The sequence below is a fragment of the Caecibacteroides pullorum genome, assembly GCF_019239235.1.
Classification (GTDB): Bacteria; Bacteroidota; Bacteroidia; order Bacteroidales; family Bacteroidaceae; genus Bacteroides; species Bacteroides pullorum.
This window is the reverse complement of sequence record NZ_JAAZTS010000006.1, coordinates 1-57,671: the sequence shown is the minus strand read 5'-3', so window position 1 is coordinate 57,671 and position 57,671 is coordinate 1. Positions and strand designations below refer to the sequence as shown.

General features: G+C 52.3%; 44 protein-coding genes and 3 tRNA genes (1 of these 47 running past the window's edge). 32 read left to right on the top strand and 15 right to left on the bottom strand.

The features are described 5' to 3' along the window. From HF894_RS06315 to pta, 3 genes are all read right to left on the bottom strand, one after another. Positions 1–119 carry the 5' portion of an alkaline phosphatase gene (locus tag HF894_RS06315; protein ID WP_204971471.1) on the bottom strand. It extends 1,285 nt beyond the left edge of the window, so only the first 119 of its 1,404 coding nucleotides appear in the window; the start codon lies at positions 117–119; the stop codon falls past the left edge of the window. Positions 120–267: 148 nt separating this feature from the next. Next, positions 268–1,470 (bottom strand): acetate kinase, encoded by a 1,203-nt coding sequence (locus tag HF894_RS06310; protein ID WP_204971470.1) that lies wholly within the window; start codon positions 1,468–1,470, stop codon positions 268–270. Between the two features lie 25 nt (positions 1,471–1,495). After that, positions 1,496–2,512 (bottom strand): phosphate acetyltransferase, encoded by a 1,017-nt coding sequence (gene pta / locus HF894_RS06305; protein WP_021846862.1) that lies wholly within the window; start codon positions 2,510–2,512, stop codon positions 1,496–1,498. A gap of 269 nt (positions 2,513–2,781) precedes the next feature. Here pta and HF894_RS06300 point away from each other — a divergent pair, with 269 nt between their 5' ends. From HF894_RS06300 to HF894_RS06285, 4 genes are read left to right on the top strand one after another with little or no spacing between them, the layout of a single operon-like run. Beyond that, the gene (locus HF894_RS06300; RefSeq protein ID WP_021846863.1) at positions 2,782–3,120 is read left to right on the top strand and encodes a CidA/LrgA family protein; all 339 of its coding nucleotides are present in this window, start codon (positions 2,782–2,784) and stop codon (positions 3,118–3,120) included. Further along, entirely contained in the window at positions 3,117–3,812 is a 696-nt protein-coding gene (locus HF894_RS06295) for an LrgB family protein (protein WP_204971469.1), read from the top strand. Before HF894_RS06300 ends, HF894_RS06295 begins: the two co-directional genes overlap by 4 nt. 54 nt (positions 3,813–3,866) lie before the next feature. After that, complete coding sequence (locus HF894_RS06290; protein WP_021846865.1) at positions 3,867–4,784, top strand: DUF2156 domain-containing protein; 918 nt, start codon at positions 3,867–3,869, stop codon at positions 4,782–4,784. A 7-nt stretch (positions 4,785–4,791) separates the two neighbouring features. Beyond that, positions 4,792–5,820: a GNAT family N-acetyltransferase gene (locus HF894_RS06285; protein ID WP_204971504.1), complete on the top strand. Its 1,029-nt coding sequence runs from the start codon at positions 4,792–4,794 to the stop codon at positions 5,818–5,820. Positions 5,821–5,842: 22 nt separating this feature from the next. Here HF894_RS06285 and cdaA read toward each other — a convergent pair whose 3' ends face one another. The 3 genes from cdaA to HF894_RS06270 all read right to left on the bottom strand — a co-directional run bounded on the left by cdaA (position 5,843) and on the right by HF894_RS06270 (position 8,631). Further along, positions 5,843–6,607 (bottom strand): diadenylate cyclase CdaA, encoded by a 765-nt coding sequence (cdaA, locus tag HF894_RS06280; RefSeq protein ID WP_204969885.1) that lies wholly within the window; start codon positions 6,605–6,607, stop codon positions 5,843–5,845. A gap of 35 nt (positions 6,608–6,642) precedes the next feature. After that, entirely contained in the window at positions 6,643–7,503 is an 861-nt protein-coding gene (gene folP / locus HF894_RS06275) for a dihydropteroate synthase (protein ID WP_204971468.1), read from the bottom strand. A gap of 282 nt (positions 7,504–7,785) precedes the next feature. Beyond that, positions 7,786–8,631 (bottom strand): mechanosensitive ion channel family protein, encoded by an 846-nt coding sequence (locus HF894_RS06270; RefSeq protein WP_204969887.1) that lies wholly within the window; start codon positions 8,629–8,631, stop codon positions 7,786–7,788. A 192-nt stretch (positions 8,632–8,823) separates the two neighbouring features. On the opposite strand from HF894_RS06270, the gene HF894_RS06265 reads away from it, so the two are divergent. Further along, the gene (locus tag HF894_RS06265) at positions 8,824–10,122 is read left to right on the top strand and encodes a UDP-N-acetylmuramoyl-tripeptide--D-alanyl-D-alanine ligase (RefSeq protein ID WP_204971467.1); all 1,299 of its coding nucleotides are present in this window, start codon (positions 8,824–8,826) and stop codon (positions 10,120–10,122) included. Here HF894_RS06265 and HF894_RS06260 read toward each other — a convergent pair. Then, positions 10,117–10,503, bottom strand: coding sequence for a VanZ family protein (locus HF894_RS06260; RefSeq protein WP_204969889.1), 387 nt, complete (start codon positions 10,501–10,503; stop codon positions 10,117–10,119). The two genes, HF894_RS06265 and HF894_RS06260, sit on opposite strands and share 6 nt — an antisense overlap. A gap of 103 nt (positions 10,504–10,606) precedes the next feature. Between HF894_RS06260 and HF894_RS06255 the strand changes: the two genes are divergently transcribed. Further along, on the top strand, positions 10,607–11,974 hold the full coding sequence (locus HF894_RS06255; RefSeq protein WP_204971466.1) for a sodium-dependent transporter: 1,368 nt from the start codon (positions 10,607–10,609) through the stop codon (positions 11,972–11,974). Positions 11,975–11,986: 12 nt separating this feature from the next. Beyond that, positions 11,987–12,943: a ComEA family DNA-binding protein gene (locus HF894_RS06250; protein WP_204971465.1), complete on the top strand. Its 957-nt coding sequence runs from the start codon at positions 11,987–11,989 to the stop codon at positions 12,941–12,943. Here HF894_RS06250 and HF894_RS06245 read toward each other — a convergent pair. The 3 genes from HF894_RS06245 to HF894_RS06235 are packed head-to-tail and all read right to left on the bottom strand — an operon-like array spanning position 12,894 to position 16,457. Further along, on the bottom strand, positions 12,894–13,601 hold the full coding sequence (locus HF894_RS06245; protein WP_204971464.1) for an ABC transporter ATP-binding protein: 708 nt from the start codon (positions 13,599–13,601) through the stop codon (positions 12,894–12,896). The genes HF894_RS06250 and HF894_RS06245 overlap by 50 nt on opposite strands. A 13-nt stretch (positions 13,602–13,614) precedes the next feature. Beyond that, the gene (locus HF894_RS06240; RefSeq protein WP_072546681.1) at positions 13,615–14,325 is read right to left on the bottom strand and encodes a tRNA threonylcarbamoyladenosine dehydratase; all 711 of its coding nucleotides are present in this window, start codon (positions 14,323–14,325) and stop codon (positions 13,615–13,617) included. Next, on the bottom strand, positions 14,325–16,457 hold the full coding sequence (locus HF894_RS06235) for a cation:proton antiporter (RefSeq protein ID WP_204971463.1): 2,133 nt from the start codon (positions 16,455–16,457) through the stop codon (positions 14,325–14,327). Before HF894_RS06235 ends, HF894_RS06240 begins: the two co-directional genes overlap by 1 nt. Positions 16,458–16,765: 308 nt before the next feature. Here HF894_RS06235 and HF894_RS06230 point away from each other — a divergent pair, with 308 nt between their 5' ends. The 18 genes from HF894_RS06230 to HF894_RS06145 all read left to right on the top strand — a co-directional run bounded on the left by HF894_RS06230 (position 16,766) and on the right by HF894_RS06145 (position 46,482). After that, positions 16,766–17,773, top strand: a complete 1,008-nt coding sequence (locus HF894_RS06230) for an aspartate-semialdehyde dehydrogenase (protein WP_204971462.1) — start codon at positions 16,766–16,768, stop codon at positions 17,771–17,773. A gap of 159 nt (positions 17,774–17,932) precedes the next feature. Then, a complete protein-coding gene (locus HF894_RS06225; RefSeq protein ID WP_075318349.1) occupies positions 17,933–18,781 on the top strand; it encodes a hypothetical protein in 849 nt (282 codons plus the stop codon). 447 nt (positions 18,782–19,228) lie between these two features. Then, positions 19,229–22,570 carry a SusC/RagA family TonB-linked outer membrane protein gene (locus HF894_RS06220; protein WP_204971461.1) on the top strand — a complete coding sequence of 1,114 codons (3,342 nt, stop codon included), beginning with the start codon at positions 19,229–19,231 and terminating at the stop codon, positions 22,568–22,570. An 18-nt stretch (positions 22,571–22,588) separates the two neighbouring features. Continuing rightward, entirely contained in the window at positions 22,589–24,310 is a 1,722-nt protein-coding gene (locus HF894_RS06215) for a RagB/SusD family nutrient uptake outer membrane protein (RefSeq protein WP_204971460.1), read from the top strand. Between the two features lie 186 nt (positions 24,311–24,496). Next, positions 24,497–25,666 carry an exo-beta-N-acetylmuramidase NamZ family protein gene (locus HF894_RS06210; protein ID WP_204971459.1) on the top strand — a complete coding sequence of 390 codons (1,170 nt, stop codon included), beginning with the start codon at positions 24,497–24,499 and terminating at the stop codon, positions 25,664–25,666. Between the two features lie 93 nt (positions 25,667–25,759). Then, positions 25,760–27,229, top strand: coding sequence for a sodium:solute symporter (locus tag HF894_RS06205; RefSeq protein WP_204971458.1), 1,470 nt, complete (start codon positions 25,760–25,762; stop codon positions 27,227–27,229). Between the two features lie 17 nt (positions 27,230–27,246). Next, the gene (locus HF894_RS06200; RefSeq protein WP_204971457.1) at positions 27,247–30,330 is read left to right on the top strand and encodes a golvesin C-terminal-like domain-containing protein; all 3,084 of its coding nucleotides are present in this window, start codon (positions 27,247–27,249) and stop codon (positions 30,328–30,330) included. Between the two features lie 28 nt (positions 30,331–30,358). Next, positions 30,359–32,221, top strand: coding sequence for an outer membrane protein assembly factor BamB family protein (locus HF894_RS06195; RefSeq protein WP_204971456.1), 1,863 nt, complete (start codon positions 30,359–30,361; stop codon positions 32,219–32,221). A gap of 30 nt (positions 32,222–32,251) precedes the next feature. Next, positions 32,252–33,706: a glycosyltransferase family 2 protein gene (locus HF894_RS06190; protein ID WP_075318342.1), complete on the top strand. Its 1,455-nt coding sequence runs from the start codon at positions 32,252–32,254 to the stop codon at positions 33,704–33,706. Positions 33,707–33,846: 140 nt separating this feature from the next. Beyond that, positions 33,847–34,782: a DUF4922 domain-containing protein gene (locus HF894_RS06185; RefSeq protein ID WP_204971503.1), complete on the top strand. Its 936-nt coding sequence runs from the start codon at positions 33,847–33,849 to the stop codon at positions 34,780–34,782. Between the two features lie 17 nt (positions 34,783–34,799). Further along, entirely contained in the window at positions 34,800–36,143 is a 1,344-nt protein-coding gene (locus HF894_RS06180) for a SpoIID/LytB domain-containing protein (RefSeq protein ID WP_204971502.1), read from the top strand. Between the two features lie 19 nt (positions 36,144–36,162). Next, a complete protein-coding gene (locus HF894_RS06175; protein ID WP_204971455.1) occupies positions 36,163–37,488 on the top strand; it encodes an MFS transporter in 1,326 nt (441 codons plus the stop codon). 34 nt (positions 37,489–37,522) lie between these two features. Next, positions 37,523–38,800, top strand: a complete 1,278-nt coding sequence (locus HF894_RS06170) for an exo-beta-N-acetylmuramidase NamZ family protein (RefSeq protein ID WP_204971454.1) — start codon at positions 37,523–37,525, stop codon at positions 38,798–38,800. Positions 38,801–38,819: 19 nt separating this feature from the next. Then, positions 38,820–41,717 carry an FAD-binding and (Fe-S)-binding domain-containing protein gene (locus tag HF894_RS06165; RefSeq protein WP_204971453.1) on the top strand — a complete coding sequence of 966 codons (2,898 nt, stop codon included), beginning with the start codon at positions 38,820–38,822 and terminating at the stop codon, positions 41,715–41,717. Further along, complete coding sequence (locus tag HF894_RS06160; protein WP_021846334.1) at positions 41,714–42,907, top strand: acyltransferase family protein; 1,194 nt, start codon at positions 41,714–41,716, stop codon at positions 42,905–42,907. The genes HF894_RS06165 and HF894_RS06160 overlap by 4 nt, the downstream gene beginning before the upstream one ends. 11 nt (positions 42,908–42,918) lie before the next feature. Beyond that, complete coding sequence (locus tag HF894_RS06155; RefSeq protein WP_204971452.1) at positions 42,919–43,755, top strand: BadF/BadG/BcrA/BcrD ATPase family protein; 837 nt, start codon at positions 42,919–42,921, stop codon at positions 43,753–43,755. 30 nt (positions 43,756–43,785) lie between these two features. Continuing rightward, positions 43,786–44,607 (top strand): N-acetylmuramic acid 6-phosphate etherase, encoded by an 822-nt coding sequence (murQ, locus tag HF894_RS06150; RefSeq protein ID WP_075318337.1) that lies wholly within the window; start codon positions 43,786–43,788, stop codon positions 44,605–44,607. A gap of 18 nt (positions 44,608–44,625) precedes the next feature. Then, complete coding sequence (locus tag HF894_RS06145) at positions 44,626–46,482, top strand: serine hydrolase (RefSeq protein WP_204971451.1); 1,857 nt, start codon at positions 44,626–44,628, stop codon at positions 46,480–46,482. A 90-nt stretch (positions 46,483–46,572) separates the two neighbouring features. On the opposite strand, the gene HF894_RS06140 is transcribed toward HF894_RS06145, so the two are convergent. Together HF894_RS06140 and HF894_RS06135 are read right to left on the bottom strand one after the other, a co-directional pair. Beyond that, positions 46,573–47,193, bottom strand: coding sequence for an FKBP-type peptidyl-prolyl cis-trans isomerase (locus HF894_RS06140; RefSeq protein ID WP_204971450.1), 621 nt, complete (start codon positions 47,191–47,193; stop codon positions 46,573–46,575). A 35-nt stretch (positions 47,194–47,228) separates the two neighbouring features. After that, entirely contained in the window at positions 47,229–48,770 is a 1,542-nt protein-coding gene (locus tag HF894_RS06135; protein WP_075318336.1) for a glycine--tRNA ligase, read from the bottom strand. 173 nt (positions 48,771–48,943) lie between these two features. On the opposite strand from HF894_RS06135, the gene HF894_RS06130 reads away from it, so the two are divergent. From HF894_RS06130 to HF894_RS06110, 5 genes are all read left to right on the top strand, one after another. Next, complete coding sequence (locus tag HF894_RS06130) at positions 48,944–49,306, top strand: hypothetical protein (RefSeq protein WP_204971449.1); 363 nt, start codon at positions 48,944–48,946, stop codon at positions 49,304–49,306. A 123-nt stretch (positions 49,307–49,429) separates the two neighbouring features. Continuing rightward, on the top strand, positions 49,430–52,102 hold the full coding sequence (locus HF894_RS06125) for a DNA gyrase/topoisomerase IV subunit A (protein WP_204971448.1): 2,673 nt from the start codon (positions 49,430–49,432) through the stop codon (positions 52,100–52,102). Positions 52,103–52,131: 29 nt separating this feature from the next. Further along, a complete protein-coding gene (locus HF894_RS06120) occupies positions 52,132–52,980 on the top strand; it encodes a DUF3316 domain-containing protein (protein WP_204971447.1) in 849 nt (282 codons plus the stop codon). Next, positions 52,977–53,999 carry a S41 family peptidase gene (locus tag HF894_RS06115; protein ID WP_204971446.1) on the top strand — a complete coding sequence of 341 codons (1,023 nt, stop codon included), beginning with the start codon at positions 52,977–52,979 and terminating at the stop codon, positions 53,997–53,999. The genes HF894_RS06120 and HF894_RS06115 overlap by 4 nt, the downstream gene beginning before the upstream one ends. Before the next feature lie 76 nt (positions 54,000–54,075). Further along, positions 54,076–54,160, top strand: a tRNA-Leu gene (locus HF894_RS06110). A gap of 120 nt (positions 54,161–54,280) precedes the next feature. Here the strand turns inward: HF894_RS06110 and HF894_RS06105 are convergent. Continuing rightward, positions 54,281–54,354: transfer RNA gene (locus HF894_RS06105), tRNA-Asn, on the bottom strand. Positions 54,355–54,372: 18 nt separating this feature from the next. Beyond that, positions 54,373–54,446 (bottom strand) — tRNA-Asn (locus HF894_RS06100). A gap of 81 nt (positions 54,447–54,527) precedes the next feature. On the opposite strand from HF894_RS06100, the gene HF894_RS06095 reads away from it, so the two are divergent. Both HF894_RS06095 and HF894_RS06090 read left to right on the top strand, forming a co-directional pair. Then, positions 54,528–55,511: an adenosine kinase gene (locus HF894_RS06095; RefSeq protein WP_204971445.1), complete on the top strand. Its 984-nt coding sequence runs from the start codon at positions 54,528–54,530 to the stop codon at positions 55,509–55,511. A gap of 28 nt (positions 55,512–55,539) precedes the next feature. Then, complete coding sequence (locus HF894_RS06090) at positions 55,540–57,237, top strand: S41 family peptidase (protein ID WP_075319211.1); 1,698 nt, start codon at positions 55,540–55,542, stop codon at positions 57,235–57,237. A gap of 17 nt (positions 57,238–57,254) precedes the next feature. Here HF894_RS06090 and HF894_RS06085 read toward each other — a convergent pair. Next, positions 57,255–57,671 (bottom strand): DUF3874 domain-containing protein (locus tag HF894_RS06085; protein ID WP_218417847.1); only part of this gene is annotated, 417 nt, incomplete at its 5' end.

Genomic DNA, 57,671 nt, shown 5'->3' with positions numbered 1-57,671 from the left:
GTATTCACCTGATTCACTCCCATACCGTCACCGATAAAGAAGAATACATACTTGGCCTGCTGGGCATACGTCATACTTGCCATCAGGACAAACAGTAACAAATAAGTCAATCTCTTCATAATGATACTATATTATTTTAATGGATATTACTTCTTTTGACTGGACAAAGATAAGAAATCTCCTCCGTCAGAAAATGAAGATTATGTTAAAAAAAAGAGGATGCATCCATCAGGATACATCCTCTCTAACACGATTAGTAAAATCGATTTATGCTTCTTTGTTCAAAATAGCCATGGTGTCAGAAGCAATCATCAGTTCTTCGTCAGTAGGAATTACAACTACCTTAACTTTCGAATCGTCGGTCGAAATAACCGCTTCCTCACCACGTACCTTATTCTTTTCAGCATCCAGTTTCACACCCATATATTCCAAACCAGAGCAAGCACCCCAACGAGCTGAAGCCTGATTTTCGCCTACGCCACCTGTAAAGACAATGACATCAACACCACCCAAAGCAGCAGCATAAGCACCAATGTATTTCTTAATGCGATAGAAGTACATATTTTCTGCCAGAATAGCTTTCGGATCACCTGCAGCTACGGCATTCTCCAAGTCACGCATATCGCTCGACTTGCCAAAGATACCCATCACACCACTCTTCTTGTTGAGCAGGTTAGATACACCGGCAGCGTCCAGATGTTCTTTTTCCATAATGAATGTTACAGCACCACCATCGATGTCACCACTACGTGTACCCATCATCAAGCCTTCCAACGGAGTAAGTCCCATACTGGTATCTACACATTTACCATCCTTGATTGCCGAGATAGATCCACCATTACCGATATGGCAAGTGATGATTTTTGTGCCTTCGGGCTGAATACCCAGGAACTCGCATACACGTTTTGACACATAACGGTGAGAAGTTCCGTGAAAACCATAACGACGTACACCATACTTCTCATAAAGTTCGTAAGGAATGGCATACATGTAAGCATAATCAGGCATCGTCTGATGGAAAGCCGTATCGAATACACCGATCTGAGGTACGTTCGGCAGAATAGCATCGATCGCATGAACACCTTTCAGATTTGCCGGATTGTGCAGCGGAGCCAAATCATTGCAAGCAGTAAAGGCATCGAGCACTTCTTGGGTCAGCAGAACAGACTTGCTGAACTTCTCACCGCCATGTACCATACGATGGCCAACAGCATTGATTTCATCCAACGACTTGATAGCACCATACTCAGGTGAGATGAGAGTATTCAGAATGAACTCTACACCTACCGTATGTTCTGGAATATCTTTTTCCAGAATTTTCTTTTCACCATTCGGTAAAGTCAACTTCAGAAATGAACCAGGCAGACCGATTTTCTCAATACCACCCTGTGCAATGACAGCTTTATGGTCCATATCGAACAATTTATATTTGATAGACGAACTACCGCAGTTGAGAACTAAAACTTTCATAATCTTACTTTCTATTTAAGGTTAATCATTTATTGGCTTTTGCTGCAATAGCCTGATTGGCTGTAATGGCAATCATACGGTATACATCTTCGATAGAACATCCGCGTGACAGGTCGTTCACCGGACGTGCAATACCCTGAAGGATCGGACCTACAGCATCGGCATGTCCCAAGCGTTGTACCAGCTTATAAGAAATGTTACCTACTTCAAGACTCGGCACAACCAATACGTTGGCATGTCCGGCAATGGACGATCCGGGAGCCTTGCTGGCACCTACTTCAGGAACCAGAGCTGCATCTGCCTGCAATTCGCCGTCAATGGCAATATCAGGAGCCATTTCCTTAGCGATCTTCAAAGCCTCAACAACCTTGTCTACGACTTCATGCTTAGCCGAGCCCTTCGTTGAGAAGCTCAACAAAGCAACTTTCGGATCAAGACCGGCAACAGCGCGTGCAGTACGTGCAGTACATACAGCAATCTGAGCCAATTGTGAAGCATCGGGTACCGGAGTTACAGCAACATCACCCATCACCAGAATACCGTTCTTACCATACTCAGGAGCATGAGTCAACAGCAACATAGCACCAGACACGCATGTAATGCCCGGAGCTGTCTTAATAATCTGCAAAGCAGGACGCAACACGTCGCCTGTTGTATTACGAGCACCCGCCAACTGGCCATCGGCATCACCATTCTTAATGATAAGGCAACCTAAATAGAGCGGATCGAGCACCAGTTTGCGAGCTTCTTCAATGGTCATGCCTTTCTTCTTACGCAGCTCACACAACAGCTGTGCATACTCTTCCTGTTTCGGATGATTGGCAGGATCAATGATAGTAGCTTTACTAATATTGCCTAATCCCCATTCTTTGGCACAAGCATGGATCTCATCAGGATTGCCCAAAAGAATCAGGTCAGCAATTCCGTCTGTCAAAATTTGATTAGCGGCTTTTAAAGTACGTTCTTCAGTACCTTCGGGAAGAACAATGCGTTGGCGATCAGCCTTCGCGCGTTCAAGAATTTCATTAATTAATCTTTGCATGATATATTAAGATTGTGGATTAATAGTCGGTAAAACGTGTTTATCACGCTGCAAAAATACACAATTTTGCAATATCCACATTGCAATTCCGAGAATATTTGCCAGTGGGAATCTAATTATTATAATATTTAACACTACAATCCTTTCCAATGCCTTGTATCCCTAAACCAACCAGAAGAAAATACAGCAGATGAGTACACTCTATAAGCAGAATGACTACCTTTGCACCCGTTTTCAATAGAATAACATAAGGTATTAGTTTTTTAGTTATGATTCGTCAATGTGCCATTCTTTTCGGATGTTTGGCTTTGGGTGAACTGATTGTCTGGTTAACAGGCATCAAACTTCCGTCAAGCATCATCGGCATGCTGTTACTTACCCTATTCCTCAAGTTAGGTTGGATCAAATTACATTGGGTACAAGGTATGTCCGACTTTCTGGTTGCTAACCTTGGTTTCTTCTTCGTGCCGCCAGGCGTGGCACTGATGCTGTACTTCAACGTTATTGCGGCTGAATTCTGGCCCATCGTCACCGCCTCGCTCGTCAGCACCCTATTGGTAATAGTAGTCACTGGATGGGTTCACCAATTAACACGTAAAATCAAATGAACTTCCTGGAAAACGAATTTTTCTTGCTAGCCATCACGTTCGGCATCTTTTTCTTCGCCAAGCTGTTGCAGAAAAAGACAGGCATCATGTTGCTCAACCCCATATTGCTAACCATTGCCCTGCTTATCTTGTTTCTGAAAATGACAGGTATCAGTTATGAGACCTATAATCAAGGCGGACATCTCATTGAATTTTGGTTGAAACCTGCCGTTGTAGCTTTAGGAGTCCCCCTCTATCTGCAATTGGAAACAATCAAAAAACAACTGTTGCCTATCCTATTATCCCAGCTGGCCGGCTGTATCGTGGGTGTGGTATCTGTCGTATTAATTGCCAAATGGATGGGAGCCTCTGATGAAATCATCTATTCTCTAGCCCCCAAATCTGTCACTACCCCCATTGCGATGGAAGTAACCAAATCGGTGGGCGGTATTCCCTCGCTTACGGCTGCCGTAGTAGTCTGCGTCGGCTTGCTGGGAGGAATATTAGGCTTCAAGACCATGCGACTGACTCATATTGGAAGTCCAATGGCGCAAGGATTGTCTTTGGGAACAGCTGCCCATGCCGTCGGCACCTCAACAGCGATGGAAGTCAGCCGAAAATACGGCGCTTTTGCTAGCTTAGGCCTGACCCTAAACGGCATCTTTACCGCATTATTTACTCCTACAATTTTAAGGCTTCTGGGACTACTTTAGCAAAATCTTCCTATCTTTGTCATTCTAATAACAGGCCCCTTACAACAAACGGTTATGATTGACTTTAAAGATATCACCCCCAAGGACAAAGAATTAATAACCTCCTTTACACAACACAGTTTAAGAAGAAACTGTGATCTGTCATTCTCGAATCTATGCAGCTGGCGTTTTCTATACAACACCCAGTTTGCTGTCCTGAACGGTTATCTGCTACTGAAGTTCTGGGCTGAAGGCGAATTGGTATACATGATGCCTATCGGACAAGGCAACCTGGGTCAAGTGCTGGAGGCTATGATACAAGATGCTCATGAAGAAAAGGCACCTTTCTGCCTGCTAGGTATCTGTACAGACATGTGTGAAGAGCTGGAGGCTTTAATGCCCGGTCGCTTCCTGTTTACAGCCGACCGCGATTATGCAGACTATCTGTATCTGCGTACAGACTTGGCGACATTGGCAGGAAAAAAATTCCAACCCAAGCGCAACCATGTGAATAAGTTCAAGCGGATGTATCCCAACTACGAATATACTCCCATCACCCCCGACCGCATTCAGGAATGCCTCGAACTGGAAGCCGAATGGTGCAAGGCCAACAACTGCGACCAACATGAAGGAACGGGTAACGAACGGCGGGCACTGGTCTACGCTCTCCACCACTTCGAGGAATTGGGTCTGACAGGAGGTATTCTACACGTAGACGGACGTATCGCAGCTTTTACGTTTGGCATGCCCATCAACCAAGACACCTTCGGCGTACATGTGGAAAAGGCAGATACTCGTATTGAAGGTTCGTACGCCATGATCAATTATGAATTTGCCAATCACATCCCCGAACAATACGTCTACATCAATCGCGAAGAAGACCTAGGCATCGAAGGACTACGTAAGGCCAAGTTGTCTTATCAGCCTGCCATTATTCTGGAGAAATACACCGCCTGCCTTCGCGACGAGCCTGTAGAACCTATCAAATGGTAAGCATAGCATCATGAAAGAGAAAGTCAGACAACTATGGGAACGATGCTTCCATGACAGTCCCGCCTTCACTGACTTGTATTTTCGGATGAGATACAGCAATGAGGTTAATATAGCCATCCCAAGCGGCGAATCTGTCATTGCAGCCTTGCAGATGCTTCCCTATCCCATGACTTTCTGTGGAAAAACGATAGACACTTCCTATATATCGGGAGCATGCACTCATCCTGATTTCCGAGGTAAAGGCGTCATGCGTGAATTGCTGGCCGAGTCCTTTGGACGAATGCACACTCAGGGTGTACTATTGTCCACGCTCATTCCTGCCGAGCCCTGGCTCTTCGATTACTATACACGTAGTGGATATGCTCCTGTCTTTCATGTGCAGACTGATATCTTCACCAAAGATGCCGATTCCATCCTGACATCCGACTATTCAATTACAATTACAGATAGTTTCGATCCACAACTCTACGCCTGCTTCGAACAAAAGATGCAGCACCGCCCCTGCTGTATCCAGCATACAGCGGAAGATTTCAAAGTAATCCTAGCCGACCTGCGATTGAGCGGCGGCCATATTTATCTTCTGCATCCGATGCAACAATACGATGCCACAGCTGCTATGGCTTTCGTTTATCCAGACGAACCAAACGGTCTGCTGGTAGGCGAACTGCTGGCCGACTCGGAAGAAGAAGCCCGCCTTCTGCTTCAGCATATTTGCCAGATGAATGGGCAAACCAACCTGCGTCTGCTTTGTCCTGTTTCCAAAGAAAGGGAAGGGGAAAAGCTGGGCATGGCCCGTATCATCGACGTCCATGCTGTCCTTCAACTCTTCGCCGCCACCCATCCGAACATCGAATGGAATCTTACCATTACAGATGAACAGCTCGACGTGAACAACGGCTATTACTACCTAAACAATGGGCACTGTATGAAAAGTGCCAAACGACTGACGGGCAGCCATCTGGCACTTACGATCTCTGAGCTCACCACAAAGATACTGGCTCCCCAGCATCCTTACATGAGCCTGATGCTTAACTAATGGAAAATTAAGCTCACCATTATCAATTATCTTTCGTCAGCAGACGCTCCAGCTCTTCGGCATTCAGACGGAGGTAGAACTGCCCCTTGTGGGCCACGGAGATAGCGCCTGTCTCTTCGGACACAATGATGGCGTGTGCGTCGGACACCTGCGAAATACCCATCGCCGCCCGATGGCGCAAGCCCAGCTCCTTAGGGATGTCCAAGTTGTGAGACACAGGTAAAATACAACCAGCCGCCTTGATACGTTGTTTACTGATAACCATCGCTCCATCGTGCAGGGGGCTGTTCTTGAAGAAGATGTTCTCAATGAGCCGCTGGTTGATGTTGGCATCTATCACATCGCCCGTACGCACCACGTCGTCCAGCGGCATATCGCGCTCGATGACAATCAATGCACCCACTTTTTGCTTGCCCATACTGATGCAAGCCATCACGATAGGCATGATGTCTTCGTGCTCCATACCATCTTTCTTATTACCTGTGAAGAAGCGTACCAGCGCACTGGCATGATGGTGCGAGCCAAGCGTCACGAGGAAACGACGGATCTCCTCCTGAAAGAGCACAATCAAGGCCAGCACTCCCACACTGACCAACTTATCAAAGATGGAGCCGAGCAGCTTCATCTCGAGCACCTGCGACACTACCAGCCAAATCAGGATGAACACCAGGATACCTGTAAAGATATTAATGGACCCCGACGCCTTCATCAGCTTGTAGCTGTAGTACAGCAGGAAAGCCACCGACAAGATGTCTATAAAGTCTTTTATGCCAAACTCGAAAAACACAATCTATACGATATAAATAATGATAAAACTATATTCTAATCGCCAACTGACGCCGCCTTCATCGCCTCGACAATCTTCACCGTCTCGACGGCCTGGCGGACGTCGTGCACACGCAGGATATCGGCCCCCTTCATCAGAGCCAACGTATGGAGTACAGTCGTGCCGTTCAAGGCCTCCTGAGGTGTCGTGTCCAGCAAGCGGTAGATCATTGACTTGCGCGACACGCCCACCAACAAAGGCAGTTCGAAGAGGCGGAATTCCTCCAGATGGGCCATCAGCTGGTAGTTATGCTCCAACGTCTTGCCAAAGCCGAAGCCAGGGTCGAGCACGATATCCTTCACACCCAAGTCGCGCAGCTGCTGCACCTTGCGGGCAAAGTACAGGAAGACCTCGCGCAACAGGTTGTCGTAGTGAGGATGTTGCTGCATGTTTTGGGGTGTTCCCTGCATATGCATCATGATGTAGGGGACATTCAATTCGGCTACCGTACTGAACATGTCGGCATCCATCTCACCCGCCGCGATGTCGTTGATGATAGCCACGCCATACTCTTCGACACACATCCGCGCCACATCTGCCCGAAAGGTATCGACCGACACGATGGCATCGGGAGCCGTGCGGCGCAACACGTCCAACCCCAGGCGCAAACGATTCATCTCCTCCTCGGCCGACACGTGATCGGCATTAGGACGCGAAGAATAGGCACCCACATCGATGATGGCCGCTCCCTCCTCCAAAATCTGTCGTACGCGAGTTTCTATCTCCCCCTCCGTCTGCATACGGCTCCCACTATAGAAGGAGTCGGGCGTCACGTTCAGAATACCCATCACACAAGGCGTCGAGAGATCGAGCAGCCGGCCGTTGACATTCAAGTATTTCGTTTGTTCCTGATTCATGGAAATCGTCTTTCTACAATTAATCCCTGCAAATGTAAACAAAAAGAAAGGCACGACCGCAAAATCGTCCCATTATTTTCGGTTACCCACTTTCTGTTTCACTAAAATATCTTCTTCCAAAATAAAGCACCGTTTTAAAGGCGTTAAAGCAATGCTTTACGACCAGGAAAGCATTGCTTTAAAAAACCAAAAGCATAGCAACCTCTACAAACAGACACGGAGTATGCGGATAGATAACCATCCGAACACTCCGCGCCCCATACAGATGCGACAAACTTAGTTTCAATCCTTTGCCTGATGTACTGTGAGTTGTGGGAAGGGGAAGCCGATACCTTCCTTGTTGAAAGTGTCATAGACGAGCTCGTTCACTTCGAACATCACGTCCCAATAGTCTTCTGTCTTCGTCCAGACACGAACCATGACATCCACACTGCTGGCATTCAGTGTCTTCAACACGATCATCGGAGCAGGTGTAGTCAGGATACGCGGGTCGGCATCAACGATTCGCTGGAGGACGGCACGCACCTTCTGAACGTCTTCACCATACTCCACGCCGAAAACCCACTCCAGACGACGTGTCTCCTGCTTGTTGTAGTTGGTCACGGCATTGCTGCTAAGCGAACCATTGGGGATGTAGATCATGCGATTATCCGTCGTGGCAATCAGCGTATGGAAAATCTGAATCTCCTTAACCGTACCACTTCCGCCAGGAGCGTCGATATAGTCGCCCACCTTGAAAGGCTTGAAGACGAGAATAATCAGTCCGCCCGCAAAGTTGGACAGATTGCCCGACAGAGCCATACCGATGGCAACACCCGCGGAGGCCAACAGGGCAGCAAAGCTGGTAGTCTCGACACCCAACTTGCTGATGATGGCAAAGGCCAGTATCAGGTTCAATACAATCTTCAGCAAGCTCCGCAGAAAGGTCTGCACACTGACTTCCACCTTGCGCTTTACCATCAGGGAAGTGATGAAACGCAGGATGTACTTGATGATGAAGCGGCCGACGATATAGATGACCAAAGCGGCCAGCAGGCTCTTACCCAGCTCGATACCATAATTCAGCAAGCGGTCCAGCAAATTCTCCACGTTGATAACAGACGCGGCACTCAATAATGAAAACATCATACTCTACAATTTTATTTGGTTTGACTTCAATAATGATTATTTCCTGAATTCAGGGCGAATATACAGAAAAAACACATGCATAAGTAACACCAAAAAAGGAAAAATGTTTGCGACTAAAATTTTCCTTTCCCTATTCTCGTTTCTTAATTAAAAACTACCTTTGTAGCCGTCAATCACAAAAACAGAAAAGATATGGAAATTTCGACTCTTTACCAGATATTCAACCAATGTAACGGCGTGACGACCGACAGCCGTCATTGTCCCAAAGGCTCCCTCTTCATTGCCCTGAAGGGAGACACATTTAACGGCAACGCCTTTGCCGCCAAGGCATTAGAAAGCGGATGTGCCTACGCCGTCATCGACGAAGCCGAATATCTCGTGCCTGGCGACAACCGTTACCTGCTGACCGACAACTGCCTGCTGACGCTCCAGCGCCTGGCCCGCCATCACCGCCGCCAGCTGGGTACACGCATCATCGGCATCACTGGCACCAACGGCAAGACCACGACCAAGGAACTGATAGCCGCCGTACTGAGCCGTCGCTACCATCTGCTCTACACGGAAGGCAACCTGAACAACCATATTGGCGTGCCTCTCACCCTGCTCCGCCTCAAGCCCGAGCACGAACTGGCCGTCGTCGAGATGGGTGCCAGCCATCCAGGCGACATCCACGAGCTGGTGGAGATAGCTGAGCCTGACATGGGCCTCATCACAAACGTAGGAAAGGCACACCTTGAAGGCTTCGGCTCGTTCGAAGGCGTAATGCGCACCAAGGGCGAACTCTACGACTGGTTGCGCAAGCTGCCCGCTCCCGTCATCTTCCTGCATGCCGACAACCCCTATCTGACAAAGATGGCCGCAGGCCTGCCGCACGTGACCTACGGCGAAGGAGACACCAACTATATCTCTGGCCAGCTGACCAGTTGCTCGCCTTTCCTAGCCTTTGCATGGAAAAAACAGGGAGAAACTGAAACGCATCAAGTCCAAACCCAACTGATAGGCAGCTACAACCTGCCCAACGCACTAGCTGCCGTCACCATAGGCACTTATTTCGACGTGGATGACGCCTTGATTGACCAGGCTCTGACGGAATATGCGCCCCAAAACAACCGCTCGCAACTGAAGCAGACGGCCGACAACACCCTCATCATCGACGCCTACAACGCCAACCCCACAAGCATGATGGCCTCGCTGACCAACTTCCGACAAATGGAGGTGGTTCACAAGGTAGCCATCTTGGGCGACATGCGCGAGCTGGGACAAGACAGCGCAGAGGAACATCAGAAGATTGTGGATTACTTGGAAGAATGCGACTTCGAACGCATTATCCTGGTAGGCAGCCAGTTTGCCGCCACGCGCCACAGCTACGAGACGTATGCCGACGCTCCCGCCCTCATTGAAGCGCTGAAGCAAGAAAAGCCGACAGGAAAAACCATTCTCATCAAGGGGTCCAACGGGATACGACTGAGCACAGTCGTTGACTATTTATAAAGAGGGATGACGCCTCATCCAATACCAGCCAATGAGCGATGCCAACGTAGCTCCTGAGGTATTGGCAGCAAAGTCCCACCAGTCTCCACCTCGATAAGTTGTACAATAAGCCTGGAGCAATTCTACCGCCCCACTGAACAATACGGGGCAGAGCCAGGCTCCCAACCACGCGTGCCACATCGGTACGCGTGCTTTTTTATGTGCCCGTATAAACTCCAGCCATAACATACCCGACATTCCAAAGTACATACACACATGCACCACTTTATCGATGCCAGGAATGGATTCCATCTCCGTCTGGGGCGGCTTGAAGAAAGACAAATAGATTACCGTCAAAATAATGAGAAGCGAAACGGGATATTTACGAATGTAATACAGCATATTCAAATATATTTCAATACGAGATGCAAATGTACAGAACATTTTCTATATTTGCGATTTCTTGCAGGTATTAGTAACAAAATGAAAGAAAAAACCACGATTTATGACAAAGAACAACAGAGCAAACTTCGGAAGCAAGCTGGGTGTCATCCTGGCTTCGGCAGGTTCGGCCGTAGGATTGGGCAACATCTGGCGTTTTCCTTTTGAAACGGGCAACCACGGCGGTGCCGCCTTCATCCTGATCTATCTAGGATGTGTTCTTTTCTTCGGCATCCCCATCATGGTAGCTGAATTTTCCATCGGACGACACTCACGGGCCAATACGGCTGGCGCCTATCAGAAGCTGGCGCCCGGCACCCACTGGCGCTGGGTGGGCCGCATGGGTGTGCTGGCAGGTTTCCTGATCCTGGGCTACTATTCGGTGGTGGCGGGCTGGACACTGGAGTACATTGTACAGGCAGGCATGAATGCCTTTGCTGGGCAGTCGGCCAACGACTTTATCGCCTCGTTCAACGGTTTCATCGCCCATCCGTGGCGACCGGCCTTATGGATGGCGGTCTTCATGCTGATGACCCACTTCATCATTGTGAAAGGTGTAGAAAAAGGCATTGAGAAGTCAGCTAAAATCATGATGCCAATGCTCTTCCTGCTGCTCATCGTACTGGCCGTCTGCTCCGTATCCCTGCCAGGTGCGGGGGCAGGCATCGAATTCCTGCTGAAACCCGACTTCAGCAAGGTGAACGGCAACGTGCTGCTGGGCGCTATGGGACAGGCTTTCTTCTCGCTCTCGCTGGGTATGGGATGTCTCTGTACGTATGCTTCCTATTTCCGCAACGACACCAACCTGCCCAAGACGGCACTCAACGTGGGATGGATCGATACGATGGTGGCCATCTTGGCTGGTTTCATCATCTTTCCCGCCGCCTTTTCGGTGGGCATCCAACCCGACGCAGGTCCCAGCCTGCTATTCATTACGCTGCCCAACGTCTTCCAGCAGGCCTTCGGCAACCTGCCCTGGCTGGCAGTCATCTTGTCCATCATGTTCTACGTGCTTCTTGCCCTGGCCGCACTGACATCGACTATCTCCCTGCACGAAGTAGTGACAGCCTACTTGCACGAGGAGTTCAACCTAACTCGTGGACGAGCTGCCAAATTGGTAACAGTGGGCTGCACTATCTTAGGCGTACTTTGCTCGCTCTCGCTGGGTATAGGCAAAGAACTGACCATCTTCGGCCTAACTCTGTTCGACCTCTTCGACTTCCTGACGGCCAAAATCATGCTCCCATTAGGCGGCTTTTTCATCGCCATCTTCACTGGCTGGTATCTGGACAAACGTATCGTATGGGAAGAGGTAAGTAACAACGGTACTCTGCCAAAAGTAGTCTATCGTATCTGGCTATTCCTACTGAAGTACATAGCCCCGATAGGTATCGGCTTCATTTTCATTAATGAATTGGGACTACTAAAATAAAAAAGGTAATTCATGCGAAAGTGGTTCAATGAATTTTTCTATTACTCCCGAGGGGAAAGACGAGGCATTCTGGTGCTGCTGGGCATCTCCCTCCTCTTTTTCCTGGGAGGAGAGATATACGTTCATTTAAAATCAAAGCAGGTAGACAAATTTGACGACCAGTTAAGACAACAACAGGCGATGGAGGAATATAGAGCCTTCAGCGCTTCCATCCGTGAAAAAGAAAAAGAGGAAAAGGAGAGCCGTAAGTCCCACTACACAGCATGGAAAGAGGAAAACGACGTGCCGCCCGTACTTGTTCCCTTCAATCCCAATACCGCTGACTCAGCCACTTTCCGCCAACTGGGCCTTCCTGCCTGGATGGCCCGTAACATCCTGCGTTACCGCGAAAAGGGAGGTTCCTTCCGCCGAACAGAAGATTTCCGCAAGATATACGGCCTGACAGAAAAACAATACAACACATTACGGCCCTACATCCGCATTCCAGCCACAGACAGTACCGACCATAACCCTTCCCTCTTTTTGGCCAAACAGTACAAGGACAGCATCCAACAGGCAAAGCCGTTGAAATACGCACCTGGTACTTTGGTCGACCTGAACCGTGCCGATACCACCGAATTAAAAAAGATTCCTGGCATAGGAAGTGGAATCGCACGTCTCATCAGCGGATATCGCCAGCAGTTAGGTGGTTTCTATAGCCTCAGCCAGCTGGAAGAAATTAATCTCGATTATCGCCAACTGAACGACTGGTTCCGTATCGACACCACCGCCATCCGCCGCATCCCCGTCAACCGCGTCAGCGTGGACCGCCTGCGCCGCCATCCTTACCTCAACTTCTATCAAGCAAAAGCACTAATAGAATACCGCCGCAAACACGGTCCGCTGAAAAGCCTCAAGCCGTTCGTACTCTATGAAGAATTTACACAAGAGGACCTAGAGAGAATTGGACACTACCTAAGTTTTGAGTAATATTGTCTGCTACGACCTCTCCGTCTTTCAAATGAATGGTGCGGTCGGTGATGGAAGCCAGGCTTTCGTCGTGGGTCACAATGACAAACGTCTGCCCCAGACGGTCGCGCAGGTCGAAGAAAAGCTGATGCAATTCAGCCTTGTTGTGGGTGTCGAGGCTGCCCGATGGCTCATCGGCCAACACAACGGCCGGCCGATTGATAAGAGCGCGCGCCACGGCCACACGCTGCTTCTCGCCGCCCGAAAGCTCGTTGGGCTTGTGCGAGGCACGGTCGGCAAGGCCCATCATCGTCAGCATCTCAAGGGCGGAAGCCTGGGCTTCGTGCCGCCCCTGCCCGGCAATGAAGGCGGGTATCATGACATTCTCCAAGGCCGTAAACTCGGGCAGGAGCTGGTGAAACTGAAAGACGAAACCAATGCGGCGGTTGCGGAAAGCGGAAAGCTCGCGCTCCTTCAACCCGTCGACACGCACGCCGTCGATGCAGACCGTACCCGTATCGGGGCGGTCGAGCGTACCCATGATTTGAAGCAAGGTCGTCTTGCCAGCACCGCTGGGGCCGACGATGCTCACCACTTCGCCCTTCTGTATCTCGAGGTCGATGCCACGCAACACTTGCAGGCTGCCAAAACTTTTGGTTATCTGTTCGAGTCGTATCATAACTTCTTTATTATTATAGCCGGCGGATGACGTACTCCGCCAGGTAACAGCCGAAGACGGCGGGCATGTAGCTCACCGTGCCGCAGGTCGATTTCTTGTTTCGTTCGTCGTCGGTCAGAAGCACGGCCTTGGGGTCGGCCTGCTCGGTGCTGAACACAACGGGGAGTTTGTGACGGATGCCCATCTTCTGCAACCGCTTGCGCACGGCCTTGCTCAGGCCGCAATGGTAGGTGTCCCAGATATCGGCAAAGCGTATCTGCGTGATGTCGCTCTTGGCGCCCGCGCCCATGCTGGATACAATCTTGATGCGCCGCCTCAGGGCCTCGGCTATCAGGTGGCATTTGGGGGCCAGGGTGTCGATGGCATCGACCACAAAGTCGTAGCGGGCGGCATCGAGCAGCTGGGGGATGTTCTCGTCCTTGAGGAAAACGGGCAGGACGGTGAGCTCCACCTCGGGGTTGATGTCGCGGAAACGGGCGGCGAGGACTTCGACCTTGGGCTGCCCCAACGTGGAGTGCAGGGCCGGAAGCTGGCGGTTGATGTTGGTGGGCTGGACGGTGTCGGCATCGACCAGCGTCAGGCGACCTACCCCCGCACGGCAAAGCATTTCGGCCGCATAGGCTCCCACACCTCCCACACCAACGACCAGTACATGAGCCTGGCGCAGGCGTTCACTCTTTTCTTCGCCCAACAGCAGGCGCGTACGTTGTTTCCAGTCTTCCATCAGTTTTCCTTTTTAAACCATTTATAGAACCACCGGCCCACCTTCTCGTAGTGCTGACTCTCGTTACTGCCCTGCGGATTGGAAAACGACAAGGCATCCTGCGGGTCGCCCAGCTGGTCGGGATACAGGACGATGAGGCTGTTATTCGTGAAGTAACGGCCCAACTGGCTGGGCAGTTTCTCGAACGAGCTGTCGTAGGAGATGGAGCCGCGGCGGGCGCTGATAACCACTAGCAGGTGGTCGTAGTTCACCTGGCCGGTCAGGAGCAGCAGGTCTTCCCACTCGTCGAGGCGGGAGAACTCGGTCAGTGTATTGCTATGCTTCTTCTTGACCAGGGCCTGAAGCAGGTTGCCCGTCTGTTCGTTGGCAAAGAAGTGGACGCGGCATCCCAGCGTAGTGCCCATGCGGCAGAAGTGGTCCACCCACTTCTGGAAGCCGGCCTCGTATTCGGCCTTGGGCGGCACGGCCACGATGATGCGCCGCAGGGTATTGATGGGTATCAGGAAGCGGGCCACCATCACCTCGCGATGAAGTCCTTTGAGCAGGCTCTCGGTCAGCATACCGAAGAAGGAATCCACGATGTTCACCTTCCAGTGGAGGCCGATGATGACATCCGTAGCTCCATGCTCCTTGGCTGTGTGAATGATGCCCGCGGCAATGTTCAGGTCGTAGCGGCTGATGCACTTCAGCTCCACACCCGCCGAAGCGGTGATTTTGGCCGCACGCTCCAGGTAGCGCTTGCCCTGCTGCTCGAGGGCTTCGGTGCCCGAGTGATCGTTGATGACGTTCAGAGCCAGCAGGTTGTCCTTCTGCTTGGGGTCGCGGATGACGAGCGACAGGTTCATCAGGTATTCGATGGTATTGGGATTGGCCACAGGTATCAGAATCTTTTCGGGCTCGCGCGAACGGTCTTCCTCAGGATGGGCCTCGCCCATGGCCATCTTGCGCGCCGCCCGCTCGGTGGTGAAGGAGCTGACGATGCAGGTGACGAGGATGAGGAGTACCGTGCCGTTGAGCACGTCTTCGTTGAGCAGACGGCTACCATCGGGCAGGATGATGTTGTAGCCCACCAGCACCGCCGCCAGCGTAGCCGCCGCCTGTGCGTTACTCAGGCCGAACATCAGTTCGCGTTCGAGTACCGACATGCGGTATATCTTCTGCGTCAGCCACGAAGCAATCCACTTGCCGCCCAACGCCACCACAATCATCACGCCCGCCACCTTCAGAGCATCACCGCCGCCAAAGATGACTTTGACATCAATCAGCATGCCCACGCCTATCAGGAAATAGGGGATGAACAGCGCATTGCCCACAAACTCCAGATGGCTCATCAGCGGCGACACGTGGGGAATGAGACGGTTCAACACCAGACCTACGAGGAAAGCCCCCAGGATGCCTTCCATGCCGATGAGTTCCATCAGTCCCGCGCCGAGGAACACCATGGCCAGGACGAAGATGTATTGCATCACATTATCGTCGTAGCGGCGGAAGAACCAACGCCCGACGCGCGGCAGGAAGTACATAATGAGCATGGCCAGCACCACGAAGCGCAGCACCAGCCAAAGCCAGAAGAGGCCGCCCGCCTCGCCCTTGAACACACCGCTGATGACGGCCAGCACGAGCAACGTCAGCGTATCGGTGACGGCCGTACCGCCCACGGCGATGCTCACACTACGCTGGCGCGAGATGCCGTAACGGATGACGATAGGATAGGCCACCAGCGTATGCGAGGCATACATACTGGCCAGCAGGATAGAAGTGATGAGGCTGTACTTGAGCAAGAGCACATTGGTCACCATACCGATGCTGATGGGGATGATGAAAGCCAGCAAGCCCAACGCCACCGCTTTGCCACGGTTCTTCTTGAAGTCGGCCATGTTCATCTCCAAGCCCGCCAGAAACATGATATAGTAAACACCTACCTTGCCAAAAAGCTCGAAACTGCTGTCGCGCACCAGGATGTTGAACCCATGCTCACCGATGGCCAGTCCGGCTAGAATCATGCCGATGATGTGGGGGATGCGCAACTTGGTCAGTAGGATAGGCGCAAACAAAATGATGAGCAGTACAAGGAGGAAAATCCATGTAGGGTCGGTTATGGGAAGTTTCAAACTGAGGTCTAACCAGTTCATAGGCTTGCGTCATTTAAAATTCTTGTGCAAAAATAGCAAAAAACTTTTCACTTCCTACCACCCGCTCCACCTACTTTCAGGAAAACGCCCTCTTTTCTTTGATGGAAAGCGATGCTTTCCGAAGGCGAAAGCACCGTTTTCCAAGGACGAAAGCAATGTTTTCCGTCACCCGCCGCCAGAAGTCCCTACAAGCAAGGTATGTTTTTATCAAAAAATAAAAACGACTTCTGTGGTTATAATCGCAGAATGTTGTAAATTTGCGCCTTGAATTGACTTTTTTATAAACCACTTAAAACAAAGAAAAAGAAATGAAAGTAGCAATTGTTGGAGCAAGCGGAGCCGTGGGACAAGAATTCCTGCGTGTGCTCGATGAAAGAAATTTCCCGTTGGACGAGTTAGTTTTGTTCGGTTCTAAACGCAGCGCCGGTACCAAATATACCTTCCGCGGCAAACAGATCGAGGTCAAACTCTTGCAGCACAACGATGACTTTAAAGGTGTGGACATCGCTTTCACTTCCGCAGGCGCAGGCACATCGAAAGAGTTCGCCGAAACCATCACCAAATACGGAGCCGTGATGATAGACAACTCCAGCGCCTTCCGCATGGACGCCGACGTACCCCTGGTAGTGCCCGAAGTCAACGCCGCCGACGCCAAGGACCGTCCGCGCGGCATCATCGCCAACCCCAACTGTACTACCATCCAGATGGTCGTTGCCCTGAAAGCCATCGAACAGCTTTCGCACATCAAGACCGTACACGTAGCCACCTATCAGGCAGCCAGCGGTGCCGGAGCCGCCGCCATGGACGAGCTGTACACCCAATACCGCCAGGTGCTGGCCGGCGAACCTGTCACCGTCGAGAAATTCGCCTACCAGCTGGCCTTCAACCTCATCCCTCAGATTGATGTCTTCACCGACAACGGCTATACGAAGGAAGAGATGAAGATGTACAACGAAACGCGCAAAATCATGCACTCCGACGTCAAGGTGAGCGCCACCTGCGTCCGCGTACCCGCCCTGCGCTCCCACTCCGAGAGCATCTGGGTGGAAACCGAACGCCCCATCTCCGTCGAAGAGGCTCGCGAAGCTTTCAGCAAGGGCGAAGGACTGGTGCTGATGGACAACCCCGCCGAAAAGGAATACCCCATGCCGCTCTTCTTGGCCGGCAAGGATCCCGTCTACGTAGGCCGCATCCGCAAGGACCTGACCAACGATTGCGGACTGACCTTCTGGATTGTAGGCGACCAAATCAAGAAGGGAGCCGCCCTGAATGCCGTCCAGATTGCCGAATATCTGATCAAGGAGAACGCCCTCTAAAAGAAATCGCAATAGTTCAAAAGCTCCCGGCTTTTCCTCACGAAGAAGCTGGGAGTTTTTTAGTTTGAATCCCTATAATTTGAAAAGAAACCTTTAAAGAGGAATAGGAATATCTAAAAAAAACTATATATTTGTACGTAAATCTAAAACGACCATACCATGAAATTAATAGCTGAAAGCGGTTCAACTCGGACAGAGTGGGTTTTAGTCGAGGATAACAACTTGATACAAAGAGCCTTTACTGAAGGCCTCAACCCTTTCTTCCAAACCCGACGCGAGATCAGCCGAAGCGTACGGCTGGGACTGCCTGAGCTATTTTTCAAGAAAAAATTGGAGCAGGTATATTTTTACGGAGCCGGATGTTCCTCCCATGAAAAGAAAAACATATTGGGTGCATCACTTGTAGCCCAATTTAAGACCCCCATCCAGGTAGAAAGCGACCTGTTGGCTGCCGCCCGAGGCCTCTTCAAGTGTGAAGCAGGCATAGCATGCATTCTTGGAACAGGCTCTAATTCATGTTTCTATGATGGAAAAATCATTGCCAAAAACGTCAAAGCGGGTGGTTACATCTTGGGAGATGAGGGCAGTGGAGCTGTTATGGGCAAGCACTTTCTGTCCGACGTATTAAAAGGCCTTGCTCCCAAAGACATCACGAATGATTTCTACGACAAGTTCCGCATCAACGCCAACGAAGTAATGGAGTCTGTTTACAACCGTCCCTTCCCAAACCGCTTTCTAGCCACTGTTTCTTATTTCTTAGCAGACTATCTGAATGAAGACTACGTCTACAACCTCATTACCAGCAATCTACGCAGCTTCTTTACACGCAATGTCTGCCAATACGACTATCAAAACTACCCTGTCCGCTTTGTTGGCTCGCTCGCCCACTATTATGCCGAGTTGTTACGTGAAACAGCCAAAGAATTTGGTATCGACCTAAAAACAATAGAAGAAACTTCCATCAACGGTCTGATAGAATACCATGCAATGAATAGAGAAGAGGTATAATACAATACCCCCACACGACAAATCCCTATAAGAGAGCTATTTTCTACAACACCATACCCACATCTGTCTATCAAGATATTCACAATTTTACAGGTCAGAAAACACATCGTGCCATTGTTTAAAAAAACATAAAAACATGTATCCGATACTTAAATAAGGCAAGAATAATGTTTCATTTAAAAAAAAATAAAATACCTTTGTTGAGACACAAAAGAAAATGTGAACCCATATTATAAACATTTTCTGATTTAGAAACAACAATTAACAAGTTAACCCTTAAAAACAATGTGCCTATGAATATAAATAAGAGGACTTTTTACAAATCAACCTGATTCGTTCAATATCAGGAACAGCACTTATTCACAGGACAGGCAAGCAATTATCCGCCATTTTGGAATACAACCTTGTCAGACCCTTATTACCAACCAACTTAAAATCCTTTCTTTTATGAATGAAGATCACAAACAAACGAGATTTACCTACAGAGGTAAACTTCTCACTGCAGCAGCCATATGTGGCACACTGCTCTTCGGCAATGGACAAATCTATGCCATCCCTACCATTCCAAGTCAAAACTTAGGGATTACAGAACAAATGCAAACAATAACCGTAAACGGACTGGTAACTGACCACAACGGAGAACCTATTATTGGCGCAAATGTTCTGGAAAAAGGAACCAGCAACGGTAGCCTGACAGACATAAACGGAAAATTCACCTTGAACGTACAACAGGGAGCCATCCTGCAAATATCATTCATCGGGTACAAATCACAAGAAATCAAAGTTCAACAAAGCACCATCAAAGTCATACTTACGGAAGACAATGAAATGTTGGACGAAGTTGTGGTCGTAGGTTACGGTTCACAAAAGAAAGTCAATGTAACAGGTGCTGTTTCTACAGTAGATGTAAATAAAGCATTGGAAGCCAAGCCCCAAATGGATGTAACCAAAGCTTTACAAGGTGTAGTTCCCGGCTTGACTATTCTGAATACACAAGGAGGTATTAATGAGCAGCCGAGTATGACAATTCGTGGTGTAGGTACACTGAGTAATAGCGAAACCAGTAACCCCTTGATTATCGTCGATGGTGTACCCTTGGATGACCTTTCGCTCATCAATCCACAAGACATAGCTAGCGTTTCCGTTCTAAAAGACGCTGCCTCTACCTCCATATACGGCTCGCGCGCAGCTTTTGGTGTGGTATTAATCACAACCAAACAAGGTACTAAAAAAGATAAATTTACGATTAACTACTCTAACAATTTTGCATGGAGCACTCCAAGCATTTTGCCTGACTATGCAGACGTACCATCCCAATTAAGAGCTTTAATTGAAGTCAACGAACGTAATGGTACAGATCCCGAATTATTTGGTATGTATTTGGACAAGATGCTCCCCTATGCCGAAGCCTGGCAAGAACAACACGGCCATAAAAAAGCTGGATATCGTGAAATGCAGCCCTTCCAAAGTATGGATAATGTAGGAGACTATTACTTGGATCCTACAACAGGTACTGCCATGTTCTATGCTGATTGGGATGTCGTAGGCATTATGTATCAAAATTGGGCCCCCTCACAAAGTCATAACGTAAATGTACAGGGTACCAGCGGGAAAACAACCTACTATCTATCTGTTGGTTATGACAAGAAAGAAGGACAACTCAACTTTAATCCAGACCAACTGAAACGTTACAATGTAAACGCAAATATCACCTCTGACGTAACCGACTGGTTACAAATTGGTGGTAGATTCAATTTCACAGATCGTACTTATACAGAACCGAATACACGTCGTACTCCCTATCAATATATGTGGAGATGGGGAAGTTTCTTTGAACCATTGGGTACCATCAACGGTACAGACTTGCGCAATACCATTATGTATCTGAAGCAAGCTGGTGACACAGAAACCTCTACTAACTATGTCCGCATGACAGGTTTTGCAAAAGCAAAACTAGCTAAAGGCTTGACCGTAAACGCAGACTATACTTATAACGTAAAAAATCTTTTCCAAGATATGGTAGGTCTGCCGGTTTCAGGATATAATACATGGGGTAATATGTCCGCTCCAACAGATATCCAAACCGACTCTTATCTGCAGCAACAAAGCGAAAAGACGACTTCTTATGCTTTTAACCTCTATGCCAATTATGAATTTACCTTGGCCAATAAACATAACTTTAACATTATGGTCGGTGGTAATGCAGAAGGAGAAGAATACTATTGGCATCGTTCTAAGAGAGAAGGCTTACTGAATCCAGATCAGCCCGAATTCAATCTGTCCAATGGAACACAAACGGTTAGCGGACGTCATATCCACTCTGCTACAGCAGGTTATTTCGGCCGAATCAATTACAACTGGAATGAAATCTGGTTATTGGAATTGAACGGCCGCCTCGACGGTTCTTCATCTTTCCCCTCCAGTGACCGCTGGGCTTTCTTTCCGTCAGGTTCATTAGGTTACCGTTTTAGCCAAGAAGGTTACTTCGACAATCTGCGTAATATCATCAGCAATGGTAAGCTCCGTGCTTCTTTCGGAGAAATCGGTAATGAAGCTGTCGGCGAAGACATGTTTATCTCAACCATCAATTCATTAAGCGATAGATATTGGCTGGGAAGTGACGGGACTTTTGTAAACATGTATGATACTCCATCGTTGGTATCCAGCACATTGACATGGGAACGTATCCGCACCTTTGATATCGGTTTGGATTTAGGTTTCATGAACAACGAACTGAATGTATCATTTGACTGGTATCAACGTAAAACATTGGATATGTTGGCTCCAGGTGTAACTCTGCCCGACATGTTGGGAACAACCGAGCCCTATACCAACGCAGGCTCACTCCGCACACGCGGTTGGGAATTGAACGTCAGCTGGAACAAGCGATTTGGTGACTTTACTGTATACGCAAACGGAAACCTTTCTGACTATAAAACAGTCGTAACTAACTGGAATAACCCAAGTGGTATCCTAAGCGATTACTTTAGCGGTAAGGTATATGGAGATATATATGGTTTTGAGACTGATCGTTATTTCACAAAAGACGACTTCACTTACGATGCCAACGGCAATCGTACAGGTTATGCACAAGGCGTAGCTAATCAAGATGGTCTTGTCAGTGGAGGTACATTTGAATATGGCCCCGGCGATATTAAATTCAAAGACTTAAACGGAGATGGAGTCATCGATGGCGGAAACGGTACTAAAGATGACATGGGTGACCTGAAAGTTATTGGTAACTCTACTCCTCGCTTCCAATATGGATTCCGCCTGGGAGGCTCATGGAAAGGTATTGATCTCGACATGTATTTCCAAGGCGTAGGTAAATGGGATCAGTGGTCAACAGGTGCATTCGTAATGCCATTCTCACGTGGTGCTGATGGTATCTATGCCAACCAAATGGATTACTGGACAGAAGAAAACACTGATGCTTTCTACCCACGTTTATATCCAGGCAACGGAAGTGGAGGAACAGTTTCTGGCATCGCAGATGGAAAGAACAACTTCTATCCTCAAAGTAAATATTTGATCGACCGTTCATACCTGCGTTTCAAGAACTTAACAGTAGGTTATACCCTGCCTCAAGAATGGACTAAAAAATGTTTCATGCAGAAAGCACGTATCTATTTCACTGCTGAGAATCTTTGTGAGTTGATTAACAACAGTTATGCACCAGTAGACCCTGAAATCGATGCCAGCGATACGGGCAGCAACAGTAATGGTGTATGGGGACGTGTAGCACCGATCACACGTACCATCTCATTCGGACTCCAAGTAACATTCTAAACTTTAAAGACAAGAATCATGAAAAAGAAAACATTTTTATATAGTGCACTATTGCTTGGTTCGCTTTCATTGTCAAGCTGTACTGACATGCTCGATAAAGAACCACTCGACAAATTTACAGATAGTCCTTTATTCTGGAATAATCCATCCAGCGTAGAAGGTTATGCCGCCACTTTCTATAATTTATTCACTGGTTATGGAAATAGCGGTGGAAGTGGAGATTTCTATTTTACCTCTCTCAGTGACGATCAAATAGGTGCTGGATTCAAAAATTGGAAATACATCAATGTTCCTGCTTCGGACAGTAACTGGTCATCTACTTGGGATGAAATACGTCGCGCCAATGCCATGATCAGCTCCTTGACTACTCAAGCAACAGACATGGATGAGGCTACAAAAAACCATTGGATAGGTGTAGCACGCCTGATGCGTGGCTGGCAATATTGGGATTTGGTTCGTAAGTTCGGAGACTGTACATGGCTCGATCATGTACCCGACACAAATGATCCGTTACTGTATGCCGCGCGTGAGGATCGTGATGAAATCATGGACAAGGTTTTAGAGGACTTGAATTTTGCCTGCAACAACATCGAAGATGTCAATTCACAAACGACATGGTCACGCAACATGGCTAATGCCTTAAAATCCCAAATCTGCTTGTGGGAAGGTACTTTCCGCAAATATCGCACACAAGAAGAGAATGGAAAACCTGCTGATTTGGAAGGAGCCAATCGGTTCTTACAAGCTTGTGTAGAAGCCTGCGAACAAATCATGCCAGACTATACACTGGGTTCAGATATAGCCAGTTATCGTGCTATCTACAACTCTGAGACATTGTCAGGAAACTCCGAAATCATTTTCTACAAAGAATACAAGAAAGATTATTTCGGACACTCCACAATTAATTACACTTGTAGCAGTACTCAGATGGACGGTATCTCAAAAGATGCTTTCGACTCCTTCTTGTTCTTGGATGGAAAGACTGCGGCCAACACATCATATGACAATACAGATGCAGGTATCATGAAATTGTCAGCCAGCGATGGCGCTCAACATCTGAATATCCAAAACCTGTTGGAAGTACGCGACAAGCGTTTAGGTCAGATAATCGACTCTGTACTTTGTTACCAAGGCCATGCATGGCAACGCATTGCAGGCGGTATAGCCATGACAGCTTCCAGCGGCTATGGTATCTGTAAATTCGATAATGTAAACATTGATCCAACTTATCGTGAAACAGGTGGCAAGAACTACACATCAGCTCCACTCTATTGGTTGTCTGTAATTTACCTAGATTATGCCGAGGCAAAGGCTGAGTTAGGTACTATTACAAACGATGATCTGAACAAGACTATCAACAAACTGAAGAGTCGTGCTGGCCTTCCCTCTATCACGGTCGACGTTGCCGACGCAGGCGATAACGATATGGGTGTAAGCCCTCTGATTTGGGAAATCCGTCGTGAACGCCGTTGCGAACTGATGCTCGACAATGATTTCCGTTATTGGGACCTCATCCGCTGGCATCAACTTGACAAGTTGGATACCAGCAAGAATCCTGATATTCGACTGGGAGCCAACTATGTAAACGATCCAGAATGCGGATTGACACTGGATGGAAACTATGTAGACGGATATGGAAACAATGAACGTGTTTACGACAAAAAACATTACCTCTACCCGATACCTAGTGGACAAATTACCCTCAATCCAAACTTAGAACAAAATATTGGCTGGAAATAAGTGAACAGATAGTCAAAAGAACCCTACTGTACCAGCTACAGCGGGGTTCTTTTCTTACTATTTCCAATCTAACGTTACCTTAAACGAACCATTACCAACCTGTAAAATGATTGAATATGTATTCCTGACATAAGAATAATTCCTATCTTTGTAGAATGTGAAACAAAAAACAATCCACAGACAACCATGAAAAAAATTCTCATATTCTTATTGTCCATCCTATGCTGGTGCTACGAATGCCGAAGCCAAGAAGGCAGGATCATCCTCGGCGACGAGCAAACCTCCGAATACTTCCCCATTCTGAAGGGAAAACGGATTGCCGTTTTTTCTAATCACACGGGTATGATTGGCAACAAACACTTAGTGGATGTCTTGCTGGAGAACAAGTTCAACGTAGTGGCCATCTTCTCGCCCGAACATGGATTTCGAGGCAATGCCGATGCTGGAGAGCATGTATCAAGTTCTGTAGACTCAAAGACGGGAGTGCCCATCCTGTCGCTTTACGACGGCAAGCTGGGTAAACCAAGCGAACAATCCATGCGCAAATTCGACATCCTCATCGTCGACATCCAAGACGTGGGACTTCGCTACTACACCTACTACGCCTCCATGTGCCGCCTGATGGACGCCTGTGCCGAGTACAACCGCAAGATGCTGATACTCGACCGTCCCAATCCCAACGGACACTACGTGGACGGCCCGATACTGGACATGAAGCACAAGTCAGGCGTTGGCTGGCTGCCCATCCCCATTGTACATGGCATGACGCTAGGCGAACTGGCCCTGATGATCAACGGTGAGCGTTGGCTGCCTGCCTCTCGTGTGTGTGACGTGACCGTCATCCCCTGCAAGAACTACACGCACCAGACGATGTACAGGCTGCCCATCCCCCCATCGCCCAACCTTCCGAACATGAAATCCGTCTATCTGTACCCCTCGACCTGCTACTTCGAGGCAACGCCCGTCAGCCTGGGACGAGGAACAGACAAGCCTTTCCAAGTATATGGCCATCCTAACATGAAGGGCTACGATTTCAGCTTTACGCCACGTAGCGTGCCAGGCGCCAAAAAACCGCCTCAGCTCAACAAGTTGTGCTACGGCGTGGATCTAAGCAACATGAGCGATGAAGAGATTTGGAAACGGGGCGTGGATCTGACATACGTCATTGATGCCTACCGCAACCTGAATTTAGACGACCATTTCTTCCGTTCTTTCTTCGAAAAACTGGTAGGTGTGGATTACGTACGCAAAATGATTGAAGACGGAAAAAGCGCCGAAGAAATTAAGGCCATGTGGCAAGACGACGTGAAGAGATTCAAGGAGCAGCGCAAGCCCTATTTGCTCTACGAAGAATAACCAAAGAGAAAGCATTGTTTTTTCAACCCGAAAGCACTGTTTTCCGACCAGGAAAACGATGCTTTCCCAAACAAGAACAAAAGAATACTAAATATGACTACCGTTTGGATCATACTCGCTACCATCGCATGCTACTTCGCACTGCTATTCATCATTTCTTGGATAACAGGGCGCAAGGCTGACAATGCCGGCTTCTTTACAGGCAACCGCAAGTCGTCCTGGTACATGGTGACACTGGCCATGATTGGAGCTACCATCTCGGGCGTGACCTTCATTTCCGTACCTGGCGCCGTGCTGGCGGGCGGATATTCCTACATGCAGATGGTGCTGGGCTTCTTTGTAGGCTCCATCCTCGTGGCACTCGTACTGATACCTTTGTTTTACAAGATGAACCTGGTCAGCATCTATGGTTACTTGGAAAGTCGTTTCGGATTGGCCTCCTACCGTACAGGGGCGTGGTTCTTCTTCGTATCCAAGATGCTGGGGGCTTCTGTCCGCTTCTTTGTGGTGTGCGTCGTGTTGCAAACGCTGGTGTTCGCTCCCCTGCACGTGCCGTTCTCCCTCAACGTGGTGCTGACGGTGGCGCTCATCTGGCTCTATTCTTTCCAAGGCGGCGTGAAGTCCTTGATTTGGACAGACTCTCTGAAAACCCTCTGCCTCGTCGTGTCTGTCATCAGTTGCATCGTGGTCATCGCCAATAACCTGCAGATTAGTTTCGGCGAGCTTCCTGCGGCCGTGGCCAGTCATCCTACCAGCAAACTGTTCTTCTTCGACGACCCCAACGACGGCCGCTACTTCTGGAAGCAATTCATCGCTGGCATATTCATGATTATCGCCTGCACAGGCCTCGACCAGGACCTGATGCAACGCACCCTGAGCTGCAAGAACTTCCGCGAGTCGCAGAAGAACATGATTCTGAGCTCGTTCATCCAAATCTTCGTCATCGGCCTGTTTCTCGTATTGGGTACGCTGCTCTACATGTATGCCGACACCAACCTGAGCCAGGAAGGCCCGATAGCAGGCGACGCCCTGTTCGGCAAAGTGGCATGGAGCGAAGACTTTCCGCTCTTTATTGGCATCATCTTCATCATCGGGCTGATAGCTTCTGCCTATTCTGCCGCCGGCTCCGCCCTGACGGCGCTCACCACCTCGTTCACCATCGACATCCTGAAGGCAAACGAGAAACAAAACGACAAAGACCTGACCCTGACACGCAAACTGGTGCATTTCATCATGTCGCTGCTCATGGTGATTGTCATCGTCATCTTCTATGAACTGAACGACGACAGTGCCATCAACGCCGTCTATAGCCTTGCCGCCTACACGTACGGCCCCATCCTCGGCATGTTCATCTTCGGCATGGCCTGCAAGAAGCCTGTCCACGACCGATGGGTACCGCTGGTGGCCGTCGCTTCGCCCATCCTCTGCTACATCCTGCAAAGCCATAGCGAGGCATGGTTCGGCGGCTATCAGATCAGCTTCGAGCTGCTCATCATCAATGCACTGATTACAGCCCTTGGACTTTGCCTGCTTATTCAAAACAATAAAAACCGTTATAATTAACTTAACTCCAATCCACTATGCAAGCAAAACAATATATCTGGCCTGCTCTCTTCGCCGCTTCCCTCCTTCCACAGGCAGGAAGTGCACAAGAGCTTTCTATGGATATCCGACAACACATCGGAAAATATCTGGACGACATTGCTCGAAAGGAAGTTTCGATAGGACGCATCCAAATCGACTCCATAGCCGTCAGCGGAAAGACCTTGCAACTCTTTGCCAACATGAATTGCGCCTACATTCCTTTTCGAGAAAACAACGTGGCCGAAATATACGACGGTGTGCAACACCTGCTTCCCGCCGAATTTGCTTCGCACAAGCTGGAGATATATACCAACAAACGACGCATCGAGGAGCTTATTCCTCAAGCCTTGCGCAACAAGCCCGACAAGAAAGCCAAAACCTTTGCACCCGCGGTCGACAAGCCATTAGTGACCAGAGTATCCGAAGCCTATACGCCCACCAATGGACTCCACAACCGCCACATCGCGCTCTGGCAAAGCCATGGTTTCTACTACGAGCAGAAGCTGACACGCTGGGAGTGGCAACGTGCACGCATCTTCCAGACGGTGGAAGACCTCTACACGCAGAGTTACGTACTCCCCTTCCTCGTCCCCATGCTCGAGAATGCGGGTGCCAACGTACTACTCCCCCGCGAACGTGATTGCCAGCACGAAGAAGTCATCGTGGACAACGACGGTTATCTGGCCAGAGCCTCCCTCTATACAGAAACGAATGGCGATAAAGTATGGACCCAAGGCCAAGGAGAAGGCTTCGCACACCTGCACACACTATACACCGACTTCACCAATCCTTTCAAGGAAGGTACCTATCGCATGACCGAAACCATCAAGAAAGGAAAGGAAAGTACCGCTGAATGGATACCCGATATTCCTCAAAGCGGTCAATATGCCGTCTATGTATCCTATCAGACATTGCCCAACAGTACAGACGAGGCTCTCTATACCGTCTACCACAAGGGCGGTAGTACCCAATTCAAGGTGAACCAACAGATGGGTGGAGGTACCTGGATCTATCTGGGCACGTTCAGCTTCGACGCAGGCAAGCACAACTGCTATAAAGTAGTGCTGAGCAACCGCAGCTCCAAAGCAGGCAAAATCATCACTGCCGATGCCGTAAAGATTGGTGGAGGTATGGGCAACATTGCCCGCAGCCTTTCGGATAAAGGGAGTACCGAGAATCTGAAGAGTTCAGACAAGGCCGCCAATACGGACAACGGACAGAAGCAACAAGAAGTGATACAGCATTCAGCCGATATCCCCGCTATACCCAGTGGCTATCCACGCTTCTGTGAAGCTGCCCGCTACTGGTTGCAATGGGCCGGCATACCCGATAGTATCTATTCTGAAAGCAACGGACAGAACGACTATACCGACGACTACAAATGTCGTGGTATTTGGGTGAACTATCTGGCTGGAGGATCTTCTGTCAATCCAAACGAAAAAGGCTTGAACATCCCCATCGACCTGGCCTTCGCCTTCCATTCTGATGCAGGCACCACATTCAACGACTCTATCATCGGCACTTTGGGCATCTATCAGACAGATGCTTACAACGGCGTGTTTGCCAACGGGGCTTCCCGCTACTTGTCACACGACCTGACCGATCTCATCCAATCGAATATCGTCCGCGACGTCCGCACGCTCTACGAGCCGAAATGGAGTCGCCGCGGCATGTGGAACCAATCCTACTTCGAAGCACGCGTGCCACGCGTCCCCACCATGCTGCTCGAATTGCTCTCGCATCAGAACTTCGCCGACATGCGCTACGGCCTCGATCCGCGTTTCCGCTTTACAGTGAGCCGTGCCGTTTATAAGGGCATGTTACAGTTTATCTGCTCACAATATCACATGGATTACGTCGTACAACCGCTACCTGTCGACCACTTTGCCATCCGCAACGTAAGCGAGAACGAAATCGAACTCACTTGGCAGCCCGTAACCGACCCGCTGGAACCGACAGCCAATGCCGAGAAATACATCGTCTACACCCGCATCGGCGACGGCGATTTCGACAACGGTGTACTGGTAGACAAGAACAGCTATCGTACAACTCTCCCCGCAGGAATCGTTTGCAGCTTTAAGGTAACAGCTGTGAACAAAGGCGGCGAGAGCTTCCCCTCCGAGATTCTTTCTGCCGGTCGCGCCTTCCAACCTAAGGGTACAGTACTGGTAATTAACGGCTTCGACCGTATCAGCGCACCCGCAGACTTCGTGGCGCCTGCCCCCGCAGACACGCTGCTGGCAGGCTTCCTCGACGATGTTGACCACGGCGTCCCCTACGTAAAAGACATCAGCTACATCGGCAAGATGAAAGAATTCCGCCGCACAATTCCTTGGATGGACGACGATGCTTCAGGCTTCGGCGACAGCTACGGCAACTATGAAACGCAAGTTATTGCAGGAAATACATTCGACTACCCCGCCATACATGGTGCAGCTATTCTCCAGGCTGGTTATTCTTTCGTATCATGCAGCGACGAAACGGTGGAGGAAGGCTCCGTAAGTATGAACGACTACGCCTACGCCGATCTCATCCTGGGCAAGGAATGCCAAACCAAGATGGGACGTGGCGGCGTGAAACCGTTGAAGTTCAAAACCTTCAGCCAGCCCATGCAGCAGGCCATCACTGCCTACTGTCGGCAGGGCGGAAACCTCTTCGTCTCCGGCTCTTACGTCGGGACCGACCTGTGGAATAACCGCCTGACACAGCCCGACAAGGCCGACCTGAAGTTTGCCACCGAAGTACTGAAATACCAATGGCGTGTCAACCAGGCTGCCGCCGAAGGACGTGTCAAGAGCGTTGCCTCTCCTTTTGGCAAGCCGAACGGTGACTATCGTTTCCACAACGAACTGAACGCAGATTGTTACGTGGTGGAAGCCCCTGACGCCATCGAACCGGCCTCACCCGACGCCTGCACCTTCATGCGTTACTCGGAAAACAACCTCAGCGCCGGTATTGCCTACAGAGGTACCTACAAGACCTGCGTCTTGGGTTTCCCCTTCGAAACCCTCCGCACAGCTGAAGAACGGAACCGCCTGATGGAAGCCATCTTGACTTTCTTCGACGACGGAGAACAATAAATGATCCCAAACAAAACCTGAACAGATTATGAAACGAAATTGGCTCATCCTCCTACTACTGCTTATCTGCCTCGCCCCGCTGACGATGCAGGCCCAAAACAAATTCTTCCGCTTCGCACAGATTACGGACATCCACTTCGCACCCGGGAACCCCAACCCGACCGAAGACCTGCTGCGCACCGTCGCCCAAATCAACGCCACGGACAGCATCGACTTTGTGCTGGTAACGGGTGACTTGACCGACAATGGAGACCGCCTCTGCATGGAGCGCGTCAAGTCGTGCCTCGATCTGCTGAAAGCGCCCTACCACGTCGTCCTAGGCAACCACGAAACGAAGTGGAGCGAATCGGGCTGCACCGCCTTCGCCGACATCTACGGCGGCGAGCGCTTCGAGTTCATGCACAAGGGCTTCCTCTTCCTGGGCTTCAACTCGGGGCCGCTGATGCGCATGGCCTACGGACACGTGGTGCCACAAGACATCCGCTGGATGATCGCCGAAATGGAGAAGGCAGGCAAGGACACACCCGTCATCCTCGTCACACATTACCCCATGCTGGATGGCGACGTGGACAACTGGTACGACGTGACCGACGCCGTGCGCCCCTACAATGTCCGTCTCTTCATCGGAGGACACTACCATCGCAACCGCCAGCTGAGCTACGACGGCCTGCCAGGCATCCTGATGCGCAGCAACCTGCGCGATGCCGACGGCAAGCCGGGTTACGGCATCTACGAGGTGGGACCGGATTCCATCCGCGTTTTCACCCAACGCATCGGCGAACCGAAGCAGCAATGGGCCGCCATTTCGCTCACGCATTCCTACTATGACCATCAGGGAAGAGCCGAAAAATACCCTGACTATTCCGTCAACCAGGCGTATCCACAGGTGAAAGCCACCTGGACGGTGCAGACCGGTGTGGGCATCTACTGCTCGCCTGCCACGGACGGCGAACGAGTGTTCGTTGCCGACGATCTGGGCTGCCTGACCGCCTACAACCTGAAAAAAGGCAAACGTCTGTGGAGCTTCACCGCTGAAAGACGCATCGTGGGTACTCCGGCCGTAGCAGAAGGCGTAGTGGTGTTCGGCTCGGCCGACAAGCGCGTCTACGGCGTGAACGCCACGGATGGCAAACTGCTCTGGACGCTCGATGCCTCGGCACCCGTGCTGGGAGCCGCAGCCATCGCCGACGGTGCGGCCTACATCGGTGCCAGCGACCACACCTTCCGCGCCATCGACCTGAAGAGCGGCAAGCTGCTCTGGGCCTACACCGACGTGCAGGGTTATATTGAAACACGCCCGCTGCTGGCTGACGGCAAAGTCATCTTCGGTGCGTGGGACAACACGCTCTACGCCCTCGACCGACAGACAGGACGCGAGTGCTGGAAGTGGACACACGGCCTGTCGGGCATGCACTACTCGCCTGCCGCCGTATGGCCCGTGGAGGCTGACGACAAAGTGTTCATCGCCGACCCCAAACGTGCACTGACCGCCATCGACCTTCGGACGGGGAAAACCGTCTGGCGCACCTTCCAGTCACAGGTGCGTGAGAGCGTCGGCCTGTCCGAAGACGGACAGCGCGTCTACGCCAAGACCATGAACGACAGCATCGTCTGCTACGCAGCGCAGGGTGGTGAAGCCCGTCAACTCTGGGCCACGAACGCCGGCTTCGGCTACGAGCACGCCCCCTCCATGCTGCCCGAAAAGGACGGCATCGTCTACGCCAGTACCAACGACGGACTGGTGTGCGCTTTGGACGGAAAGACAGGCCGCATTATATGGCAGCACAAGGTAGGCAACTCACTCATCAACACCGTCGTTCCACTGGAAGGCCAGCGCGTGCTGGTCAGCAGCACAGACGGTACCGTCACACTGCTGCAAGCCAAGAAATAAGAAATGTATAACCGCTAAAAAATAACGATCATGAAACTGATTGACAGCTATCTCCTCTACACCGGAAACAGTGACATCGTACAAACCGTTGAAGGCCTGCAAGCCACCGGCCAGACCGGACAAATCATCCTCTTCGGCGCCGAAGCGCCCGCTGCCCTGCCCGCAGGCTGCGGCTTCCTCTCCGCCGCCGATCCCTTCGGCAGCCAGAGCCTGAAAGCCATCGCCGCACAGGCCGAAGCCCCCTACACCCTGCTCTACACCAAGGACACCATCCTCAGCCTGGGCATGTTCGCCCTGGAGCGCATGATGCGCATTCTGGAAGACAGCGGCGCCGCCATGGCCTACGCCGACCATTACCAGCTGAAGGACGGCCAGCAAACCATCGCCCCCGTCATCGACTACCAGCAAGGCTCGCTGCGCGACGACTTCGACTTCGGCTCCGTGCTCCTGCTCCGCACCGCCGCCCTGAAGGAAGCCGCCGCCCGCATGAAGACCGACTACCGCTTCGCCGGGCTCTACGACCTGCGCCTGAAGCTGTCGCAACGCGGCGAGCTGGTACACATCAACGAATACCTCTACACCGAAGTGGAGAACGACACCCGACGCAGCGGCGAGAAAATCTTCGACTACGTGGATCCGAAGAACCGCAACCGCCAGCTGGAGATGGAAGCAGCCTGCACCGAACACCTGAAGGAAGTGGGCGGCTACCTGAAGCCTGAGTTCGAACACATCGAGTTCGACCGCGGCGACTTTGAGTACGAAGCATCGGTCATCATCCCCGTGCGTAACCGCATCCGCACCATCCGCGACGCCATCCGCTCGGTGCTCTCGCAGCAGGCCGACTTCAAGTTCAACCTCATCGTCATCGACAACCACTCCACCGACGGCACCACCGAAGCCATCGACGAGTTCAACAGTGACCCGCGCCTCATCCACCTCATCCCCGAGCGCAACGACTTGGGCATCGGCGGCTGCTGGAACCTGGGCGTACACCACCCGTGCTGCGGCAAGTTCGCCGTACAGCTGGACAGCGACGACGTCTACAAGGACGAGCACACGCTGGCCACGATGGTGCGCGCCTTCTACGAGCAGAACTGCGCAATGGTCGTAGGCACCTACATGATGACCAACTTCGACATGCAGATGATTCCGCCCGGCATCATCGACCACCGCGAATGGACGCCCGAAAACGGCCGCAACAACGCCCTGCGCATCAACGGGCTGGGAGCGCCCCGAGCCTTCTACACCCCCGTGCTGCGCGAGGTGAAGGTGCCCAACACCAGCTACGGCGAAGACTACGCGCTGGGCCTCGCCTTCTCGCGCCGCTTCCAGATAGGCCGTGTCTACGACGTCGTCTACCTCTGCCGCCGCTGGGACGACAACTCCGACGCCTCGCTCGACGTGGTGAAGATGAACGCCCACAACCTCTACAAGGACCGCATCCGCACCTGGGAGCTACAGGCACGCATCGCGCTGAACAGGTAGCCTATCGGGATAAGCAAGGCATCCGACGCCTCGGAAGGCCCGACTATCGGGATTTTCTACCCGTCCGACGTCTCGGAAGGGTAGACTATCGGGATAGGCAGCCCCTAACTAATAATAAAAGAACAGGAACTATGACAACTTTGAACGAAAACGTACATCATCTGCTGGACCGCCAGCTTGCCGCCTGGGAAACGGCGCGCCGCAGCTACGACGCCCTTACGGGCGTGCGCGTCAAGGAACTGGACGTGCGCGGCGTGCCCTACAAGGTGCAGTTCAACCCCGCCCGCATCGTCTCCTCCGGCGCCAAGGTCGACGCCCGGTCCATCAAGGAACGCCGCTGCTTCCTCTGCGCCGCCAACCGACCCGCCGAACAGGAAGGCATCCCCTTCCTGGGCCACTACGAACTGCTGGTGAACCCCTTCCCCATCTTCCCGCGCCACCTCACCGTGCCCGAGACCGGCCACGTGCCCCAGCTCATCGCCCACCGCTTTGCCGACATGCTGGAGCTGGCCCGGGAGCTGACGGACTTCACCATCTTCTACAACGGCCCCCGCTGCGGCGCCTCCGCCCCCGACCATGCCCACTTCCAGGCGGGCAGCCGCGGCTTCATGCCCATCGAGGCCGACTGGCGCATGCGGACAGACGAGACGGTGGTGCAGACCGACCACGCCACGCTCTACAGCCTGGCCGACGCCCCGCGTACGACGCTTGTCATCGACACCGACGACGCCCGTGAAGCCTGCCGCCTCTTCCAGGCCATCTATCAGGCCCTGCCCGTACCCGAAAATGATGAAGAGCCGATGATGAACGTCCTGGCCCTCTACGAGTCCGCCCGCTGGACGGTCTTCGTCTTCCCCCGCGCCAAACACCGTCCCGCCTGCTACACGGCCGAAGGCGACGCCCGCCTGCTCAGCAGCCCCGCGTCGGTCGACCTCGGCGGCGTGTTCATCACCCCCGTCGAGCAGGACTTCCAGAAAATCACCGCCGACGACGTTGCGCAAATCCTGAGCGAGGTCTGTCTTTCGCCCGAAGCCTTCGCCCGGGTGAAGGAGCACATCCGTAACGCAATCCATTAATGAGAAACCAAGATACCATGAACGAACCCTACGTACACGTCGGAATCGTATTCGACCCCCAAATAGAATTTACATTGCTGACTCCCTACCAGCAAGACGGCCGGAAGGTCGACGGTCATCAGACCGTCACCTTCGACCACGGCCGCATCCTGTGGCAAGGCCGCCTCTACGACGAACTGCTCTTCGAGCCCGAAGACGAACCGACGGCCTCGTTCGAGCTGCACGGCGTTACCATCGGAATCAACTTCCACTGGGAGCGCAAAGAAGACCAGCGTTTCCAAGGCGCCCTGCGCATCATCGTAGAAGACAACCACCTGACCGCCGTCAACGTCATCCGTGTGGAAGACTACCTGACGAGTGTCATCTCCAGTGAAATGAGTGCCACCGCCTCGCTGGAATTGCTGAAGGCCCATGCGGTGATTTCGAGGAGCTGGCTGCTGGCCCAAATCAACAAGAACAAGGAAATCGCATCCAAACATACAGACTACTCGGCCTGCACGCAAACCGACGACGAACTCATCCGATGGTTCGACCGCGAAGACCACACCCGCTTCGACGTCTGCGCCGACGACCACTGCCAGCGCTACCAGGGCATCACCCGCGCCTCGACCGACATCGTGCGCCAGGCCATCCGAGCCACCCGCGGACAAGTGCTGACATCCGACGGCCGAATCTGCGACGCCCGCTTCTCCAAATGCTGCGGCGGCGCCTTCGAAGAGTTCCAGTACTGCTGGGAAGACACGCCCTACCCTTACCTGCGCAAGCAACTCGACCGCCGCATCCGCCAGGGACAGACTTCTGTACCCGACCCTGCCCTGCCCGACCTCACCATCGAAGCAGAAGCCGATCGCTGGATACGCACCTCGCCCGAGGCCTTCTGCAACACCACGGACAAGCATATTCTCTCGCAGGTACTTAACAACTACGACCAGGAGACAACCGACTTCTACCGTTGGCGAGTGGAATACACACAGAAAGAACTGTCGGCCCTCATCCTAAAGCGTTCGGGCGTGGATTACGGACAAATCGTCGACCTCGTACCCGTAGCCCGCGGCACTAGCGGACGACTATGGAAACTGAAGATTGTGGGCACCAAACGCACCCTGACCATTGGCAAGGAGCTGGAGATACGTCGCACACTGTCGCCCTCGCACCTCTACAGCTCGGCCTTCGTGGTGGACAAGCACGTTCTTTCGCCTGAAGGCATCCCTGGACGCTTCACCCTCATCGGAGCCGGCTGGGGACACGGCGTAGGTCTCTGCCAGATAGGAGCTGCCGTCATGGGTGAACAGGGCTACAAGTACGACGAGATATTGCTGCACTACTATATCGGAGCCAACATAGAAAAAATCTATTCATAAACAAACATACATACGAATCATGAACTTACAGACAAAAAATATTAGTCCTTGGGCATGGGTCCCCACCCTGTACTTTGCCCAAGGCATTCCCTACTTCATCGTGAACAACATCTCCGTGATGATGTTCACCAAGATGGGCGTACCCAACGGAGAGATGGCCCTGTTCACCAGCCTGCTCTACCTGCCGTGGACCATCAAGCCCTTCTGGAGCCCGTTTGTAGACATCATCAAAACCAAGCGCTGGTGGACAATAGCCATGCAGGTCCTGATGTCCGTTGCCTTCATCTTGCTAACGCTGGCCATCCCGCGGCCAGACGAAGCAGACATCGCTTCCGGCACGACCCATATCAGCCTTTTCACCTTCACATTGGTCCTGTTCATCATCACTGCCTTCGCCTCGGCCACCCACGACATTGCCGCCGACGGCTTCTACATGCTGGCGCTGAAGCAAAGTGACCAAGCCGCTTTTGTAGGCATTCGAAGCACGTTCTACCGTCTGGCCTCCATTTTCGGTCAGGGCGTACTCGTGGCCATTGCCGGTGCCATCGAGCTGAAGACGAAAGACATTCCGCTGTCGTGGACCATCACGATGCTTGTCACCGCTGTCCTGTTCAGCCTGGTAACGTTCTATCATATCTTCGTGATACCTAAGCCCGCTTCAGATAAACCCACGCTGGCAGCCGGTACTGCCAGTGCCAAAGCCATCTTCCGGGAGTTCGGACGTACTTTCGCCACCTACTTCACCAAACCGGGCGTCCTGCTGGCCATCGTATTCATGCTGCTCTACCGCCTGCCGGAGGCGTTCCTCATCAAGATGTGCATGCCCTTCCTCGTAGCTTCCAAGGCATCAGGCGGACTGGAGCTGTCCACCGCCGAAGTGGGTATCGTATATGGTACCATCGGCGTCATCTTCCTCACCCTGGGTGGTATCCTGGGCGGACTGTTCGCCTCGCGCCTCGGCCTGAAGAAGTCCATTTGGTGGATGGCTGGCTGCATGACTCTGCCGTGCCTGACGTTTGTCTACCTGGCCATCGCCCAGCCTGACAACGTAGTCATCATTTCCACCGCCATTGCCATCGAGCAGTTCGGTTACGGCTTCGGTTTCACGGCCTATATGCTCTACATGATGTACTTCTCCGAAGGCGAGTTCAAGACCTCGCACTATGCCATCTGCACAGCCTTTATGGCGCTGAGCATGATGATACCGGGCATGTTCGCCGGATATATACAGGAAGCCATCGGATATACGGACTTCTTCTGGTTGGTGATGGTGTGCTGCATTGCCACGGTCATCGTCACCTTCTTCGTGGACAGGAAGATTGATCCGGAATATGGAAAGAAATGAAAACAGATTATCATTATTATAGAATAGGATGACCATGAACAAGAATAGAAAGAATATACTTACATCCGGAGTAAGGCTTGAGAAGACTCTCCTGCTCCTCTTCCTGTGCCTCTCCCTCGGCGCACAGGCTCAGAAAATACACATCAAAACAGGGATTGAAGTACTGAAATCACAGAATTTCCGTTGCCTGGAGGGTAAACGTGTGGGACTCATCACCAACCCTACGGGGGTGGACAACGAACTGCACTCCACTATCGACATCCTGCACGAAGCGCCGAACGTCAACCTCGTGGCCCTTTACGGACCGGAACACGGTGTGCGCGGCGACGTACATGCAGGCGACCACGTATCCGACCAGCGTGACCCCGCCACCGGCCTGCCTGTCTATTCGCTCTACGGCAAGACACGCAAGGCCACGCCCGAGATGCTGAAGGACGTCGATGTGCTGGTATATGATATTCAGGACATCGGCTGTCGCTCATTCACCTACATCAGCACGCTGGGACTAGCTATGGAAGCCGCTGCCGAAAACGGCAAGGAGCTCATCGTGCTGGACCGCCCCAACCCGCTAGGCGGACTGAAAGTAGAAGGCAACCTGACGGAGGATGACTGCATCTCCTTCGTCAGCCAATTCAAGATACCCTACGTCTATGGCCTTACCTGTGGCGAGCTGGCCCTGATGCTCAACGGTGAACGGATGCTGACGGGCGGTGTGCAGTGCAAGCTGACGGTCATCAAGATGAAGGGTTGGAAGCGACGCATGGACTACACGGCCACGGGATTGCAATGGATTCCCTCGTCACCCCACATTCCACACCCTCACTCGGCCTTCTTCTACCCCGTGAGCGGCATCCTGGGAGAACTGGGCTACATGTCCATCGGCGTGGGCTACACCATCCCCTTCCAGATGTTCGCCGCTCCTTGGGCCGAGGCTGACAAGCTAGCCGACGCACTGAACGCCCTGCACGTGCCCGGCGTCATCTTCCGACCCATCTACCTGAAGCCCTTCTACAGCGTAGGACAGGGACAGCAACTGCAAGGCGTACAGGTACACATTACTGACTACGCCCGCGCGCCGCTCAGCCCCCTGCAGTTCCTCGTAATGCAGGAAGTAGCCTGTCTGTGGCCCGACCGCGCCGTCTTCGACCATGCCGACAAGGGCCGCTTCGCGATGTTCGACAAGGTGTGCGGTTCGCGCCAGATACGCGAACGCTTCACGAAAACCAACCGCTGGGAGGACATACGGCCCTACTGGGAGAAGGACGTGGAGAGTTTCCGCCGACTGTCTAAAAAGTATTACTTATACCGATAAGTCTAAAAAAGACAATGATATGAAAGAACCTTATTTATCGTTCCTGCACGAAGCCTTGCGCTTCATCCCGCAGGAGCGGATCTATACTGACGAACTGCGATGCCTGGCCTGGGGCACGGATGCAGGCTTCTACCGCCTCGTCCCGCAGATAGTCGTCCGTTCGGACAGCGAATACGAAGTGTCCGAGCTGCTCCGTCTGGCCGACCGCCTGAAACTGCCCGTCACTTTCCGTGCTGCAGGTACAAGCCTTTCCGGTCAGTCCATTAGCGATTCTATCCTCATCGTCGCTGGGAAACACTGGGAACAATATTCCATCAGCCCTGATGGTAACCAAATTACTCTCCAACCCGGTATCGTAGGACAACGCGTCAACGAATTGCTGGCTCCCTACGGACGTAAGTTTGCCCCCGACCCAGCGTCGGTAAAGAGTGCTATGGTAGGTGGCATCGTAATGAACAACGCCTCGGGTATGAACTGTGGTACACATGCCAACAGCGACCGCGTAATGCTCTCGGCCCGCATCATTCTGGCCGACGGTACGGTACTCGACACAGGCGATCCTATAAGCCGCGCCGGCTTCGAAGTAACGCATCGCGACTTTATCCGAGGCATCTGCCACCTGCGCGATCGCATCCATGCCAATCCCAAGCTATTGGAGCGCATCCGTTACAAATATGCCATCAAGAATGTCACAGGCCTCAACCTCCTGCCCTTCGTCTGTTTCGATGACCCATTCGACATCATCGCCCACCTGATGGTAGGCAGCGAAGGTACCTTGGCCTTCCTCTCGCAAGTAACCATGCGCACCGAGTACGACTACCCCTATAAGGCCAGCGCAATGGTTTACTTTACGGACATCCGCGAGGCATGCCGTGCAGTAGTAGCTATGAAGAAACTGACCGATTCGAAGGAAGAGTGGATTGTGAAGGGTGCAGAGCTGCTGGACTACAAAAGCCTGTCGTCCGTAGACGACCCTATATACATAAAGTATAAAGGAGAAGTCACCGACCCGTCGGGCCTCACCGCCGTATTGACCGAAACCAAGGCCCGCACGCCCGAAGAGCTGAAGGCCCGCATTGCCACCATTGAGCAAACGCTCTCAGCCTTCCGTACCTACATCCCCGTGCACTTTACCGACAACCCGGCAGAGTACGGCAAATACTGGGCCATCCGTTCTGGCATCTTCCCCAGCGTGGGAGGCACGCGCCGTCCCGGCACCACTTGCCTCATCGAAGATGTGGCCTTCCATATCGAAGACCTGCCCGAAGCCACCGCTGACCTGCAGGCCCTCATCGCCCGCCACGGCTACGACGACGCCTGCATCTACGGACACGCACTAGAGGGAAACTATCACTTCATCCTCAATCAAAGCTTCTCTACCCAAGCGGAAGTGGACCGTTATGAGGCACTGATGGAGGACGTCAAGACGCTGGTGGTAGACAAGTACGACGGCTCCCTGAAGGCTGAACACGGCACAGGTCGCAACATGGCCCCCTACGTTCGTTACGAGTGGGGCGACGAGGCCTACGAGGTGATGAAATCCGTGAAGCAGCTCTTCGACCCCAAAGGCCTGCTCAATCCCGGTGTCATCTTCAATGATGATCCCAAATGTCACCTGAAGCACTTCAAGCCATTGCCAATGATAACAGATGACAAAGGTCATGCCTCATTATCAAAAATCAACCGCTGCATTGAATGTGGCTTCTGTGAAGTAAACTGCCTGTCGTGCGGCTTCACCCTCTCATCGCGCCAGCGCATCGTTATCCAACGTGAGTTGGCTCGTCTGCGTCAGGAAGGCAATGACCCGGCACGTCTTGCCCTGCTGGAGAAACAATATCATTACCTGGGTAACCAAACCTGTGCAGGCGATGGACTCTGCTCAATGTCGTGTCCTATGAGCATCAATACAGGCGATTTGACTCATCTTGTACGTCAACGCCTCCTGCCTCCTGACAGTCTTGGCTACAAGGCAGGGAACTATGCTTCCCGCCACTTTGCCGGCATCAAAGGTGCACTACGTCCCGTACTCACCCTGGCCGATACCGCCCACGTCATACTGGGCACCGCTGCCATGAGCAAACTGACACATGGCATGCACACTCTCCTGGGTATTCCACAATGGTCACCGGCAATGCCGAAAGCATTCAAGCCTGAACAGCCTCAACCTTCTAACGAAAAAGGAGACTGTGAAGCTGTCGTTTACTTCCCCAGCTGCATCAACCAGACCATGGGACTTGCCCGCAAATCACCAGTCGAACAAGCACTGGTCAACAAGATGGTGGCCCTACTCCACAAGGCAGGCTACCGTGTCATCTTCCCCAAGGACATGGAGAAGCTGTGCTGCGGTACCATCTGGGAAAGCAAAGGTATGATGGACATCGCCGACCGCAAAACGCACGAACTGGAAGAGGCTTTATGGGAAGCCAGCGAACAAGGACGATACCCCGTACTCTGCGACCAAAGTCCCTGTCTCCACCGTATGCGCGAAACCATTCACCGCATGAAGCTTTACGAGCCGGCTGAGTTCATTTACACCTTCCTTCGTTCCCGTCTTGTGTTCAAACCCGTCGACCGCCCCGTAGCCCTGCACATCACGTGCTCCATGCGTAAGATGGGGCTGGCCGATACGCTCATCGCCCTGGCTCGTCTATGTTCTACGCAGGTATTCGTACCCGAGGAAGTGGGTTGCTGCGGTTTCGCAGGCGACCGTGGTTTTACGCATCCTGAACTGAATGCCTATGCTCTGCGTAAACTCCGTCCGCAAATAGAAGAACGCAATATCCAGATAGGTTACAGCAATAGCCGCACGTGTGAGATCGGCCTGACCACTAATTCTGGCATCCCATATGTATCGATAGCCTATCTGGTAGATGAATGTACAACCGCTAAAGACAAAAAGGAGGAACAATCATTATGACCCAACAGCAAACCAACAGCAAACGTATTCTCGCCCTTGATATTCTGCGAGGAATTACTATCGCCGGCATGATCCTGGTAAATAATCCCGGCTCATGGGGACACATCTACGCTCCTCTGCGTCATGCCGAGTGGAACGGGTTGACACCAACCGACTTGGTGTTCCCTTTCTTCATGTTCATCATGGGCATATCGACCTACATTTCATTGAAGAAATACAATTTTACTTACAGCCACGCCACACTCCGGAAGATTCTGCGACGTACTGTCGTTATCTTTATCATCGGTATGGCTATCGGCTGGTTCTCGCGTTTCTGCTACTACTGGTCCTCTGCCCCCGACGACCTGAGCTTTGGGCAAAACCTGTGGGCATCGGTATGGACATTCGACCGCATGCGCATTCTGGGTGTCATGCAGCGCCTGGCTCTATGCTACTGCGCCGCTTCCATCGTGGCTCTTACGATGAAGCATAGCCGCATCCCCTACCTCATCGCCACGCTCCTCGTGGGCTACTTTGTTCTGCTGATGTGTGGCAACGGTTTTGCCTACAACGAAACTAATATTCTGTCCGTCGTAGACCGTGCCGTCCTTACCCCTGCCCATATGTATAAAGACAACGGAATCGATCCTGAGGGCCTGCTGAGCACTATTCCCTCCATCGCTCACGTACTGCTGGGCTTCTGTGTGGGCCGTATGATGCTGGGCGACAAGAAGGCAGCCAGCCGCAGCCGCGAAGAAGTACTCCAATCGCATCTCGTCAAACTGTTCCTGGTAGGTACCATTCTCACCTTCAGCGGCTTGCTGTTGAGCTACGGATGCCCGCTCAATAAGAAGATATGGTCGCCCACTTTTGTACTTACTACCTGTGGACTGGCATCCAGCTTGCTGGCCCTGCTCATCTGGATTATTGACGTAAAGGGATATAAACGCTGGAGCCTGTTCTTCGAATCGTTTGGCGTGAATCCATTGTTCATGTACGTGCTAGGCGGTGTGTTGGGCATTCTGTTCGGAAGCATCCACCTGCCTTGGGGTGATGGCAGCATTTCCATTCACGGCCTGCTTTACGACAAGATAATGCAACCGATTTTTGGTGATACTGGCGGCTCACTGATTTATGCGCTGGTATTCGTCGCTATCAACTGGTGCATCGGATACCAACTGTACAAAAGAAAAATATATATTAAGATATAAACTTTATTACTATGATACTGATAGCAGACAGCGGCTCTACCAAGACCGACTGGTGTTTGGTCGAGCATGGAGAAGTTCTCCAACAGATTTTTACGAAAGGTAGCAATCCCTTTTTCCAAAGTGAAGAAGAGATCAGTAACGAGATAGCGACTGCTCTTCTGCCCCAGCTACAGGCCAGTGAACTGGATGCAGTCTACTTCTACGGTGCAGGATGCGCTTTTCCAGATAAGATAGAAACTGTTCGCCGGGCCATTCTCCGACACCTACACGTTAAGGAACAAGTAGAGGTTAGTACCGATATGCTGGCCGCTGCCCGCAGTCTGTGCGGACACCACGCAGGCATTGCCTGCATCATGGGCACGGGCTCCAACTCGTGCTACTACGATGGCGGGAAGATTGTGCAGAACGTATCTCCTCTTGGTTTTATCCTGGGTGACGAAGGTAGCGGTGCCTGCCTGGGCAAACTATTGGTAGGCGACATCCTAAAAAATCAGATGACGCCGGAACTGAAGGAGAAATTCCTCAGCCAGTTCAACCTGACCCCAGCCGACATCATCGACCGCGTCTACCGCAAGCCGTTCCCCAACCGTTTCCTGGCCAGCCTGTCACCCTTCCTGGCACAAAACCTTAACGAACCTTGCGTACATAACCTCGTCCTGAACAGCTTCAAATCGTTCCTGAAACGTAACGTCATGCAATATGATTACACAAGCCATGAAGTCCACTTCATCGGTTCCGTAGCCTACTACTACAAAGACGTGCTGGCACAAGCCGCCGACGAAATGGGCATCCGTTTGGGCACCATCCTCAAGAGTCCTATGGAAGGCCTCATCGCCTACCACCGTTAACTATTAACCACTAACCGATTATACAAGAATATGGCATTCATCAAGATTTCAGAGCAACCTTCGCTCTACAACGACTTGGAAAAGAAATCTGTCCGCGAAATACTGGAAGATATCAATACTGAAGACCAGAAAGTAGCCCTGGCCGTACAAAAGGCCATCCCGCAGATAGAAAAACTAGTGACCCAGATTGTACCCCGCATGAAGCAGGGTGGCCGCATCTTCTACATGGGAGCCGGCACCAGCGGACGTCTGGGTGTACTCGACGCTTCAGAAATACCGCCCACATTCGGCATGCCGAACACGCTGGTTATCGGCCTCATTGCCGGAGGCGACACGGCTCTACGCAATCCTGTAGAGAATGCCGAAGACGACATTCACCGCGGCTGGGAGGAACTGGTGGAACGCAACATCACGACCAAGGACACCGTCATCGGCATTGCCGCATCGGGTACCACCCCCTACGTCATTGGCGCCCTGCACGAAGCCCGCGAACATGGTATCCTGACCGCCTGTATCACCAGCAATCCCGACTCACCCATGGCTGCCGAGGCTGATGTCCCCATCGAAATGATTGTAGGACCGGAATACGTCACCGGCAGCTCGCGCATGAAGTCGGGTACGGGACAAAAAATGATTCTGAACATGATTACTACTTCAGTTATGATCCAACTGGGGCGCGTCAAAGGCAACAAGATGGTCAACATGCAGCTGAGCAACAAGAAGCTGGTGGACCGCGGCACCCGTATGCTGGTCGAAGAACTCGGTCTGGACTACGGAAAAGCCAAAGCCTTGTTGTTGATGCACGGTTCTGTAAAGAAAGCCGTAGATGCCTATCGCGAAGGAAAACAATAACCCAATATGCACGACCTCATGAAAACTCTTTGTCTGATTCTCTCCTGCCTGTTGGGATTTGCTGCCGTTAGTGCACAACCACTCCAGCGTGTAGCTCCCGAGCAGGTTGGCATGGACTCACAACGGCTTTTGTGGGCCGACGAAGCCATCAACCAGGCCATCACCCAAAAAGAAATACCGGGAGCTGTGCTGGCTGTCGTACGTCACGGCAAGATGGCCTATCTGAAGGCCTATGGTAATAAGAGCCTGGTACCTAAGGTAGAACCGATGACCACCGCCACCGTATTCGACATGGCTTCGTGCAGCAAATCCATGTCTACTGCGATTTGTGTCATGATTCTGGCTGAACAAGGTAAATTGCGTATGCTCGACCCCGTAGATCTCTATCTCCCCGACTTCCAGAACTGGCAGAGCGAGGACGGCAAGGAAACGCAGGTCATCCGCATCCAGGACTTGATGACGCACACTTCCGGCCTGCCACCCTATGCTGACGTACAGAAATTGAGCAAGGAACACGGCATCCTCAACCCCGGGGCGCTGATGGAATACATTGCCACCTGCCCGCGCGATTTCCGTCCGCAAACCGACTTCCAGTACAGCTGCCTGAACTTCATCACCCTGCAGCACATCGTGGAAACCGTCAGCGGGCAATCGCTCCGGGATTTCGCCCACGAACACATTTTCGACGTGCTGGGTATGAAGCACACCGATTACCTGCCTTGCACACAAGATAAAAAAGGCAACTGGGTGAACACCGACCTGCCCCAATGGGCACAGGCTGACGGCGGACGCCTTATCGCTCCCACCGAACGGCAAGCCAACGGACAGGTATTGCGCGGACAAGTACACGACCCGCTGGCCCGCATCATGAACGGAGGCATCAGCGGCAATGCAGGTGTCTTCTCCTGCGCCGAAGACATCGCCGTGCTCTGCGCTGCCCTCCAGAACGGTGGCGAGTGGAATGGCCGGCGCATCCTGAGTCCGCAGGGTGTGAAAGCCATGCGCACTGTTCCCCGCGCCGTGTCCTCCATCGGTCGTACACTGGGCTGGGACAGTTTCACCGCCTACGCTTCGAACAACGGCGACCTCTTCAGCCCGAACACTTACAGCCACACAGGCTATACAGGTACCAGCATCGTCATCGATCCTGACACGGACACGAGCGTCATCCTGCTCATCAACGCCGTGCATCCCGAAGACGGACACAGCGTGGTGCGCCTGCGCTCGCTGGTATCGAACGCCGTGGCGGCCTCCATCCTCGACCAAGAAGGCATGGCGCCCTACCACGCCCACTACTACGAACGTTTCCTGCAATTCATGGACGAGCCGCCCATTACGACGGAAGATATCGTAATGCTGGGCAACAGCCTGACCGAAAACGGAGGCGACTGGGGCAAACGGCTGGGACGGAAACACGTGGTGAACCGCGGTATCATCGGCGACGAGGTGATGGGTGTCTACCGACGCCTCCACCAGATTCTGCCCGGACAACCGCGCGAACTGTTCCTGATGATCGGTATCAACGACGTGTCCCACGGACTGACGGCCGACAGCATCGCCGACCTCATCCGTCTCACCGTGGAACGCATCCGCCGCGAGTCGCCGCAGACCCGGCTCCACCTGCAAAGCCTACTGCCCATCAACGAAAGCTTCGGCCGCTACCGCCTGCTGACGAACAAAACCGAACTTGTGCCGGAAATAAACGCCCGCCTGAAGAAGCTCGCCCACGAACAGCAGATTGACTTCGTCGACCTCTTCCCGCTCTTCACCGAGAAAGGGACACACGTCCTGCGTAAAGAACTGAGCACCGACGGCCTGCACCTCAACGAGAAAGGCTACAAAATCTGGGCAAAGGAACTGAAAAAACGGTGGTAACCCTTCCCCACCGAAAACGAGAAAGGCTTGCCGGCAGCATCGATGCTACCGCAAGCCTTTTTTCTATCCGTGCAACTTCTAAAAGTTGTCTCAATCTTCGTCTTCTACGATTTCTACAAAATCTACATCAAAAGTCAAGACTGAATATCCTGGAATATTATCTTTACCAGATTCGCCATAGGCACCTTCCCAAGGGAAATACATCAACCACCGTTCCCCTTCACGCATAAACTGTATCGGATCAGTCCAAAGCCATCCCGACACCGTGAAATCACGAGGGGCATCAAACTCTGTAGGATTTTTATCACCTGACAAAATCTGATCTACAGCCGTATATCCGTCAAAATTCCCTTCAAACACATCACCCGTTATCAAAGAGCCACAATAGTAAAGGCTTGTAGTTTCTGTATAAAGAGGTCTTCTACCCGACGGATTAGCTTTGACTTTCCGGCAATAGACATATACCGCACGTCCTGAAACACTAGCAGAGTTCAACATTACTTTAAACATCTTCCCAACGGGCATATTCAAAGCATCTTCCTCAGTCGCTACAAGCACATCTCCCGTCTCGCGGGCGATGGAGTCGATGAAAGCCTCGTTGCGCGCCTGCCAGTTGTCGTACTTGCTGGCCTCCTGCACCTCCTCGCACGAAGCGAAGAGCAGGGCAGCCAAGGGCAACAGGAAGCAAAGGATCTTGCGTATTCTTCTCATAGAATTCTTCATTATCAATTATCAATTCTCCATTCTCAAAGTGTCTTGAGCAACGACGTGATGCTGACACGGTCGGCAATCAGACGGTCGAGGTCGGCGATGGCCACGCGCTCCTGCTTCATGGTGTCGCGGTCGCGCAGCGTGACGCAGCCGTCTTCCAGCGTCTGGTGGTCAACGGTAACGCAGTAGGGCGTACCGATGGCGTCCTGACGACGGTAGCGCTTGCCGATGGAGTCTTTCTCGTCGTACTGGCAGTTGAAGTGGAACTTCAGTGAGTCGATAATCTCGCGTGCCTTCTCGGGCAGGCCGTCTTTCTTGACGAGCGGCATCACAGCCAGTTTCACCGGAGCCAGGGCAGCAGGCAATTTCAGCACTACGCGGCTTTCGCCGTTCTCCAGCTGCTCTTCCTTATAAGAAGCAGACATGATGCTGAGGAACATACGGTCGACGCCGATGGAGGTCTCGATGACGTACGGCGTGTAGCTTTCGTTCGTTTCGGGATCGAAGTACTTGATGTTCTTGCCCGAGAACTTCTCATGCTGAGAGAGGTCGAAGTTGGTGCGGCTGTGGATACCTTCCACTTCCTTGAAACCGAAGGGCATCAGGAATTCGATGTCCGTAGCGGCGTTGGCGTAGTGGGCCAGTTTCTCGTGATCGTGGTAGCGGTAGTGGTCGTCGCCGAAGCCCAGGGCCTTGTGCCACTTCAGGCGGATTTCTTTCCACTTCTTGAACCACTCCAGCTCGGTGCCGGGCTTCACGAAGAACTGCATTTCCATCTGTTCGAACTCGCGCATGCGGAAGATGAACTGGCGAGCCACGATTTCGTTGCGGAAGGCCTTACCGATCTGTGCGATACCGAAGGGGATTTTCATGCGGCCCGTCTTCTGCACGTTCAGGTAGTTGACGAAGATGCCCTGCGCCGTCTCAGGACGGAGATATACCTTCATGGAACCGTCGGCCGTAGAACCCATTTCGGTAGAGAACATCAGGTTGAACTGGCGTACTTCGGTCCAGTTCTTCGTACCGCTGATGGGGCAGACGATTTCTTCGTCGAGGATGATCTGGCGCAGCTCGTTCAAGTCCGGCCCAGCGTTCATGGCCTTGGCATAACGTTCATGCAGGGCATCACGCTTCTGCTGGTGCTCCAGCACACGGGCATTGGTCGAGCGGAACTGGGCCTCGTCGAAGGCGTCGCCGAACTTCTTGGCAGCCTTGGCCACTTCCTTGTTTATCTTTTCGTCGTACTTGGCTATCTGGTCTTCGATGAGCACGTCGGCGCGGTAGCGCTTCTTCGAGTCGCGGTTATCGATGAGGGGATCGTTGAATGCGTCCACGTGTCCGCTGGCTTTCCAGATCGTGGGGTGCATGAAGATGGCCGAGTCGATGCCCACGATGTTCTCGTGGAGCAGCACCATGCTCTGCCACCAGTATTGCTTGATGTTGTTCTTCAGTTCCACACCGTTCTGTCCGTAGTCGTATACGGCTCCCAGTCCGTCGTAGATTTCGCTGCTGGGGAACACAAAACCATACTCCTTGCAATGTGATACAAGTTTCTTAAAAACGTCTTCTTGTGCCATTTTCGTAAAATATTGATTAATTTTATTCCTAATTCTCGATAAAAACGCCACAAAGATAGTGAAAGGTAAGAGTATAAAAAACAAGCTTGCTTGATTTTTTATGCCGAACCGCATCCTATCTTGTCCAAAGATAGGGATTTATCCGATACATCGGGTCTCGGGGAATATTAAAAATGCACAAGGCCGCCCCGCGAACTCTGCGGAAAGCTTTCCGCAAACTTCCGAAGCCCTGCGAAACCCAGCCGAAAGCTTTCCGCAAACTTCCGAAGCCCTACGAAACCTTCCCGAAAGCTTTCCGCAGACTTCCGAAGCCCTACGAAACCCTCCCGAAAGCTTTCCGCAGACTGCCGAAGCCCTACGAAACCCTCCCGAAAGCTTTCCGCAAACTTCCGAAGCCCTGCGGAACCTTCCCGAAAGCTTTCCGCAGACTGCCGAAGCCCTACGGAACCTTCCCGACAACCGTCCGCAACGCCGGCGGGCCTGCAAAACCGATGCAAATACCGGTTTTTCCCGGGATTTTTCGTAAAATTCGATAAAATAGAGGGCGGCCCGGCACAGGCAAATCAAAAAACGGGGGCTTTCATTTGCCAATGCGCCCGCGTTTTGCTATTTTTGCCTGCAACGAAATTATCGACGACCGCATACGGACCAAATTCAATATGAGCGAAGACTTTGACAAGACCCAGGAAGAACAGGACAACCTGCCCGAAGGCCGGGAAGAACACTCGGACTACAAACCCGCCGACAAGAAAGACGAGAACGTGAAACACCAACTGAGCGGCATGTACCAGAACTGGTTTCTAGACTATGCCTCGTACGTCATTCTGGAACGTGCCGTGCCCCACATCATGGACGGACTGAAACCCGTGCAGCGACGCATCCTGCACTCCATGCGCCGCATGGAAGACGGACGCTACAACAAGGTGGCCAACATCGTGGGCCACACCATGCAGTTCCACCCCCACGGCGACGCCTCCATCGGCGACGCGCTGGTGCAGCTGGGGCAGAAAGACCTGCTCATCGACTGCCAGGGTAACTGGGGAAACATCCTGACGGGCGACAGCGCCGCCGCTCCCCGTTACATCGAAGCCCGCCTCTCACGGTTTGCCCTCGACGTGGTGTTCAACCCCAAGACGACGGAATGGAAGCTATCCTACGACGGCCGCAACCGCGAACCGGTCACCCTGCCCGTCAAGTTCCCCCTGCTGCTGGCCCAGGGCGTGGAAGGTATTGCCGTCGGCCTGTCGTCCAAAATCCTGCCCCACAACTTCAACGAGCTGTGCGACGCCGCCATCAGCTACCTCCACGGCGAAGACTTCCGCCTCTACCCCGACTTCCAGACGGGCGGCAGCATCGACGTGTCGAAGTACAACGACGGCGAACGCGGCGGCACGGTGCGCGTCCGCTCGAAAATCGAGAAGATAGACAACAAAACGCTCGCCGTCCGCGAAATCCCCTACGGCAAGACCGTGGCCAGCGTGTGCGACTCCATCGTGAAGGCCAGCGAGAAGGGAAAAATCAAGATACGCAAGGTGGAGGACCTGACATCGGGCAGCGTCGAGATACTGGTGCACCTGACGCCGGGCACGTCGTCGGACAAGACCATCGACGCCCTCTACGCCTTCACCGACTGCGAGGTGAGCATCTCGCCCAACTGCTGCGTCATCGACGAGCGCAAGCCCCACTTCCTCACCGTGAGCGACGTCCTGCGCAAGTCCGTCGACAACACCCGCGACCTGCTGCGCCGCGAACTGGAAATCCACCGCGACGAGGTGCGCGAAAGCCTGCACTTCGCCTCGCTCGAAAAGATATTCATCGAAGAACGCATCTATAAGGATAAGGAATTCGAACAGGCCCGCGACATGGACGCAGCCTGCGAACACATCGACCTGCGCCTGACGCCCTACTACCCGCAGTTCATCCGCGAAGTGACGAAGGACGACATCCTCCGCCTGATGGAAATCAAGATGGCCCGCATCCTGAAGTTCAACTCCGACAAGGCCGAAGAGCAGATAGCCCGCATGAAGGCCGACATCGAGGAGACCGAACGCCACCTGGCCAACCTCGTGGAATATACCGTCGACTGGTTCCGCATGCTCAAGGAGAAGTACGGCAAGAACTTCCCCCGCCGCACGGAGCTGCGCAACTTTGACACCATCGACTCCACCAAGGTCATCGAGGCCAACGAGAAGCTCTACATCAACCGCGAGGAAGGCTTCATCGGCACCAGCCTGAAGAAGGACGAATTCCTGGCCAACTGCTCGAACCTGGACGACGTCATCCTCTTCTTCCGCGACGGCCGCTACCTCATCACGCCCGTGGCCGACAAGAAATTCGTGGGCAAGAACATCCTCTACGCCAACGTCTTCAAGAAGAACGACAAGCGCACCATCTACAACGTGTGCTACCGCGACGGCAAGAACGGGACGACCTACATCAAGCGCTTTGCCGTAACGTCCATCATCCGTGACCGCGAGTACGACGTGACGCAGGGCACACCCGAGTCCAAGATCACCTACTTCAGTGCCAACCCCAACGGTGAGGCCGAAATCATCAAGGTGACCCTGAAACCCAACCCGCGCATCCGCAAAATCATCTTCGAAGAAGACTTCAGCCAGATAGGCATCAAGGGACGTCAGGCCATCGGCAACATCCTGACGCGCAACCCGGTCCACAAAATCACGCTGAAGCAGCGCGGCGGCTCCACGCTGGGCGGACGCAAGGTGTGGTTCGACCGCGACGTGCTGCGCCTCAACTACGACGGACGCGGCGAATACCTGGGTGAATACCAAAGCGACGAACTCATCCTCGTCGTCCTGAACAACGGCGAATTCTACACCACCAACTTCGACGTGAACAACCACTACGAAGACGGCATCCGCATCATGGAGAAATTCGATCCGAATAAAGTTTGGACCGCCGTGCTCTACGATGCCGACCAGCAGAACTACCCCTACATCAAACGCTTCTGCTTCGAGTCGAGCAGCCGCAAGCAGAACTACCTGGGCGACAACCGGAACAGCAAGCTCATCCTGCTGACCGACGAATGCTACCCCCGCCTGGAAGTCGTATTCGGCGGGCACGACAGCTTCCGCGATCCGATGATTGTCGAGGCCGACGAGTTCATCGCCGTCAAGGGCTTCAAGGCCAAGGGCAAGCGACTGACGACCTACGCCATCGATACCATCAACGAACTGGAACCAACCCGCCAGCCCGAACCGCAACCCGCCACCGACGAGCCCGAAGAAGAGCCCGAAAACCTGGACCCCGATCAGGACAAGAGCGAAGGCGACATCCTGGACGAACTGACGGGGCAGATGAAACTGTTCTGACGTATGAAAAGCTATTTGAATGAACTGAGATGATGAACCATAAACTGACAGGAATCATGGCAGGCCTGCTCCTGACCGCCGGCAGCCTGACGGCACAGACACCCGCAGATTCCATCATGCTGAACGATCCGACCCGCTACGTCACCCGCGCCACCCTCTACGGCGTGGGTGCGGCCAACATGTACGACACCTACCTGTCGCCACAGGAGTATCGGGGCATTGAATTCCGCCTCTCCCGCGAAAGCATGCGCATGACCCGCTGGGCCGACGGAAACCTCTCGCGCCAAAGTTTCTTTCAGGGCTACGTGAACTACACCCATAACCACGTGGACAACAACAATACCCTCTCCGCCCTGCTCAACTGGAACTACGGCCTGCATTACCACTTCCGCCTGACCGACCACTTCCGTCTGCTGGCCGGCGGACTGGCCGACCTGAACGGCGGCTTCGTCTATAACCTGCACAACGGCAACAATCCGGCTTCGGCCCGGGCCTACGTCAACCTCGACGCTTCCGTCATGGCCATCTGGGACCTGCGCATCAAGCGTTACCCCATCACCCTGCGCTATCAGGCCAATCTGCCTGTCATGGGCGTGATGTTCTCGCCCCACTACGGGCAGTCGTACTACGAAATCTTCTCGCTGGGCCATGCCGACGGTGTGGTGCGTTTCACCTCGCTCCACAACCAGCCCTCCCTGCGCCAGATGCTCACCGCCGACCTGCCCGTAGGACGGATGAAAATGCGCCTGGCCTACGTATGGGACGCCCAGCAGTCCAGTATCAACAACCTGCGGACACACGCCTATTCGCATGTATTCATGGTAGGCTTCGTCAAGGAATTCTACCTGCTTCCTAACAAGAAAAAGCAAACCTTATGAAACAATCGGTCTTCTTCCTGAAATACATTTTACTTCTCATCCTTCCGATACTGCTCTTCCACAACTGCATCCGTGAAGAAGAATTCGACAATACCCCTCAAGGTAACTTCGAAGCCCTTTGGAAAATCATCGACGAGCAATACTGCTTCCTGGACTACAAACAGATAGACTGGGACGCCATCCGCGACAAATACCAGCCACTGATTACCCCCGACATGAGCAATGACGGCCTGTTCGAGGTATTGGGCAACATGTTGGCCGAGCTGAAAGACGGGCACGTGAACCTCTACTCCGCCTCGAACACCGCCCGTTACTGGGACTGGTACCTGGACTACCCGCGCAACTATGACGAAAGCCTTGTCGAACGATACCTGGGACGCGACTACCGCATCTCCGCGGGATTGAAATACACCATTCTGGACGACAACATCGGCTACATCTCCTACACCTCCTTCTCCGACGGTATCGGCGAAGGCAATCTGGACGAGACCCTCTCTTACCTGGCCGTCTGCAACGGCCTCATCATCGACGTGCGCAACAACGGCGGCGGCAACCTCACCTACTCTACCCGCTTCGCCGCCCGTTTCACCAACGAACGCGTACTGACGGGCTACAGCCAGCACAAGACGGGCAAGGGGCACAGCGACTTCTCCGAGCCGGAACCTATCTATGTCGATCCGTCGGACGGCGTACGCTGGCAGAAGAAAGCCGTCGTGCTGACCAACCGCCACTCCTACAGCGCCACGAACGACTTCATCAACACCATGCGCTACATGCCCAACGTCACCCTGTTGGGCGACAAGAGCGGAGGAGGTTCGGGCCTCCCTTTCACCTCCGAGCTTCCCAACGGTTGGGTGGTGCGTTTTTCAGCCAGTCCGCACCTCGACGCCGACAAGCAGCATATCGAATTCGGCATCGACCCCGACATCAAGATGGACATGGATACCGTAGCTGCTTACGAACGCCAGATAGATACCCTCATCGAAGAAGCCCGAAGCCTGCTGCAAGTGAAACCTTGAAAAACTAAAGCCGTGAATAGTTGGAAGAACAAAAAATATTTTCTACCTTTGCCCCGCTGAACAAGCAAACACCGTTGCGGGTGTGGCGTAATTGGCAGCCGCGCCAGACTTAGGATCTGGTGCCGCAAGGCGTGTAGGTTCGAGTCCTATCACCCGCACCAAAAGAATAAGAGGAGAAAAGCGATAGTCCAATATGCTTTTCTCCTCTTTTTTCGTCCGCCACTCTCCCCGCCAGGGAAAAAGGCCTGAAAACAAAAAAGTCCGCTTGTTGCGGACTTCTGCTCTTCGTCTTGGACTTGAACCAAGGACCCTCTGATTAACAGTCAGATGCTCTAACCGACTGAGCTAACGAAGAATGTTGCATTTGAAGGAGCTCTTCGTCTTGGACTTGAACCAAGGACCCTCTGATTAACAGTCAGATGCTCTAACCGACTGAGCTAACGAAGAGTGTTGTTTTTTCTCAAATGCGGTGCAAAATTAATAGGATATTTTGAAATATGCAATATCTTTGCAGAAAAATTTATCGAAATGGAGAAAATAATTGGATTAGGCAACGCTTTAGTCGATGTTTTGGCCACTTTTGAGAGTGATGAGGTCCTGAAACAGATGGGACTTCCGCGAGGCAGCATGACATTGATCGACGAAGAACGGTTCCACCTTATCACGGCATATTTTAAGGATCTGAAGACCTATAAGGCAGCAGGCGGCTCAGCCGGCAATGCCATCGGAGCTTTGGCAAGCCTGGGAGCTCCCAGCGGATTCATCGGAAAAATCGGTTCAGATTCTTATGGCGACTTCCTGAAAAGCACACTGGAGAGCAAAGGTATCGAAGATCATCTGCTTGTCTCTTCTACCCTGCCTACAGGAATTGCTTCCACCTTTATATCCCAAAACGATGGAGAACGTACGTTTGGTACCTATTTGGGAGCCGCAGCCGCACTGAAGGCCGAAGATTTGTCGCTGGACATGTTCAAGGGATACACCTATCTGTTTGTCGAAGGTTATCTGGTACAAGACCACGACATGATTCTGCGAGCCGTAGAACTGGCCAAAGAAGCCGGATTGCAAGTCTGTCTGGATATGGCCAGCTATAATATAGTAGATGCAGACAGAGAATTCTTCTCGTTGCTGCTAAACAAATACGTGGACATTGTTTTTGCCAACGAAGAAGAAGCGAAAGCTTTTGCCGGCGGAACACCCGAAGAAGCCTTGGAAACCCTGGCGCAAACATGCAGCATAGCTATAGTGAAATTGGGAGCCCGCGGATCGTTGGTGCGCAAAGGGACTCAGGTACTGGAGGTAGCACCAGTACAAGTGTCTAAAGTAGCCGATACGACAGGAGCAGGCGATTACTTTGCCGCCGGCTTTCTGTACGGACTGGTTACCGGCTGTTCACTCGAAAAATGTGCCCGCATCGCTTCCATACTTGCTGCGAAAGTCATTCAGGTCGTAGGAGCCGAACTTACCACAGCCTGCTGGAAGGATATCAAAAAAGAGATCGAAAACTTATGAACAAGAACATTGTATGACAGATATGAATATGAAAAGATTTTGTAAAGTACGTTGGATCGCTCTGTTGTTGCTGATAGTGGCTGGCACAGCATTTCTGAGTTTCAAGAATAGTGACAACCGCAGTTTCCAGTTAGCCAAGAATATCGACATTTTCAGTTCAATCGTGAAAGAACTGGACTTGCTGTATGTAGATACGATTGATGCCAACAAAACGATCCGTGAGGGCATCGACGCCATGCTCTATTCGCTCGACCCCTATACGGCCTATTATCCCGAAGACGACCAGAGCGAACTGGAGCAGATGCTGAAGAACACCTATGGCGGTATCGGCTCTATCATCACCTGGAATACGAAACTGAAGCGTTCCATGATAGGCGAACCCTACGAAGGTATGCCGGCAGCCAAAGCCGGACTGAAGGCAGGCGATATCCTGATGGCCATCGACGGACAGGATCTGGAAGGAAAGAACAACCAGGAAATCAGCGAAATGCTCCGCGGCCAGGCAGGTACCAGCTTCAAGCTGACAGTGCAACGTCCGGGCGTGGAGAAACCACTGGAATTCGAACTGGTGCGCCGGGCCATCGAGCTGCCTATCATACCTTATTATACGAAACTGGAAAACAATGTGGGCTACATCAACCTCAGTACATTCTCAGGTAAACCTGCACGAGAATTCAAGCAAGCGTTCCTCGACCTGAAGAAGCAGGGCATCACCTCGCTGGTCATCGACCTGCGCAACAACGGCGGCGGATTGCTGGACGAGGCGGTAGATATTGCCAATTACTTCTTACCACGTGGAAAAACCTTAGTAACCACCCGAGGCAAAATCGAACAAATCAATATGTCCTACAAAACATTGCGCGAACCCATCGATTTGGATATCCCGTTGGCTGTGTTAGTCAATAGTTCCACGGCATCGGCTTCGGAAATCCTGGCCGGTTCATTACAGGACCTGGACCGTGCGGTGATTGTCGGTACACGCACGTACGGCAAGGGACTGGTACAGACCACACGCTCCCTGCCCTATGGCGGACAGATGAAGATCACGACCTCCAAATACTACATCCCCAGCGGACGCTGCGTGCAGGCCATCGACTACAAGCACCGCAATGCCGACGGCAGCGTAGGTCGTATCCCTGACAGTCTGACAACGGTATTCCATACAGCAGCCGGGCGCGAAGTGCGCGATGGTGGCGGCGTGACTCCCGACATACAGGTAGAGCAGGAGAAACTGCCCAACATTCTGTTCTATCTGGTGAACGACAACCTGATATTCGACTACGCCACACAGTATTGCCTGAAGCACGAAACCATTGCCGACGCACAGCACTTCGAACTGACCGATGCCGACTATGCCGACTTCAAGGAGATGGTACGGAAGGCCGACTTCAAGTACGACCAACAGACAGAAAAGATATTGAAAAGCCTGAAGGAAATGGCCGAATTCGAAGGCTACCTGAAAGATGCCTCCGGCGAATTCGAAGCATTGGAGAAGAAGCTCCAGCATAACCTGGACCACGACCTGGATTATTTCGCAAAGGACATACGCAATATGATTTCCATCGAAATCCTGAAGCGTTACTATTACCAGAAAGGCAGCATCATCCAGCAGCTGAAGGATGACCCCGACCTGAAAGAGGCGTTAAAGGTATTGGGCGATACGGAAAAATATCACAGCCTGCTCAGCCCGAAGGCTACGGCTGACCCGGCGGTAGCAGAGAAGTAATACAACCTTAGCAGGGGTTATCGCTTCTTCACCCAATACCCATTGCCATACCTTGTGTGTACCCTCCGCCCCAACTGGGCCAACAGGCGGCTGAACGAAGTACAGGAGCAATCTTTCAAAGCAGCTGGATTCTTCCTTTTTAATATGGCATAAATATCTGCCGCAGACATCAGGCGGGCACCTTGCTCGCCTGCCTCGGCAAACGCAAAACAACTGCTTATAAGTTCTTCGGCGGGCGTAATGCGGTAGAACGGACGGTTGGCCGCCTGAATTTCGGCCTCTTCGGCCTTGCTGAACCAGCAGCGCTCACCACTGTTCAGTTCGTGCAGCAGTTGGGCATAAAGCTGGGCGTGGTCGATGGAGGTCGTACAGTCGATGGCATGCTCCACTTCCACACAGATGAAACGGCGGCTGCCCGAAAGGTCGGTCAGCAG

Excerpts from the sequence above, each read along its gene's own strand:
- HF894_RS06120 (WP_204971447.1), top strand. The coding sequence starts at position 52,132 with ATGATGAACCATAAACTGACAGGAATCATGGCAGGCCTGCTCCTGACC.
- HF894_RS06250 (WP_204971465.1), top strand. The coding sequence starts at position 11,987 with ATGCGAAAGTGGTTCAATGAATTTTTCTATTACTCCCGAGGGGAAAGA.
- folP (WP_204971468.1), bottom strand. The coding sequence starts at position 7,503 with ATGAATCAGGAACAAACGAAATACTTGAATGTCAACGGCCGGCTGCTC.
- HF894_RS06095 (WP_204971445.1), top strand. The coding sequence starts at position 54,528 with ATGGAGAAAATAATTGGATTAGGCAACGCTTTAGTCGATGTTTTGGCC.
- HF894_RS06195 (WP_204971456.1), top strand. The coding sequence starts at position 30,359 with ATGAAACGAAATTGGCTCATCCTCCTACTACTGCTTATCTGCCTCGCC.
- pta (WP_021846862.1), bottom strand. The coding sequence starts at position 2,512 with ATGCAAAGATTAATTAATGAAATTCTTGAACGCGCGAAGGCTGATCGC.
- HF894_RS06235 (WP_204971463.1), bottom strand. The coding sequence starts at position 16,457 with ATGAACTGGTTAGACCTCAGTTTGAAACTTCCCATAACCGACCCTACA.
- HF894_RS06230 (WP_204971462.1), top strand. The coding sequence starts at position 16,766 with ATGAAAGTAGCAATTGTTGGAGCAAGCGGAGCCGTGGGACAAGAATTC.
- HF894_RS06220 (WP_204971461.1), top strand. The coding sequence starts at position 19,229 with ATGAATGAAGATCACAAACAAACGAGATTTACCTACAGAGGTAAACTT.
- HF894_RS06290 (WP_021846865.1), top strand. The coding sequence starts at position 3,867 with ATGATTGACTTTAAAGATATCACCCCCAAGGACAAAGAATTAATAACC.
- HF894_RS06310 (WP_204971470.1), bottom strand. The coding sequence starts at position 1,470 with ATGAAAGTTTTAGTTCTCAACTGCGGTAGTTCGTCTATCAAATATAAA.
- HF894_RS06265 (WP_204971467.1), top strand. The coding sequence starts at position 8,824 with ATGGAAATTTCGACTCTTTACCAGATATTCAACCAATGTAACGGCGTG.
- HF894_RS06090 (WP_075319211.1), top strand. The coding sequence starts at position 55,540 with ATGAAAAGATTTTGTAAAGTACGTTGGATCGCTCTGTTGTTGCTGATA.
- HF894_RS06125 (WP_204971448.1), top strand. The coding sequence starts at position 49,430 with ATGAGCGAAGACTTTGACAAGACCCAGGAAGAACAGGACAACCTGCCC.
- HF894_RS06215 (WP_204971460.1), top strand. The coding sequence starts at position 22,589 with ATGAAAAAGAAAACATTTTTATATAGTGCACTATTGCTTGGTTCGCTT.
- HF894_RS06255 (WP_204971466.1), top strand. The coding sequence starts at position 10,607 with ATGACAAAGAACAACAGAGCAAACTTCGGAAGCAAGCTGGGTGTCATC.
- HF894_RS06270 (WP_204969887.1), bottom strand. The coding sequence starts at position 8,631 with ATGATGTTTTCATTATTGAGTGCCGCGTCTGTTATCAACGTGGAGAAT.
- HF894_RS06210 (WP_204971459.1), top strand. The coding sequence starts at position 24,497 with ATGAAAAAAATTCTCATATTCTTATTGTCCATCCTATGCTGGTGCTAC.
- HF894_RS06145 (WP_204971451.1), top strand. The coding sequence starts at position 44,626 with ATGAAAACTCTTTGTCTGATTCTCTCCTGCCTGTTGGGATTTGCTGCC.
- HF894_RS06155 (WP_204971452.1), top strand. The coding sequence starts at position 42,919 with ATGATACTGATAGCAGACAGCGGCTCTACCAAGACCGACTGGTGTTTG.
- HF894_RS06295 (WP_204971469.1), top strand. The coding sequence starts at position 3,117 with ATGAACTTCCTGGAAAACGAATTTTTCTTGCTAGCCATCACGTTCGGC.
- murQ (WP_075318337.1), top strand. The coding sequence starts at position 43,786 with ATGGCATTCATCAAGATTTCAGAGCAACCTTCGCTCTACAACGACTTG.
- HF894_RS06300 (WP_021846863.1), top strand. The coding sequence starts at position 2,782 with ATGATTCGTCAATGTGCCATTCTTTTCGGATGTTTGGCTTTGGGTGAA.
- HF894_RS06180 (WP_204971502.1), top strand. The coding sequence starts at position 34,800 with ATGAACGAACCCTACGTACACGTCGGAATCGTATTCGACCCCCAAATA.
- HF894_RS06205 (WP_204971458.1), top strand. The coding sequence starts at position 25,760 with ATGACTACCGTTTGGATCATACTCGCTACCATCGCATGCTACTTCGCA.
- HF894_RS06200 (WP_204971457.1), top strand. The coding sequence starts at position 27,247 with ATGCAAGCAAAACAATATATCTGGCCTGCTCTCTTCGCCGCTTCCCTC.
- HF894_RS06190 (WP_075318342.1), top strand. The coding sequence starts at position 32,252 with ATGAAACTGATTGACAGCTATCTCCTCTACACCGGAAACAGTGACATC.
- HF894_RS06140 (WP_204971450.1), bottom strand. The coding sequence starts at position 47,193 with ATGAGAAGAATACGCAAGATCCTTTGCTTCCTGTTGCCCTTGGCTGCC.
- HF894_RS06175 (WP_204971455.1), top strand. The coding sequence starts at position 36,163 with ATGAACTTACAGACAAAAAATATTAGTCCTTGGGCATGGGTCCCCACC.
- HF894_RS06225 (WP_075318349.1), top strand. The coding sequence starts at position 17,933 with ATGAAATTAATAGCTGAAAGCGGTTCAACTCGGACAGAGTGGGTTTTA.
- HF894_RS06160 (WP_021846334.1), top strand. The coding sequence starts at position 41,714 with ATGACCCAACAGCAAACCAACAGCAAACGTATTCTCGCCCTTGATATT.
- HF894_RS06170 (WP_204971454.1), top strand. The coding sequence starts at position 37,523 with ATGAACAAGAATAGAAAGAATATACTTACATCCGGAGTAAGGCTTGAG.
- HF894_RS06115 (WP_204971446.1), top strand. The coding sequence starts at position 52,977 with ATGAAACAATCGGTCTTCTTCCTGAAATACATTTTACTTCTCATCCTT.
- HF894_RS06165 (WP_204971453.1), top strand. The coding sequence starts at position 38,820 with ATGAAAGAACCTTATTTATCGTTCCTGCACGAAGCCTTGCGCTTCATC.
- HF894_RS06130 (WP_204971449.1), top strand. The coding sequence starts at position 48,944 with ATGCACAAGGCCGCCCCGCGAACTCTGCGGAAAGCTTTCCGCAAACTT.
- HF894_RS06260 (WP_204969889.1), bottom strand. The coding sequence starts at position 10,503 with ATGCTGTATTACATTCGTAAATATCCCGTTTCGCTTCTCATTATTTTG.
- HF894_RS06240 (WP_072546681.1), bottom strand. The coding sequence starts at position 14,325 with ATGGAAGACTGGAAACAACGTACGCGCCTGCTGTTGGGCGAAGAAAAG.
- HF894_RS06135 (WP_075318336.1), bottom strand. The coding sequence starts at position 48,770 with ATGGCACAAGAAGACGTTTTTAAGAAACTTGTATCACATTGCAAGGAG.
- HF894_RS06245 (WP_204971464.1), bottom strand. The coding sequence starts at position 13,601 with ATGATACGACTCGAACAGATAACCAAAAGTTTTGGCAGCCTGCAAGTG.